Source organism: Rahnella perminowiae, from assembly GCF_019049695.1.
Classification (GTDB): domain Bacteria; phylum Pseudomonadota; class Gammaproteobacteria; order Enterobacterales; family Enterobacteriaceae; genus Rahnella; species Rahnella perminowiae.
In genome coordinates this window covers 1-55,838 of sequence record NZ_JAFMOT010000160.1, presented here as the reverse complement: position 1 = coordinate 55,838, position 55,838 = coordinate 1, and the positions used below count along the sequence as shown (strand labels likewise).

General features: G+C 53.4%; 58 protein-coding genes, 2 tRNA genes and 1 pseudogene (1 of these 61 running past the window's edge). 40 read left to right on the top strand and 21 right to left on the bottom strand.

Features of this window, described 5'->3' with window-relative positions; genetic code table 11:
- On the top strand, positions 1-47 hold the end of the coding sequence (locus tag J1781_RS05740) for a 4'-phosphopantetheinyl transferase superfamily protein (RefSeq protein WP_217220524.1). Its footprint begins 640 nt before the window's first position; only the last 47 of its 687 coding nucleotides appear in the window; the start codon falls outside the window, past its left edge; its stop codon occupies positions 45-47.
- 113 nt (positions 48-160) lie between these two features.
- Entirely contained in the window at positions 161-964 is an 804-nt protein-coding gene (gene dkgB / locus J1781_RS05735) for a 2,5-didehydrogluconate reductase DkgB (RefSeq protein ID WP_217233318.1), read from the top strand.
- A 41-nt stretch (positions 965-1,005) separates the two neighbouring features.
- Here dkgB and yafC read toward each other — a convergent pair whose 3' ends face one another.
- The gene (yafC, locus tag J1781_RS05730) at positions 1,006-1,902 is read right to left on the bottom strand and encodes a DNA-binding transcriptional regulator YafC (RefSeq protein WP_129992256.1); all 897 of its coding nucleotides are present in this window, start codon (positions 1,900-1,902) and stop codon (positions 1,006-1,008) included.
- 106 nt (positions 1,903-2,008) lie between these two features.
- On the opposite strand from yafC, the gene J1781_RS05725 reads away from it, so the two are divergent.
- Positions 2,009-3,184 carry an MFS transporter gene (locus J1781_RS05725; RefSeq protein WP_217137911.1) on the top strand — a complete coding sequence of 392 codons (1,176 nt, stop codon included), beginning with the start codon at positions 2,009-2,011 and terminating at the stop codon, positions 3,182-3,184.
- 194 nt (positions 3,185-3,378) lie between these two features.
- Positions 3,379-4,179, top strand: coding sequence for an endonuclease/exonuclease/phosphatase family protein (locus J1781_RS05720; protein WP_129955023.1), 801 nt, complete (start codon positions 3,379-3,381; stop codon positions 4,177-4,179).
- Positions 4,180-4,266: 87 nt separating this feature from the next.
- On the opposite strand, the gene mltD is transcribed toward J1781_RS05720, so the two are convergent.
- Complete coding sequence (mltD, locus tag J1781_RS05715; RefSeq protein ID WP_129955024.1) at positions 4,267-5,652, bottom strand: murein transglycosylase D; 1,386 nt, start codon at positions 5,650-5,652, stop codon at positions 4,267-4,269.
- A 69-nt stretch (positions 5,653-5,721) separates the two neighbouring features.
- Positions 5,722-6,477 carry a hydroxyacylglutathione hydrolase gene (gloB, locus tag J1781_RS05710; RefSeq protein WP_129955025.1) on the bottom strand — a complete coding sequence of 252 codons (756 nt, stop codon included), beginning with the start codon at positions 6,475-6,477 and terminating at the stop codon, positions 5,722-5,724.
- A 43-nt stretch (positions 6,478-6,520) separates the two neighbouring features.
- Here gloB and J1781_RS05705 point away from each other — a divergent pair, with 43 nt between their 5' ends.
- Positions 6,521-7,246 (top strand): class I SAM-dependent methyltransferase, encoded by a 726-nt coding sequence (locus tag J1781_RS05705; RefSeq protein ID WP_217233311.1) that lies wholly within the window; start codon positions 6,521-6,523, stop codon positions 7,244-7,246.
- A gap of 141 nt (positions 7,247-7,387) precedes the next feature.
- Here J1781_RS05705 and rnhA read toward each other — a convergent pair whose 3' ends face one another.
- On the bottom strand, positions 7,388-7,855 hold the full coding sequence (gene rnhA, locus J1781_RS05700) for a ribonuclease HI (RefSeq protein WP_129955027.1): 468 nt from the start codon (positions 7,853-7,855) through the stop codon (positions 7,388-7,390).
- 271 nt (positions 7,856-8,126) lie between these two features.
- On the opposite strand from rnhA, the gene aguB reads away from it, so the two are divergent.
- The 4 genes from aguB (at position 8,127) to J1781_RS05680 (ending at position 11,136) form a co-directional block, all read left to right on the top strand.
- On the top strand, positions 8,127-9,011 hold the full coding sequence (aguB, locus tag J1781_RS05695; RefSeq protein ID WP_129955028.1) for an N-carbamoylputrescine amidase: 885 nt from the start codon (positions 8,127-8,129) through the stop codon (positions 9,009-9,011).
- A 3-nt stretch (positions 9,012-9,014) separates the two neighbouring features.
- Positions 9,015-10,100, top strand: coding sequence for an agmatine deiminase (gene aguA / locus J1781_RS05690; protein WP_129955029.1), 1,086 nt, complete (start codon positions 9,015-9,017; stop codon positions 10,098-10,100).
- 82 nt (positions 10,101-10,182) lie between these two features.
- Positions 10,183-10,920 (top strand): DNA polymerase III subunit epsilon, encoded by a 738-nt coding sequence (dnaQ, locus tag J1781_RS05685; RefSeq protein WP_129955030.1) that lies wholly within the window; start codon positions 10,183-10,185, stop codon positions 10,918-10,920.
- 139 nt (positions 10,921-11,059) lie between these two features.
- Positions 11,060-11,136, top strand: a tRNA-Asp gene (locus J1781_RS05680).
- A gap of 83 nt (positions 11,137-11,219) precedes the next feature.
- Here J1781_RS05680 and J1781_RS05675 read toward each other — a convergent pair.
- The gene (locus tag J1781_RS05675; RefSeq protein WP_217220863.1) at positions 11,220-12,722 is read right to left on the bottom strand and encodes an NCS1 family nucleobase:cation symporter-1; all 1,503 of its coding nucleotides are present in this window, start codon (positions 12,720-12,722) and stop codon (positions 11,220-11,222) included.
- A 177-nt stretch (positions 12,723-12,899) separates the two neighbouring features.
- Between J1781_RS05675 and J1781_RS05670 the strand changes: the two genes are divergently transcribed.
- Genes J1781_RS05670 through puuE form a run of 3 tightly spaced genes read left to right on the top strand, consistent with a single transcriptional unit; the run spans position 12,900 to position 15,323 of the window.
- Positions 12,900-13,634 carry a GntR family transcriptional regulator gene (locus J1781_RS05670; RefSeq protein WP_217137909.1) on the top strand — a complete coding sequence of 245 codons (735 nt, stop codon included), beginning with the start codon at positions 12,900-12,902 and terminating at the stop codon, positions 13,632-13,634.
- Entirely contained in the window at positions 13,634-14,392 is a 759-nt protein-coding gene (locus J1781_RS05665; RefSeq protein WP_217137908.1) for an aspartate/glutamate racemase family protein, read from the top strand. Before J1781_RS05670 ends, J1781_RS05665 begins: the two co-directional genes overlap by 1 nt.
- Positions 14,385-15,323: an allantoinase PuuE gene (puuE, locus tag J1781_RS05660; RefSeq protein WP_217220862.1), complete on the top strand. Its 939-nt coding sequence runs from the start codon at positions 14,385-14,387 to the stop codon at positions 15,321-15,323. The genes J1781_RS05665 and puuE overlap by 8 nt, the downstream gene beginning before the upstream one ends.
- Before the next feature lie 635 nt (positions 15,324-15,958).
- On the opposite strand, the gene hpxZ is transcribed toward puuE, so the two are convergent.
- From hpxZ to J1781_RS05640, 4 genes are read right to left on the bottom strand one after another with little or no spacing between them, the layout of a single operon-like run.
- On the bottom strand, positions 15,959-16,342 hold the full coding sequence (gene hpxZ / locus J1781_RS05655; protein WP_129955035.1) for an oxalurate catabolism protein HpxZ: 384 nt from the start codon (positions 16,340-16,342) through the stop codon (positions 15,959-15,961).
- A 53-nt stretch (positions 16,343-16,395) separates the two neighbouring features.
- Complete coding sequence (locus J1781_RS05650) at positions 16,396-17,799, bottom strand: AtzE family amidohydrolase (RefSeq protein ID WP_217233310.1); 1,404 nt, start codon at positions 17,797-17,799, stop codon at positions 16,396-16,398.
- Positions 17,796-17,990: an oxalurate catabolism protein HpxX gene (gene hpxX / locus J1781_RS05645; protein WP_129955037.1), complete on the bottom strand. Its 195-nt coding sequence runs from the start codon at positions 17,988-17,990 to the stop codon at positions 17,796-17,798. The genes J1781_RS05650 and hpxX overlap by 4 nt, the downstream gene beginning before the upstream one ends.
- A gap of 36 nt (positions 17,991-18,026) precedes the next feature.
- Positions 18,027-19,613 carry a gamma-glutamyltransferase family protein gene (locus tag J1781_RS05640; RefSeq protein WP_129955038.1) on the bottom strand — a complete coding sequence of 529 codons (1,587 nt, stop codon included), beginning with the start codon at positions 19,611-19,613 and terminating at the stop codon, positions 18,027-18,029.
- A gap of 191 nt (positions 19,614-19,804) precedes the next feature.
- Here J1781_RS05640 and J1781_RS05635 point away from each other — a divergent pair, with 191 nt between their 5' ends.
- From J1781_RS05635 to uraH, 9 genes are all read left to right on the top strand, one after another.
- Positions 19,805-20,644, top strand: a complete 840-nt coding sequence (locus tag J1781_RS05635) for a MurR/RpiR family transcriptional regulator (protein ID WP_129955039.1) — start codon at positions 19,805-19,807, stop codon at positions 20,642-20,644.
- 258 nt (positions 20,645-20,902) lie between these two features.
- The gene (locus tag J1781_RS05630) at positions 20,903-21,694 is read left to right on the top strand and encodes a transporter substrate-binding domain-containing protein (protein WP_129955040.1); all 792 of its coding nucleotides are present in this window, start codon (positions 20,903-20,905) and stop codon (positions 21,692-21,694) included.
- A 23-nt stretch (positions 21,695-21,717) separates the two neighbouring features.
- Entirely contained in the window at positions 21,718-22,386 is a 669-nt protein-coding gene (locus J1781_RS05625) for an amino acid ABC transporter permease (protein ID WP_129955041.1), read from the top strand.
- Positions 22,383-23,036 carry an amino acid ABC transporter permease gene (locus J1781_RS05620; protein ID WP_323054862.1) on the top strand — a complete coding sequence of 218 codons (654 nt, stop codon included), beginning with the start codon at positions 22,383-22,385 and terminating at the stop codon, positions 23,034-23,036. Before J1781_RS05625 ends, J1781_RS05620 begins: the two co-directional genes overlap by 4 nt.
- Positions 23,036-23,788 carry an amino acid ABC transporter ATP-binding protein gene (locus J1781_RS05615; protein ID WP_129955042.1) on the top strand — a complete coding sequence of 251 codons (753 nt, stop codon included), beginning with the start codon at positions 23,036-23,038 and terminating at the stop codon, positions 23,786-23,788. Before J1781_RS05620 ends, J1781_RS05615 begins: the two co-directional genes overlap by 1 nt.
- A gap of 18 nt (positions 23,789-23,806) precedes the next feature.
- On the top strand, positions 23,807-25,045 hold the full coding sequence (locus J1781_RS05610) for a (S)-ureidoglycine--glyoxylate transaminase (RefSeq protein WP_217233309.1): 1,239 nt from the start codon (positions 23,807-23,809) through the stop codon (positions 25,043-25,045).
- Positions 25,045-26,319, top strand: a complete 1,275-nt coding sequence (gene hpxK, locus J1781_RS05605) for an allantoate amidohydrolase (protein ID WP_217233308.1) — start codon at positions 25,045-25,047, stop codon at positions 26,317-26,319. The genes J1781_RS05610 and hpxK overlap by 1 nt, the downstream gene beginning before the upstream one ends.
- Positions 26,316-26,813, top strand: coding sequence for a 2-oxo-4-hydroxy-4-carboxy-5-ureidoimidazoline decarboxylase (gene uraD / locus J1781_RS05600; protein ID WP_129955045.1), 498 nt, complete (start codon positions 26,316-26,318; stop codon positions 26,811-26,813). The genes hpxK and uraD overlap by 4 nt, the downstream gene beginning before the upstream one ends.
- Complete coding sequence (uraH, locus tag J1781_RS05595; protein ID WP_129955046.1) at positions 26,810-27,160, top strand: hydroxyisourate hydrolase; 351 nt, start codon at positions 26,810-26,812, stop codon at positions 27,158-27,160. Before uraD ends, uraH begins: the two co-directional genes overlap by 4 nt.
- Positions 27,161-27,172: 12 nt before the next feature.
- On the opposite strand, the gene J1781_RS05590 is transcribed toward uraH, so the two are convergent.
- On the bottom strand, positions 27,173-28,441 hold the full coding sequence (locus J1781_RS05590) for a glutamine amidotransferase-related protein (protein WP_217233307.1): 1,269 nt from the start codon (positions 28,439-28,441) through the stop codon (positions 27,173-27,175).
- 223 nt (positions 28,442-28,664) lie between these two features.
- Here J1781_RS05590 and J1781_RS05585 point away from each other — a divergent pair, with 223 nt between their 5' ends.
- Positions 28,665-29,171 carry a DUF1993 domain-containing protein gene (locus J1781_RS05585; RefSeq protein WP_129955048.1) on the top strand — a complete coding sequence of 169 codons (507 nt, stop codon included), beginning with the start codon at positions 28,665-28,667 and terminating at the stop codon, positions 29,169-29,171.
- Positions 29,172-29,269: 98 nt separating this feature from the next.
- Here J1781_RS05585 and J1781_RS05580 read toward each other — a convergent pair whose 3' ends face one another.
- Both J1781_RS05580 and J1781_RS05575 read right to left on the bottom strand, forming a co-directional pair.
- A complete protein-coding gene (locus J1781_RS05580; protein WP_217233306.1) occupies positions 29,270-30,043 on the bottom strand; it encodes an amidohydrolase in 774 nt (257 codons plus the stop codon).
- On the bottom strand, positions 30,031-31,191 hold the full coding sequence (locus J1781_RS05575; RefSeq protein ID WP_129955050.1) for a pyridoxal phosphate-dependent aminotransferase: 1,161 nt from the start codon (positions 31,189-31,191) through the stop codon (positions 30,031-30,033). Before J1781_RS05575 ends, J1781_RS05580 begins: the two co-directional genes overlap by 13 nt.
- 207 nt (positions 31,192-31,398) lie before the next feature.
- Between J1781_RS05575 and J1781_RS05570 the strand changes: the two genes are divergently transcribed.
- From J1781_RS05570 to J1781_RS05560, 3 genes are read left to right on the top strand one after another with little or no spacing between them, the layout of a single operon-like run.
- Positions 31,399-32,013, top strand: a complete 615-nt coding sequence (locus tag J1781_RS05570; RefSeq protein ID WP_129955051.1) for a methylthioribulose 1-phosphate dehydratase — start codon at positions 31,399-31,401, stop codon at positions 32,011-32,013.
- Complete coding sequence (gene mtnC / locus J1781_RS05565; RefSeq protein ID WP_129955052.1) at positions 32,010-32,696, top strand: acireductone synthase; 687 nt, start codon at positions 32,010-32,012, stop codon at positions 32,694-32,696. The genes J1781_RS05570 and mtnC overlap by 4 nt, the downstream gene beginning before the upstream one ends.
- An 11-nt stretch (positions 32,697-32,707) precedes the next feature.
- On the top strand, positions 32,708-33,253 hold the full coding sequence (locus tag J1781_RS05560; RefSeq protein ID WP_129955053.1) for a 1,2-dihydroxy-3-keto-5-methylthiopentene dioxygenase: 546 nt from the start codon (positions 32,708-32,710) through the stop codon (positions 33,251-33,253).
- A gap of 485 nt (positions 33,254-33,738) precedes the next feature.
- Here the strand turns inward: J1781_RS05560 and J1781_RS05555 are convergent, their stop codons facing one another.
- From J1781_RS05555 to mtnA, 4 genes are all read right to left on the bottom strand, one after another.
- Positions 33,739-34,401 (bottom strand): DUF799 domain-containing protein, encoded by a 663-nt coding sequence (locus tag J1781_RS05555; RefSeq protein WP_129955054.1) that lies wholly within the window; start codon positions 34,399-34,401, stop codon positions 33,739-33,741.
- Positions 34,398-34,775: a DUF4810 domain-containing protein gene (locus tag J1781_RS05550; protein ID WP_129992262.1), complete on the bottom strand. Its 378-nt coding sequence runs from the start codon at positions 34,773-34,775 to the stop codon at positions 34,398-34,400. The genes J1781_RS05555 and J1781_RS05550 overlap by 4 nt, the downstream gene beginning before the upstream one ends.
- Positions 34,776-34,793: 18 nt before the next feature.
- Positions 34,794-35,465, bottom strand: coding sequence for a CsgG/HfaB family protein (locus J1781_RS05545; RefSeq protein WP_015696171.1), 672 nt, complete (start codon positions 35,463-35,465; stop codon positions 34,794-34,796).
- A gap of 307 nt (positions 35,466-35,772) precedes the next feature.
- A complete protein-coding gene (mtnA, locus tag J1781_RS05540; RefSeq protein ID WP_217233305.1) occupies positions 35,773-36,801 on the bottom strand; it encodes an S-methyl-5-thioribose-1-phosphate isomerase in 1,029 nt (342 codons plus the stop codon).
- Positions 36,802-36,917: 116 nt separating this feature from the next.
- On the opposite strand from mtnA, the gene mtnK reads away from it, so the two are divergent.
- The 3 genes from mtnK to J1781_RS05525 all read left to right on the top strand — a co-directional run bounded on the left by mtnK (position 36,918) and on the right by J1781_RS05525 (position 40,377).
- On the top strand, positions 36,918-38,117 hold the full coding sequence (mtnK, locus tag J1781_RS05535) for an S-methyl-5-thioribose kinase (protein ID WP_217218686.1): 1,200 nt from the start codon (positions 36,918-36,920) through the stop codon (positions 38,115-38,117).
- 95 nt (positions 38,118-38,212) lie between these two features.
- The gene (locus J1781_RS05530) at positions 38,213-38,683 is read left to right on the top strand and encodes a YehS family protein (protein ID WP_015696175.1); all 471 of its coding nucleotides are present in this window, start codon (positions 38,213-38,215) and stop codon (positions 38,681-38,683) included.
- A 296-nt stretch (positions 38,684-38,979) separates the two neighbouring features.
- On the top strand, positions 38,980-40,377 hold the full coding sequence (locus J1781_RS05525) for a carbohydrate porin (protein WP_217233304.1): 1,398 nt from the start codon (positions 38,980-38,982) through the stop codon (positions 40,375-40,377).
- Between the two features lie 264 nt (positions 40,378-40,641).
- Here the strand turns inward: J1781_RS05525 and fadE are convergent, their stop codons facing one another.
- Positions 40,642-43,110 (bottom strand): acyl-CoA dehydrogenase FadE, encoded by a 2,469-nt coding sequence (gene fadE, locus J1781_RS05520; protein ID WP_217233303.1) that lies wholly within the window; start codon positions 43,108-43,110, stop codon positions 40,642-40,644.
- A 269-nt stretch (positions 43,111-43,379) separates the two neighbouring features.
- Here fadE and lpcA point away from each other — a divergent pair, with 269 nt between their 5' ends.
- Both lpcA and J1781_RS05510 read left to right on the top strand, forming a co-directional pair.
- Positions 43,380-43,958: a D-sedoheptulose 7-phosphate isomerase gene (gene lpcA / locus J1781_RS05515; protein WP_129955060.1), complete on the top strand. Its 579-nt coding sequence runs from the start codon at positions 43,380-43,382 to the stop codon at positions 43,956-43,958.
- 141 nt (positions 43,959-44,099) lie between these two features.
- On the top strand, positions 44,100-44,867 hold the full coding sequence (locus tag J1781_RS05510) for a class II glutamine amidotransferase (protein WP_015696178.1): 768 nt from the start codon (positions 44,100-44,102) through the stop codon (positions 44,865-44,867).
- Here J1781_RS05510 and dpaA read toward each other — a convergent pair.
- Positions 44,838-45,563 carry a peptidoglycan meso-diaminopimelic acid protein amidase gene (gene dpaA, locus J1781_RS05505; RefSeq protein ID WP_129955061.1) on the bottom strand — a complete coding sequence of 242 codons (726 nt, stop codon included), beginning with the start codon at positions 45,561-45,563 and terminating at the stop codon, positions 44,838-44,840. The genes J1781_RS05510 and dpaA overlap by 30 nt on opposite strands.
- Positions 45,564-45,844: 281 nt before the next feature.
- On the opposite strand from dpaA, the gene dinB reads away from it, so the two are divergent.
- Positions 45,845-46,933, top strand: a complete 1,089-nt coding sequence (gene dinB, locus J1781_RS05500; RefSeq protein ID WP_217137895.1) for a DNA polymerase IV — start codon at positions 45,845-45,847, stop codon at positions 46,931-46,933.
- A gap of 57 nt (positions 46,934-46,990) precedes the next feature.
- Here dinB and pepD read toward each other — a convergent pair whose 3' ends face one another.
- Positions 46,991-48,451, bottom strand: a complete 1,461-nt coding sequence (pepD, locus tag J1781_RS05495; protein ID WP_129992267.1) for a beta-Ala-His dipeptidase — start codon at positions 48,449-48,451, stop codon at positions 46,991-46,993.
- Between the two features lie 293 nt (positions 48,452-48,744).
- On the opposite strand from pepD, the gene gpt reads away from it, so the two are divergent.
- The 6 genes from gpt (at position 48,745) to J1781_RS05465 (ending at position 53,818) form a co-directional block, all read left to right on the top strand.
- On the top strand, positions 48,745-49,203 hold the full coding sequence (gene gpt / locus J1781_RS05490; RefSeq protein ID WP_013574288.1) for a xanthine phosphoribosyltransferase: 459 nt from the start codon (positions 48,745-48,747) through the stop codon (positions 49,201-49,203).
- Between the two features lie 175 nt (positions 49,204-49,378).
- A complete protein-coding gene (gene frsA, locus J1781_RS05485; protein ID WP_129992268.1) occupies positions 49,379-50,629 on the top strand; it encodes an esterase FrsA in 1,251 nt (416 codons plus the stop codon).
- 63 nt (positions 50,630-50,692) lie between these two features.
- Positions 50,693-51,094 carry a sigma factor-binding protein Crl gene (gene crl / locus J1781_RS05480; protein ID WP_015696183.1) on the top strand — a complete coding sequence of 134 codons (402 nt, stop codon included), beginning with the start codon at positions 50,693-50,695 and terminating at the stop codon, positions 51,092-51,094.
- 122 nt (positions 51,095-51,216) lie between these two features.
- Positions 51,217-52,320: a glutamate 5-kinase gene (gene proB / locus J1781_RS05475; protein WP_129992269.1), complete on the top strand. Its 1,104-nt coding sequence runs from the start codon at positions 51,217-51,219 to the stop codon at positions 52,318-52,320.
- A gap of 10 nt (positions 52,321-52,330) precedes the next feature.
- Positions 52,331-53,584, top strand: a complete 1,254-nt coding sequence (gene proA / locus J1781_RS05470; RefSeq protein ID WP_217233302.1) for a glutamate-5-semialdehyde dehydrogenase — start codon at positions 52,331-52,333, stop codon at positions 53,582-53,584.
- 158 nt (positions 53,585-53,742) lie between these two features.
- Positions 53,743-53,818, top strand: a tRNA-Thr gene (locus tag J1781_RS05465).
- 32 nt (positions 53,819-53,850) lie between these two features.
- Here J1781_RS05465 and J1781_RS05460 read toward each other — a convergent pair.
- Positions 53,851-54,110 (bottom strand): annotated as a pseudogene (locus tag J1781_RS05460) (helix-turn-helix domain-containing protein).
- A 111-nt stretch (positions 54,111-54,221) separates the two neighbouring features.
- On the opposite strand from J1781_RS05460, the gene J1781_RS05455 reads away from it, so the two are divergent.
- From J1781_RS05455 to J1781_RS05445, 3 genes are read left to right on the top strand one after another with little or no spacing between them, the layout of a single operon-like run.
- Positions 54,222-54,482 (top strand): helix-turn-helix domain-containing protein, encoded by a 261-nt coding sequence (locus J1781_RS05455; RefSeq protein WP_129955070.1) that lies wholly within the window; start codon positions 54,222-54,224, stop codon positions 54,480-54,482.
- A gap of 27 nt (positions 54,483-54,509) precedes the next feature.
- Complete coding sequence (locus J1781_RS05450; protein ID WP_217219529.1) at positions 54,510-54,773, top strand: colicin immunity domain-containing protein; 264 nt, start codon at positions 54,510-54,512, stop codon at positions 54,771-54,773.
- Between the two features lie 37 nt (positions 54,774-54,810).
- Positions 54,811-55,065, top strand: a complete 255-nt coding sequence (locus J1781_RS05445; RefSeq protein ID WP_217219528.1) for a bacteriocin immunity protein — start codon at positions 54,811-54,813, stop codon at positions 55,063-55,065.
- Between the two features lie 12 nt (positions 55,066-55,077).
- On the opposite strand, the gene J1781_RS26125 is transcribed toward J1781_RS05445, so the two are convergent.
- A complete protein-coding gene (locus tag J1781_RS26125; RefSeq protein WP_238483206.1) occupies positions 55,078-55,545 on the bottom strand; it encodes a hypothetical protein in 468 nt (155 codons plus the stop codon).
- Positions 55,546-55,838 lie beyond the last annotated feature (293 nt).

Here is a 55,838-nt window from a genome sequence, read left to right as displayed (position 1 = left end):
TTCTCCGGCAGGTTTCACTGCCCTGGGCCCGCTTTTCCCCCTCCTGATTATTGCACTCTGGTCAAAAGTCTTCTGGCGATACGGTCGTTTTTATCCATGAATGCGCAGTCCATACTCTCTCCACGATTTATCCTCCAGAAAAATTTAAAGAGAGAACATGATGAGTATTCCTGCCTTCGGTTTGGGGACATTCCGCCTGAAAGATGAAGTGGTAAAAGCGTCTGTTGCCACCGCCGTTGAACTGGGTTATCGCGCCATTGATACCGCGCAGATTTATGACAACGAAGCTGCGGTGGGTGAGGCACTGGCTGAAAGTGGCGTTGCGCGTGAAGCGCTCTATATCACCACCAAAATCTGGATTGAAAATCTCGCTGCTGACAAACTCATCGACAGTCTGCAAGAAAGCCTGCGCAAACTGAAAACGGATTATGTTGACCTGACCCTGATCCACTGGCCGTCCCCGAATCAGGCCGTCAGCGTAGCAGAAACGATGCACGCGCTGGTTGAGGCGAAAAAGAGGGGGCTGACACGTGAGATCGGTATTTCCAACTTTACCGTAGCGCTGATGCAGGAAGCGATCGACGCGGTGGGCGCGGATCAGATTGCGACCAACCAGATCGAACTGTCGCCGTTTCTGCAAAACCAGACCGTGGCAGATTTCGCCCGCCGGAACGGTATCGCCGTGACATCTTATATGACGCTGGCTTATGGCGATGCGTTAAAAGATACGTCGATTATCGAGATTGCCGCCCGACATCACGCAACGCCTGCTCAGATCGTTCTGGCCTGGGCATTGCAACTGGGTTACGCGGTGATCCCCTCGTCGACCCGACGCGAAAACCTGCAAAGCAACCTGCTGGCACAACAACTGACGCTGACAGAGGCCGATATGCAGCAAATTGCGGCGCTTGAACGCAATGGCCGACTGGTCAGCCCTGAAGGTCTGGCGCCTGCGTGGGATTGATGTCTTTGCTCCTTTTCCTTCACCGGGGAGGGAGCCAATGTTTAAACCCCGCGGGTTCCCAGCTTTTCACTGAGAAAATCAATAAAGCACCGGATCCGCGTGCTGACGGTTTGATCGCTGTAATACACCGCATGCAGCGGCATGGCGATGCGCATAATGTCCGGCACCAGCAGTTTCACCAGGTCACCTCGCGCCACATCTTCATCGGTCATAAAATCCGACAGACAGGCAATGCCATTACCTTGCAAACACAGCCTGCGCAGCGTTTCCCCGCTTCCTGAACTGATAAAGGGGGTGACCGTCAGTTGCTGACCATCGGCGCACAGCAGCGGCCATTTATTCAGCGCCATCACTTCGTTAAAGCCCAGGCAACGGTGATCCAGCAAATCATCGGCGCTTTGCGGTGTTCCCCATTTTTTCAGATATGCCGGCGAAGCCAGCACGCTGCGATAACTCAGCATCAGTTTGCGGGCCCGCAGGCTGGAATCTTCAAGCTCACCAACGCGGATCGCCACATCCACTTTATGATCGATCAGATTGATATTGCTCTCCGACGAGAACAGTGCCAGTGACATCTTCGGGAAACGTTCGGTAAATTCCGCCACCAGCGGCGAAATGACATGTAAAATGACCGGTGTTGCGGCATCGATGCGCAACAGCCCCTGAGGATCGTCGCGGTTCTCCAGTAAATCATCTTCAGCCGCCGCCATTTCATGCAGGATTTTTTGTACCCGGACAAAATAGCGCTCGCCTTCATGTGTCAGGCTGATCTGACGTGTGGTGCGGTTGAGCAGGGTAATGCCCAGTTTTTGCTCCAGCCGTTTCAGCGTCCGGCTGACCACGGAATTATCCTGTCCCAGTTGTTCTGCGGCACGGCTGAAACTGCCACTTTCTACCACGGTCACAAACGTAATCAGCTCTTCAGAACTGGCTCGCATTGTTGTTACTCCGGCATAAATAAATTGATACTTTGGTTATTTATGTCATTTAAGCACAAGCCGATAATAGCCGCCATCAAATCGACATTCATGTGGAGTAAAGGTTATGCCGCTTGCATTATTAGCACTGACCATCAGTGCATTTGCTATAGGAACAACAGAGTTTGTTATCGTCGGGCTGGTGCCGACTATCGCGCAGCAACTGGGCGTTTCTGTCCCGTCCGCCGGTTTGCTGGTGTCCATTTATGCTCTCGGCGTGGCGACTGGCGCACCGGTTCTGACCGCGCTGACCGCCCGCGTGCCGCGTAAAGCGTTACTGATAGGCCTGATGGTGCTGTTTACGCTGGGCAACCTGCTGGCGTGGCAGTCACCGAATTACAGCACGCTGGTGATAGCCCGCCTGCTGACCGGCCTGGCGCATGGCGTTTTCTTCTCAATTGGCTCGACCATTGCCACCAGTCTGGTGGCAAAAGAAAAAGCCGCTTCTGCGATTGCGCTGATGTTTGGCGGTCTTACTGTTGCGCTGGTGACCGGTGTGCCACTGGGGACATTCATCGGCCAGCATTTTGGCTGGCGCGAAACCTTCCTCGCGGTGTCGCTGATTGGGGTTATCGCCATTATCGCCAGCGCGATCCTGGTACCGAATAACATCAAAAACAAACCGGCGGCGCGTATTGCTGATCAGGTAAAAGTGTTGATGAATCCGCGTCTGTTGCTAATTTACACGATTACCGCGCTGGGGTACGGCGGTGTATTCACCACCTTTACATTCCTTGCACCGATGATGCAGGAACAGGCTGGGTTCTCAGCCAGCATGGTGAGTTGGATCCTGCTGGCGTATGGTGTGTCAGTGGCCATCGGCAATATCTGGGGCGGCAAACTGGCTGACCGTCATGGTGCCGTTAAAGCGCTGACGATTATTTTTGCCGCCCTCACCGTGCTGTTGCTGATTTTCCAGTTCACTTCAGGTTTCGGTATTCCGGCGCTGATCACGCTGCTGGTGATGGGGGTTTTCGCCTTCGGCAACGTACCGGGATTGCAGGTTTACGTGGTGCAGAAGGCCGAAGAGGTGACGCCAAATGCCGTCGATGTGGCTTCCGGACTGAATATTGCGGCCTTTAACGTCGGTATCGCCCTGGGGTCAGTGATTGGCGGGCAGGTGGTTTCTACCCTTGGCCTGGCGCAAACGCCGTGGATCGGTGCAATCATCGTGGCGGGTGCACTGCTGTTTACCCGCCTGAGCGGGCACCTGGACCGCAAACCTACGACTTCGCCAGCCTGATTTTTCTTACATTCTGTGTCTGCACGGCTCGCCTCTGGCGAGCCGTTTTTATGAGTTATGCTAGCCTGTAGATGTGACCAGGATGTATACCAATGTAAACAGATTTGGTCTGAGCGTCTGCGGGCGTATACTGAACTTTCGCGTGGGAATCTCTCTCATAAAGCAACGATATAACGGGTAAACAGGCGATTAGCGTGCGGAAAAAAACATATGCAATGAGGTATGTCGCAGGTCAGCCCGCAGAGCAAATCTTTCCAGGAGTCCTCGCTCATTTGGGGCCAGATTTGCCACCGGGTGCTGCGCTGCCCAATTCGAATATTTTGCGCGTGATGGTGTGGAATATCTTTAAACAACAGCGTGCTGACTGGTTGTCAGTTCTGCGTGATTACGGCAAAGATGCGCAACTGGTTTTGCTTCAGGAAGCCCAAACCACCCCTGAGCTGATTCGTTTTGCGACTTCCAATTATCTGGCCGCCGATCAGGTACCGGCATTTATGCTGCCTCAGCACCCCTCTGGCGTGATGACACTCTCTGCAGCGCATCCGGTTTACTGTTGTCCGCTGCGTGAGCGTGAGCCGCTTCTCAGGCTGTCTAAATCGGCTTTAGTGACGGTGTATCCGCTTATCGATGGCCGTTTACTGATGGTAGTGAATATTCATGCGGTGAATTTCAGTATCGGAATCGACGTCTACAGCAAACAGCTGGATCCGATTGGCGAGCAGATTGCGAACCACAAAGGGCCGGTGATCATGGCCGGGGATTTCAATGCGTGGAGCAAACAGCGTATCAATGCCCTGTTTGGCTTTGCGGGAAATATCCATCTGGAGGAGGTTCGTTTTCCTGCTGATTACCGCAAGCGGGCGTTCGGCAGGCCGCTGGACTTTATCTTCTACCGTGACCTCAGCGTCACCAGCGCGTCTGTGATGGAAACGCGCGCCTCGGACCATAATCCGCTGCGGGTTGAATTCCTGGCAGGGCAGCCTCTGGTACAGTAACGCTTATTTCGCTGGTTAAAAAATGCAGACAAAAAAAAAGCACCCGGCATATTCAGGGTGCTTTTTTATTGCCGCGACCTTTCACGATCAGGTATCAGGGCTCATTTTGTTGCTCAGGAACAACGTTAACTTGTTGCCCGGTTGCAGGTTGTCGGCATTCGTATTCCAGCGCATCACATCCTTGATGTTGACGCCGTGACGCCTGGCAATGCTCGACAATGAATCACCTTTACGTACCTGATAAGTGATACTGCCGCCATTGACACTGGTATCGCTGACGCTGTTATCCGCCACTTGCAGTGTTTGCCCAACTTTTAACGCGCCTGCTGAGCGCAAATTGTTCCAACGCTGTAAATCACGGGTCTTCACATTCAGCCGGGCTGCAATGCCAGATAAGCTGTCGCCGGAGCGAACCTTATACTGTTTTGCACCTGACGGAGTGTTGCTGGCCAGTTTGGTTTCCTGGACTGCGGCGATATCGCCATCAGCCAGTGAGTCTTTTAACTGGTCGGCATGCGCCTTCGGCAGAACAATGTAATGCGGGCCATTCGGCGCGGTCACATTTTTCTTATAGCCGGTGTTAAACGACTTGAGCTTGGTCAGGGACATGCCCGCCATCTCGGCCGCCTGGGTCAGTTGCATCTGTTGTCCGACTTCAACACGCGCCAGTGCACGGTCTTCACTCGGTTTCGGCAAGCTGATACCGTATTTCTTGCTGTGCTTGAGAATATCGCTAAGGGCTAACATTTTCGGCACATAAATCGATGTTTCACGTGGCAGCGCCAGCGCCCAGAAATCCGTTGAACGTCCCTTGGCTTTGTTCGCTTTCACCGCTTGCATGACACGGCCTTCACCGCTGTTGTACGCAGCAACGGTCAATAACCAGTCGCCACCAAACATCTTGTTCAGACGTTGCATCATATCAAGCGCAGCAGTCGTCGAAGCCACAACATCGCGGCGTCCGTCATACCACTGGTTTTGTTTCAAACCATAGTTTCGACCCGTTTGCGGCACAATCTGCCACAACCCTGCAGCGTTAGCTGATGAGGTTGCTTTGGGGTCAAAAGCGCTCTCCACTATGGGTAGCAGTACCAGTTCCATCGGCATATTACGTTTCTTAATCTGCTCGGTGATCCAGTACATGTACGGCTCTGCCCGTAATGTTACATCGTGGAGATAGCTCTTATTTTTTAAATATTTAACTCTTTGTTCGCGGATCCGGGGATTATCCGGAACCTTCATCTTCAGCTCGTCGCCTATGAAGTTCCACAAATTTTGTTGGGAGACGGCGTCGTTTCCATCCAGCCATCCCCCAGAGGCCGCACGGCCATCATCTGTGTACTGTCCTGCTTCACTTTGACTTGCTGAAGACAAACTCTGTGCATGTTGTTCCGGTACCTTCACGCCCTGCCTGGACGCCTGGCAACCTGTGAGCAACATGGAGGCGATTATTAAGATCGCGTTTGCCTTCATGTGTGTGTCATAGTTGCTTAAAAGACGAGCGATAATACTTTGCTTCGGAAAAAAACACAACCTTTGGGGCTAAAAGCTATCTTTGAGTGCCCTTAATCGGGCAAAAACCTGCCAGTCAGGTTTTAAGGGATCGTTAAGGTTTAATTTGTTTTGTAAATCAACGTCATCACATCGTAAAAAGAGATTAATTTTACGCTCAAGACCGAGGGTTGAAGGCAGGGAAGATTGTCCCTTTTCACGCATTTGTTGCACTTTGTGCTCATGAGAATGGATATCATCATCCTCAGGTAAAATAGCACGCGCAAACTTAAGATTTGAGAGAGTGTACTCGTGCGCAGCGCAGATTAATGTTTCATCGGGCAACGCCGCTAGCCGTTGAAACGACTGGTACATTTGCTCTGGCGTCCCTTCGAACAAACGGCCACATCCGGCGGAAAACATCGTGTCTCCACAAAAAAGATAAGGCGCGCTATAGTATGAAATATGACCAAGCGTATGACCTGGCGTAGCAAAGATCTGCCATTCCACACCGCCAATAACACATTTATCACCGTTTTTAAGACTAATCTGACGAAATTTATTCTCAGTTTCGTGAGGTCCGTACACTTTCAGACCCGGAAAATGGCTCGAAATCTCATCAACGCCTCCCACATGGTCGTGATGGTGATGTGTCAGAAGGATAGCTGTCGGGGTTAAATTCGCCTTTTTCAGTGCGGTTAAAACAGGGGCAGCTTCTCCGGGATCAACAATCACGCAATGTCCTTGCTGGTCATCGAGCATCCAAATGTAATTGTCCTGCAACGCAGGAATACTGATAAGATTCATGGCAACCTCTCTTTGGCAACTGCTTGAAAGAAGATAATAAACTATGCGACCAGCCCGCGCCCGTAAGACCATTGTTGCTCCGGCTTGCTGGGATGAGATCCCGTGCGGTGACTACTACCGTGCCGCGCTTGAGCAACAACTGCAACCCTGGTGGGGGAAACTCTACGGTTTCCACCTGTTGAAAATCGGCGCATTAAGTGCCGGAATCGATACGCAGGCTTGTCCAATCTCGCATCAGGTGAACTTCGCGCCCGAAGGCGAGGGGCTGCATGTGCGGGGGGATCCCTACTATTTGCCTTTCGCGGCAAAATCCGTGGATGCCTGCCTGCTCAGCCATACGCTGGCCTACGCGGACGACCCGCACCGCATTCTGCGTGAAGTCGATCGCGTACTGATTGATGATGGCTGGATGGTGCTCAGCACCTTTAATCCGCTCAGTCTGCTGGGGATAGGCAAACTGATGCCGCTCTTTCGTAAGCGTCAGCCGTACAGCAGTCGCCTGTTTACCCAAATGCGTCTGCTTGACTGGCTTTCGCTACTTAATTATGAAGTGATAGTGCACCGGCGTTTTCATGTTCTGCCGTGGAAAAAGAATGGCGGTAAATTACTGAGTACGCACCTTCCTGCACTGGGTTGCATGACGCTGATTATTGCCCGCAAACGGACCTTCCCGCTGACACCGACAGCGAAAAAAGTCACGGCGCAAAAGCAAAAAATCCCGCAGGCTGTGGGCGCGACGAAGAGTTACCGCAAAGAACACCGGGACTGACTGAGGCAGGAATTAACGAACAAGCTAAGGTCAGACAAGACGAAAACGGACGAAAAAACGCAGCTTATACCCGGTAGGTGTGCATTTTATCACCGTTTTCAACCGTCCTTTTTCATCGCAGAATAGCCAGCGCGCAGCCGTTTAATTCTCCGCCTGATAGCCCACATCATCCAGGGTCGGATTTCCCGCTGCTTCTTTAGCCAGTACATCACAGCGTTCATTTTCAGGGTGTCCTGCGTGACCTTTCACCCACATCCACTTTAGTTCATGTGTCTGGATCGCGGCATCGAGACGCTTCCATAAATCGACGTTTTTTACCGGTTTCTTATCCGCGGTTTTCCAGCCACGTTTTTTCCAGTTGTGGATCCACGACGTGATCCCCTGGCGTACATACTGGCTGTCGGTGCTCAATGTCACTTCACACGGCGACGTCAGCGCTTCAAGCGCCACAATCGCCGCCATCATTTCCATACGGTTATTAGTGGTCAGACGGAAACCCGCACTGAACTCTTTTTCGTGTTGCTTGTAGCGTAAAATCGCACCAAAACCGCCGGGGCCCGGGTTACCCAGGCAGGAGCCATCGGTGAAAATCTCTACCTGTTTGGTCATTTCTGGCAGGCTCTGTCATCAAAAGTAAACGCCAAGTTTGACATAAACCGGCGTACCGGGCACAGCACTATCTTGGGGTATAACTGTCTGAAAGAGAGACGAAGAGGTGCCTTTGGTGCAGGTTATACAGGCATTCACCACTCTTTTGGCTGGAGAGCGCTGTCATTTGCAATATAATAGGAAAATGCAGAGTGCCAGTTCAAAACTCTGAGCGAGTCGAGCCTTTCATGGTTTTTTCACTGCCAATTTTTCAATGCTTTAAGGATGTCTGATGAGAAATGTAACGGTTTCTGCAACACAAATGAGCTGCAGCTGGGATCTGGAAAAGAATATTGTTAACGCCGAAAAGCTGGTTCGCCAGGCCCATAACCAGGGTGCGCAAGTTATTCTGATTCAGGAACTTTTTGCTGCGCCTTACTTCTGTATTGATCAGAGCCCTGAGCATTACAGTCTGGCGCAAGAACTGACTGACAGCCCGCTCATTCGTCATTTCTCCGCACTGGCAAAAGAACTGGAAGTGGTGCTTCCTCTGAGCTTCTTTGAGAAGTGCAATAATGCTTATTACAACTCGCTGGTCATGATTGATGCTGACGGCAGTGTGCTGGATGTCTATCGCAAAACGCATATTCCTAACGGACCGGCCTATCAGGAAAAACAATTTTTCATTCCGGGCGATACCGGTTTCAAAGTGTGGAACACCCGCTATGCGAAAATCGGCGTAGGCATCTGCTGGGATCAATGGTTCCCGGAAACCGCACGTTGCCTGGCATTGCAGGGTGCGGAAATCATCTTCTATCCGACGGCGATTGGTTCTGAACCGGCGTATCCGGAAATCGACAGCCAGCCACACTGGACCCGTGTTCAGCAGGGCCACGCTGCGGCTAACCTGGTGCCGGTGATTGCCTCTAACCGTATCGGCACGGAAAAAAGCAAATTTATTCCTGATTATGAAATGACCTTCTACGGCTCTTCCTTCATTGCAGATCAAACCGGTGCGCTGGTTGAACAAGCCAACAAAACCGACGAAGCTGTGCTGGTTCATACCTTTGATCTGGATGCTATCGCTGCACAACGCGCATCGTGGGGTCTGTTCCGCGACCGCCGTCCTGAAATGTATGGCGCCATCGCGACATCCGACGGTTCAACAAGGAAATAACTGATGTCTTCTATTGATATCAATCCTCAGGCTGAAGGTTTTGTGATGCCCGCTGAATGGGCCGCGCAACAGGCTGTCTGGATGATCTGGCCTTACCGCACCGATAACTGGCGCTCTAACGGGCGTCCGGCACAGCTGGCTTTCGCCAATGTGGCGGCAGCGATTGCGACTCAAACGCCAGTATTTATGGCGGTTCCGGCAGCAGAAATGGCCAACGCACGCGAAGTGATGCCGGCGCAGATTACCCTGGTGGAAATGGAAAGCGACGACGCCTGGATGCGTGATACCGGCCCGACGATTGTGGTCAATCCGCAAGGCGAGCGTCTGGCTATCGACTGGACATTCAATGCCTGGGGCGGCTTCAACGGCGGTCTGTATTCGAGCTGGGAACGCGATCAACGGGTTGCCCGTCAGGTGGCGAACTATCAGCACATTCCCTATGTGTCGACAGACCTGGTGCTGGAAGGGGGGTCCATTCATGTTGACGGCGAAGGCACCTTGTTGACCACCGCAGAATGCCTGCTCAATCCGAACCGCAATCCTCATCTTTCGAAAGCTGAAATAGAAGCGCAGTTGCAGAAATACCTCGGCGTGAAGCAATTTATCTGGCTGGAAGACGGCGTGTTCAATGACGAAACTGACGGGCACATCGACAACATGTGCTGCTTTGTTCGTCCGGGCGAAGTGGCGCTGCACTGGACTGACGACGAGCAGGATCCGCAATACGCGCGTTCTGCGGCGGCGTTGAAAGTGCTGGAAGCGGCGAAAGATGCTCAAGGTCGCAGCCTGAAAATCTGGAAAATGCCCTCACCTCCTGTCATGCATGCTACTGCGGAAGAAACTGTCGGCGTGTTGCCGGGCACGGCCATTGAGCGTGTGGAAGGCAACCGGCTCGCGGCGTCTTACGTCAATTACCTGATCAGCAATAACCACATCATCTTCCCGCTGCTGGATGCGACAACGGATCAGCAGGCCGGGAATTTACTGGCTGAAATGTACCCTGAGTACAAAATCACCGGCGTTCCTGCCCGTGAAATTTTGCTGGGCGGTGGTAACATCCACTGCATTACACAGCAAATCCCTGCGTAAGCTAAAGTGCCTGGCACGAGATTTTATTTTCGTGCCGGGCAGATCGTTTCTGCAACTGACTGTCAGCGTTGGATAATGAGCCATGGATTTACAAAACACCTCTAACAGGATCGTCGTCCTCGATACCGAAACTACCGGTATGAATAAACTCGGCGTCCACTATGAAGGGCACCGGATTATCGAAATCGGTGCTGTTGAAGTGATTAACCGTCGCCTGACAGGGCGTAATTTCCATGTTTATCTCAAACCCGATCGTCTGGTGGATCCGGAGGCTTTTGGCGTTCATGGCATCAGTGATGAATTCCTCGCCGATAAACCGACGTTTGCCGACATCGCTGACGATTTTATTGAATACATTCGCGGCGGCGAATTGGTCATTCATAACGCAACGTTTGATATCGGCTTTATGGATTACGAGTTCGACATGCTCGGCCGTGACCTGCCGAAAACCGAAACGTTCTGTAAAATTACCGACAGCCTGGCCATGGCGCGTAAGCTGTTCCCCGGTAAGCGTAACAATCTCGATGCGCTGAGTGATCGCTACCTGATCGACAACAGCAAGCGTACGCTGCACGGCGCGTTGCTTGACTCCGAAATTCTTGCCGAAGTTTATCTGATGATGACCGGCGGCCAGACCAGCATTAAATTCAGCCACGAAGGCGAGCAAAATACCGGCGCGGACGGATTAGGGATCCAGCGCGTGGCGCGGCCAGCCTCCGGATTGAAAGTTATCGCTGCCACAGAGCAGGAACTGGCGTGGCATGAAGAACGTTTAGATTTAGTGGTTAAAAAAGGCGGTAACTGTTTATGGCGTTCGTAAGCCGCTTATCCGGTCTTTCGGATTGAAACGCACCAGACTGCGGAAAAACTGTGCGGTTGATTGAAAATATCAGGAAAAGCATTGACGTAAAGGCGGCCATTCCTTAATATCCGCTCCGTTCTTAACCAGAACACAGCGCGGAGCGGTAGTTCAGTTGGTTAGAATACCTGCCTGTCACGCAGGGGGTCGCGGGTTCGAGCCCCGTCCGTTCCGCCACTATTCAGAAGCCCTGAGTGAGAAATCACTCAGGGCTTCGTCGTTTCAGCCATCCTGGCTCTTTTCTTCCCTGATATAACCCTTTATTCCACTTCGGTTTTCATATATCCCATCGCCCCGCTGGCCGCACGATCATGGCGGGCAATATAGCGGTATAAGCCCCCGGCCAGAAACGCGCCGATAAACCAGCTGAAGTTCGCGACCTGATGCAGGCTCGGCGTAAAGCTGATAAACAGACCAATCGCCACCGCGGGCACCAGCGCGGCAATCGCTTTCGGGTTGAATCCGTTGCGATACCAATAACGACCCGAAGGCGTTGCATTAAACAGCGCATCCACATCCATATGCCCGCGCTTAATCAGGTAATAATCGGCCAGTAAAATCCCGAACAAGGGGCCGATGAATGATCCCAGCACGTCCAGCGTGTAGTGAATAATTTCCGGTGACTGGAACAGGTTCCACGGTGTCAGCAGAACAGAACCGACAGCAGCGATCATCCCGCCGGTACGGAAACTGATTTTCTGCGGTGAGCAGTTAGAGAAGTCGAATGCCGGTGAAACAAAGTTCGCCACGATATTGATACCGATGGTCGCGATGATCATTGTCAGCAGGCCGAGTGCCACCGCAACGCTGTTGCCGACGCGGCTGACGGTTTCGATAGGATCGGTGATCATCTGTCCGAACAGGGATTGTGTCCCTGAAACGATCACGACGGTCACAATCGAGAACAGCAGGAAGTTAAACGGCAGGCCCCAGCGGTTACCGCGGCGGATTTCGCCCATGCTTTTGCCGTAACGTGAGAAGTCGCCGAAGTTCAGCAACGGACCGGAGAAGTAAGACACCACCAGCGCTGTGGCGGTCAGCATCTCCCAGCCTTGCTGGCCGGCGGTCAGGGTTTTAGTCGACAGCGTGAAAGAGATATTGCTCAGGCCGGTTTTATACAGGATCCAACCCGCCAGCAGCAGCATAACGACATACACCGCCGGGCCCGCCACATCGATAAAACGCTTAATTGCGCTCATTCCGTGCCAGAACACCATCGCCTGCAATACCCACATGATGCCGAAACATACCCATCCCAGCGCCGACAATCCCAGCCAGTGCGGGAGGGTCATTGGCGTCAGCGACGGGAAGAACTTCAGCAATACCAGCATTAACGCGTTAGCCGCCAGATAGGTCTGAATGCCGTACCAGGCGAAAGCGATCAGCCCGCGGATCACTGCCGGAATATTCGCCCCGAACACGCCAAATGCCTGACGGCAAATCACCGCGTAAGGTACACCGGCCTGCTGGCTTGGTTTTGCCACCAGATTGGCACAAATCTGCACGATACAAATCCCGCACAGCAAACACAGCAAAACCTGCCAGCTGGTCAGGCCGAGCGTAAAGAAGCTCGCGGCTACAACATAGCCACCCATACTGTGCACATCGGACATCCAGAAAGAAAATATGTTGTACCAGCTCCAGTTTTGGTCACGCGTCGGTGCTAAATCATCGTTACACAGCTTCGGGCTGTAATAAGGTTTGATGATCCCGGCGCTCTGTTCAGATGGCGCCGTGGCGGAGGTGATTTCCTGATTTGGCATAAATCGTGCTCCTGTCATAAACAACATGTGAAAGTCGGAAGCCGGCTGCCGGCTGTCCAAAGTTAAAAAGCAGTCACAGGAGCACTGCATGAATCAGGCCAAATTTCATTTTTTGTATACAAAAAATCACTTTCATGTATACGATTAATCTCTCGAACGGTATACGGAGTAACGGCAATGACCAGTTGGAACGGGCTGAATACGGCCTATTTTACCGAGGATAAGGACGACCATATTTATAACGCGCTGGTGAAATCTATCGTGGAACACCAGCTTTTACCGGGCAGCAAATTGCCGGAAGAAGCGCTGGCAGAGGTGTTTTCAGTCAGCCGCACGGGGATCCGCCGTGTCCTGCAGCGCCTTGCTGCAGTGCAACTGGTGACGTTATTGCCCAAGCGTGGTGCGCATGTCACCACCCCGGATGCGGAAGAATCGCGCGATGTGTTCGCGACCCGTAAAATCCTGGAGTGCGCCAACCTGCCGCTGGTCATCGCTCATTGCCAGTCGCCACATCTGGTGGCGCTGAAAAAACTGGTGCAGGAAGAAAAGCGTGCTCACGATGAACGTAATGGTGCCGCTGCGATCCGCCTTTCCGCCGCGTTCCACGTTCAGCTTCAGGCCATTTCCGGTAATAAAGTACTTACTGAGTCTGTCTCGCAACTGACCCTGCGTTCCTCGCTGGCGATTGCCGCCTGGGGTGCACCGTGGCAGCAGGGTTGCCGTTGTCATGACCATGATGACCTTATTGAACTGCTGAAAAAACGCGATGTTGCCGGGCTGACCGCAAGCATGGCACACCATTTCGACAGCATCGTGGCCAGCCTGCACTTTGAGCAGCACAGCGGGCAGATACCCGATTTTGCGCAGATTTTTGCCACGCACAAACCCGTTACCGGCAAGGAATCAGGCTGATGGTCAAATCACTTTGTATACAACTGATCAACCCGAATACCAGCCAGGCGATGACCGGGATCATGGCACAAACAGCCCGTTCGGTTGCGGCGCCGGAAACAAACATTCTGGCCGTTTGCCCTGAAGAAGGTGCACCGTCAATTGAAGGGCATTTCGATGAAGCGATTGCCGCGCTGGGCGTATTACAGCAGATAAAAGCGGGGCGCGATGCCGGTGTCGACGGGCATATTATTGCCTGTTTCGGTGACCCGGGATTACTGGCCGCCCGCGAGCTGGCGCGTGCACCGGTGATCGGTATTGCCGAAGCGGCGATGCATCTGGCAACGATGCTGGCGACGCGATTTTCTATCGTGACCACTTTGCCGCGTACGCTGACAATCGCCCGGCATTTGTTGCATCAGTATGGATTCGAACGCCATTGCGCGGCTTTACACGCTATCGATCTGCCGGTGCTATCGCTGGAAGACGGCAGCGGGCTGGCGCAGGAAAAAGTCCGCAGGCAGTGTATCGCGGCGAAAAAATCTGACGGCAGCGGAGCGATTGTCCTCGGCTGTGGCGGAATGGCTGATCTGGCGCAGGAACTGACACTCGAGCTGAATATGCCGGTAATCGACGGCGTCAGCGCGGCGGTCAAAATGGTCGAGTCACTGGCTGCTCTGCGTCTGACGACCGGTAAACATGGTGATCTGGATTATCCCCTTGAAAAACCCTTGTCTGGCCGCTTTGCCGGGCTGAATCTGAGAGATAATTATGTCTGATTTTGAGTACGGTTTTACGGATGCCTATCCGCGCGATTTAATCGGTTACGCCGGACGCCCGCCGCATGCCAACTGGCCGGGCAACGCCCGCATTGCGGTGCAGTTTGTTCTCAATTATGAAGAGGGTGCCGAGAACAACGTTTTGCATGGTGATGCAGGTTCCGAACAATTTTTATCGGACATCATCGGTGCCGCCAGTTTCCCTGACCGCCACATGTCGATGGATTCGCTGTACGAATACGGCTCGCGTGCCGGTTTCTGGCGCATCCACAATGAGTTTCAGAAACGCGGCTTACCGCTGACCGTTTTCGGCGTGGCGATGGCACTGGCCCGCAATCCGGAAATCGTCAGCGCGATCAAGGCGGCGGATTACGACGTCGTCAGCCATGGCTGGCGCTGGATCCATTATCAGGACATGAGCAAAGCCGGGGAGGCGGAGCACATGCAAAAAGCGATTACCGTTCTGCGCGATTTGTTCGGTAAAGCACCGTCCGGCTGGTATACCGGACGCGACAGCCCGAATACGCGCCAGCTGGTGGTAGAGTCGGGTGGGTTCCAGTATGACAGCGATTATTACGGCGATGATCTGCCGTTCTGGACGCCGGTCAAACTGGAAAATGGTGAAACGAAACAGCATCTGGTGATCCCCTACACGCTGGAGACCAACGACATGCGTTTTGCCTCCCCGCAGGGGTTCAACACGGGTGAGCAGTTTTACACTTATCTGAAAGACACGTTTGACGTGTTGTACGAAGAAGGCAAAACCTCGCCGAAAATGATGTCGGTCGGGATGCACTGCCGGATATTGGGCCGCCCGGGGCGGTTTCGGGCTTTACAGCGGTTTCTCGATTACATCGGGTCACATGAGAAGGTATGGGTGTGTAAACGGCAGGACATTGCCGACCATTGGGTGAAACATTTCGGTGTTTAATCGCGACATTCAAAATCAAAACCTTGGGCTCGCCGCCCAAACTGGCCTTAAGGGGCGCCTATCGCCGCACCCCTTAAGAATCCCAGGCTCTTTCACTGCGCGCTCTGCTCGTTGGCTATGTTTCATAAGCCATAGCGATAGCCGCAAAATCCCGCCGCTCCGCGGTGCCCTCCGTTCGGGTTACAACCCGCGCAAAAAGACGCGCGGTTTTCCACCTCTCCTCCGGCGCGATTTTGGAACCGGCCTCAGGCTTCAACTTCACAACCTCACTATATTTTTTTAAAAAGCCCACGGGCGATTCAGAAATCTTGCTGAACGGAGCGGCTTCGAGACCTATGGCTCGAAGACCGAGAGAAGGAACCGCAGAGCGGCAAGATTTCCAGCCTGTCACGGTGGTAACTGGAACATAGCCAGCGAGCGAAGCGCGTGTTGTAACAGCGAGGGGAAATCCAAAAGGGGAAAAGCACTTTCCCCTTTTGGGCGGTTTCGGCGCAGCGCGATAAGTGATCGCTATTATTGAGAAACCGAAATTATCACCGTTCAGATTTCCCCTCGGTGGTAACCAAAACTCCCCTTCGGTGAAACCGGAAAAAAGTTTCCTCAGCTTTCCAAAGCTGAACCGCCCAATGGTTCGGTCAAACCATCAGACTCACATGGGCCGCCACAATCTTCCATCCACTTGGCATCTTCACCCACGTTTGCTGCTGACGGCCAATCTTGTCGCTGCCTTCCCGGCGGAATTCCGTACTGGCGACCGCCATGTCGTCGCCAAAAGTGGTGATGGTGGTATTGACCAGTTCCCGGTCTAACCCTTGTGACGATCGTGCTATGCGGAATGCGCGGATGGCGTCAATGCCGTAAAGATTTTCTCCCGCGCCGTAGCGCACGGTACGCGGGTCGTGCCAGAACAGTTCGTCGAGGACGGCGGTATCGTTAGTGATCAGCGCCTGTTCATAGCGATAAAATGCCGCGTTCATTTCGGCAAGGATTGCCGGGCGGTCGATATGTTCAGTTTTCATAGTGACTCTCTTTACTCTTTTCACTTCACCCTGGAAAACGGGGATGCAGGCTGTCAGGCGGGCATCACCGGAGAACTGCTGACTTTCACGATCCCCTGCTGCTCAAGCGCCCGGGCAGCGCGCAGGCAAAGGTCTTCGCGCCACGGTGGCGCTATCAGTTGTAATCCTATCGGCAGACCGGTTGATGTGGTGACCGGCACCGTTACCACCGGCAGGCCGAGGAACGAAATCGGCTGCGTCAGCATACCCATACTGGCACGCGTTGGCAGATCCTGACCGTTGATGTGAAAGGTTTCCTGACCAATGAAGGTCGCCGGACACGGTGTGGCAGGCGCGATCAGAATGTCCCAATGATCGAACAAGGACAAGATTTGCTGCTGAAACTGCTGACGGAAACGCTGTGCCTGAACATACCATGCCGCCGGGATCATCGCCCCCGCCAGTAAGCGCTCGCGCGACAGCGGCTCAAACTGTTCCGGTATGCTGCGCAGTTTTGGCAAATACTGATTGCCGCCCTCCGACGCACTGATAATAAACGCAGCGGAACGCGCCAGTTCGGCCTGTGGCATTTCAATTTCTTCCTGCGCTCCCAGTGCCTGCGCGACCTGACATACGGCTACTTTGGCGTGATCATCGCACCAGGTGGAAAAATATCCGCCCAAAACGGCACTGCGCAAACCTTCCTGCCCGCGTTTAAGCAGTGAAAATGTCCCGGTCACAGGCTTATCGGCCTGGAAGTGATCCTGCGGATCCGTGCCCTGAATGGCATCATAAACCTGCGACAAATCTTCGCTGCAACGGGCCATCGGCCCGATGTGATCGAGGCTGGCAACAAACGGCTGGCTGCCGCGACGTGAAATCCGCCCGAAGGTGGGCTTCAGGCCCAGAATACCGCTTAACGAGGACGGCACGCGGATCGAACCGTTGGTATCGCTGCCGAGGCTGAAATGTACCAGCCCGGCAGCGACGGCAGCGGCCGAACCGCCGGAAGAGCCTCCGGCCACACGCGACAGATCCCGCGGGTTACGGGTGGTGCCATAATGGCTGTTTTCCGTGGTGAAGCCGTACGCGTAAGCATCCATATTCAGCATGCCGGAAAGCATTGCACCCTGTGAGGTCAGGCGTGAAACCGTCCAGGCGTCCTGACGTGCGGCGGCATTGTTGCTGTTAAGGCTTGCGCCTGCCAGCGTCACTTCCCCGGCCACGTCCAGCAGGTTTTTCACTGCATAAGGAATACCCGCCAGCGGAGGCAATGTTGCGCCGCTGGCCCGGATTTTATCAACTTTTGCAGCTTCACTCAGCATGCGTTCACGGGTGATATGCGTATAAGCATTGATGACCGGATTCGCCTGTTCAATGGCATCAAGCGCGAAAGTGGCTATTTCCCTGGCGGAGATATCCCCCTGCGCAAGTGCCCGATGTAACTGGCTTATCGTAAAGTGATCAAGCGATTTCATGCGCGATATACCCCGGCAATCTCCAGTCGGGCATCGAGCGGTAAATCCATCAGGGGTTGCGCCATTTGGGCGATGCGGCTGAACTGCACCAGCAATTCCTGACGACGTGCGTCGTCGAGTTCCAGCGCCAGAACGGATTCCATCTGGCAGATATAGGCGGCCCAGCTGGTCGCTGCGGATGTCTCTTTCATGCTGCTTCCTTATCAATTTTCATGAGCGAACTCTGATCAAAATCCGGCTGCGCTGCCGTTGCTGCGCGGGTCGGAGGCCCCTTCAAACATGCCGTTGGTATGGCGGACGATCGCGCCTGCGTGGCCGACGGCTTCGCTGAAATCTGGCAACAGTTCGACGTCGTGACCACGCTGTCTCAGGCCCGCCAGCGTCGGATAGGCAAAACGGCTTTCCAGTTTCAGTGAATCCGAACTCTCGCCCCAGGTACGGCCAAGCAGCCAGCGCGGGCCGCTGATCGCCTGCTGTAACGATTGTCCCTGGACCACATGGCGGATAAACACGGCGGCCTGCGTCTGCGGCTGTCCGTCTCCCCCCATTGAGCCGTAAACCATCGTACGCCCGTCATATAAGCGTGCGGCGGCAGGATTAAGGGTATGGAACGGTTGTTTGCCCGGTGCCAGCGCCAGTAAATGTCCTGCATCGAGGCTGAAGGACGCGCCACGGTTTTGCCACAACACGCCGCTGCCCGGCAGCACCACGCCACTGCCGAACTCGTGATAAATACTCTGGATAAAAGAAACGGCCAGTCCGCTGCTGTCCATCACACCCATCCAGACGGTATCGCCCGGTCCTTTACCTTTGCCCCAGTCGGCAGCGCTGTGGGGTTTGATGCGGGTGGCGAGGGCATCCAGATATTGGGGATCCAACAGGCTCTGGGCATCCTGCGTCATCATGCGCGGATCGGTGATAAAACGGTCACGCAGGCCGAACGCCAGTTTGGTGGCTTCAACAATGCTGTGAATCGTCGCACTTTCATCCAGGGTTTCCAGCGGCAGGCGGTCAGTCAGGCCGAGGATCGCCAGTGAAACCAGCCCCTGCGTCGGCGGTGTCAGGTTGTAGATTTCGCCTTTACTGTGTTTGAGCCGCAGCGGCACACGACGCTGGGGCTTGTAAGCCGCGAGATCAGCGCGGGTGACCGGCATGCCGAGCTTTTCCATGTCGGCGGCCATATTGTCGGCCAGCTCACCACGATAGAAACTGTTCAGCCCGTCCTCGCACAGCATCGATAATGTCTGCGCCAGTTGCGGCTGGGTAAAGCGATTTCCGGCGCGGGGGACATCGCCATTAGGCAGAAAAACGTCGGCGAAGGTGCTGAAATTTTCAAGTTCGTGTTGTTTGGCACGGGTCGCAGCTTCCTGCGAGGCCGTTACCGGAATGCCGTCAGCAGCGTAACGAATGGCATCACGCAGCAGGCGGGAGAGCGGTTTTTGCTCGCCGCCAAATTCAGCCGACACATTCAGCGCTTCCTGCCAGCCGCCGACAGTGCCTGCGACTGTCAGCGCGGCTTTTGGTCCCCGATGCGGAATATGCGTTTCACCGGCATAGAAATCGAGAGTGGCGAGGGAGCCTGCGGCACCGCTGGCATCTATCGCCACCGGGTTTCCCTGCGGTGGCACAATCAGCCAGAAGCCATCGCCGCCCAGACCGTTCATGTGCGGATAGACCACGGCAATTGTCGCGGCCGCCGCCACCATCGCCTCGATGGCATTGCCGCCTTCGCGCAATACTGCAAGCGCACTCTGGCTCGCCAGATGATGGGGTGTGACCGCCATGCCCAGCGGCGCGCTGTTACTGTTAATCATGCGATGTCCTTTTTGAAACGCTTTTTTTATGCTGCCCGCGCATGCAGGGATGTGGGCGCGTAGGGATAAAGTTAAGCAAGAGGTGTTCCACATCGGCAGAATCTTCACGCTTTCACTCATAATTTAGCTTGCATTGGCAAGCATAGTGCATGGTATGTTCCGCTGAAACATTGGTTACAAAAGGGACGGGGATGAAACAGATTGATGAACGTCTGCGTGACCATTACGCAGAACTGACGCCGCAGGAACAGCGGGTGGCCGACTTTATTTTTGCCAGTATTGACGACCTGATGAGTTATAACAGCGCCGAACTGGCACGGCTGAGCGGCGTGTCGAAAGCCACGGTCAGCCGGCTGTTCAAGCGCCTGGGATATCCGAGTTACCGTGACATGCGCGATGAAATGCGCACCCTGCGCCAGAGCGGTATGCCGCTGACGGACAGTCGCGATGCGGTGCAGGGCAACACTTTGTTATCGCGGCATTATAAGCAGGAAATGGCCAACCTGACGCAGTGGATTAATCAGATTGATGGCGTACAGTTTGGCGCGCTGATCGCCGCCCTCAGTCAGGCGCGGCAGGTGCGCCTGCTGGGCTTTCGCAACAGTTATCCGGTGGCGCTGCATTTGCGTCAGCAACTGATTCAGGTACGCACTGGCGTGATGATGATGCCGCAACCGGGCCAGACGCTGGCTGAAGAACTGGTGGATCTGACTGTGCAGGATGTGGTGATTTTCGTCGCCTTCCGCCGCAGGCCGCGCATGGCGAAGGCAGTTCTCACGCAATTACAGACGATGGGCGTGCCGGTGTTGTTGATCTGCGAGCCGCAGGCCCAGACGCTGATCCCACTGGCAACCTGGCATCTGGCCGCGCCTCTCGACAGCGTATCGGCGTTTGACAGCTATTCTTCCGCCATGAGTCTGGCGAATTTACTCAGCAACGCATTGCTGCACGAGATGCTCACCTCAGGCCGGCAGCGCATTCATCAGATAAGCGATTTGTATAACGATCTGGATGAGCTTGAGCAGCGCTGATTCCCGTTTGCAGAACAAACTGAGCGCTTTTCTGGTGCTTTTGCACATTTTTAGTGCGTCATGATTGTCTTCTTTTCAGTCCTTTTGCCCTGGTTCAGGGCAAAAAAATCCCTCCTTATCGTATCCTCCGTTTTCTAATTCCTTGTGGCACCGTGATTTTGTCCGCATTTTTTTCGCTGTGCTGGTTTTGGCACATTCGTTGCAGAGTTATAAATATAAGAATCTATCGTTTCAAAAACCTTTCACCGGAGATAATCTATGAACATGAACAAACGGCTGTTGATGTGGGCAGGTGCGGCAATGTTGGTGCTTCAGGCATCTGCCGTCATGGCCGATCAGTTACAGGATATTCAGAAACGCGGCGTACTGCGCGTGGCCGTTCCTCAGGATTTCCCGCCGTTTGGTTCGGTGAGCAAGGACTTGCAGCCGGAAGGGTATGACATCGATATGGCACATTATCTGGCCGATAAGATGAAACTTAAGTTGCAACTGGTGCCGGTCACCAGCGCCAACCGCGTACCTTATCTGCAAACGGATAAAGTCGATCTGGTGATTTCAAGCCTGGGTAAAAATCCTGAGCGCGAAAAAGTCATCGATTTCAGCAATGCCTACGCACCGTTCTTCCTCGGCGTGTTTGGTGCGCAGGGGGACAAACTGTCCGACCTGAAAGCGCTGTCCGGTAAAACCATCGGCGTGACCCGTGGTGCCGTGGAAGATCTGGCACTGACAGACGTGGCGCCGAAAGATGCCAAAATTCAGCGCTATGAAGACAACAACACTACGCTGTCTGCATACCTGTCCGGTCAGGTGGAATACATCGCCACCGGTAACCTGGTGGTGGCAGCCATTGCCCGCATGAATCCGGCCAAGGCACCGGTTTCCAAAGTGATGCTGAAAGATTCGCCGTGCTACGTGGGTCTGCGTAAAGACGAACCTGCGCTGAAAGACAAAGTGAATGCACTGATCGCCGAAGGCATCAAAGACAAGACGCTGAATACGCTGTCTGAAAAATGGATGAAGGCACCGCTGCCTGCTTCCATCGGCGCGTAATCAGGGTTTGACGGAGATGTTTCATGACCTATCAGCTTAACTTTAGCGCGCTATGGCCTTATATGCCGGAACTGCTGGCCGGTTTATGGACCACCATTGAGCTGACGGTAATGGCAACGGTTGGCGGTGTCGCAATCGGCATTTGCGGCGCGGCCATCCGCTGCGGCAACCATAAAACCCTGCGTGCGGTATGGGGCGTGTATGTCGAAGCCATCCGTAATACGCCGTTTGTGGTGCAGTTATTTTTCATTGTCTTTGGCCTGCCGGCTATCGGCCTGAAAATGACCGCCGGTGAAGCGGCGCTGCTGGCGATGCTGATTAACCTCGGTGCGTACAGCACGGAGATTATCCGCGCCGGTATTCAGGTGACGCCGAAAGGCCAGTGGGAAGCCGGACGTGTGCTGGGATTAACCCGCAGCCAGACGTTCCTGCGTATCGTGCTGCCGCCGTCGCTGAAACGCATTTATCCGTCGCTGGTCAGCCAGTGCATTATCGTGATGCTCGGGTCTTCTGTGGTCTCGCAGGTGTCCTATGAAGAACTGACGTTTGCCGCAAACTTAATTCAGTCGCGTACATTCCTCAGTTTTGAAGTGTATCTGGTCACCACGTTGTTCTATTTGATGCTGTCCGTCGCAATGCGTCAGTTGCTGCTGCTGGCCGGACGCCGTGTCTTTGGGAGTGAAAACTCATGATGACCTTTACCGACTGGGACATTGTGCGCAATCTCCTGCTGGCGGCGCGCTGGACATTGTTGCTGTCGCTGACTGCCTTTATTGGCGGTACGCTGGTGACGTTGCCGTTGCTGCTACTGCGTCTCACCAAACGCCGCTGGCCCGGAAGGTTTGTGCGTCTTTATGCCGAGCTGTTTCAGGGCACGCCGTTGCTGATGCAGTTGTTCCTGGCTTTCTTCGGGCTGGGTCTGTTTGGGATTGATGTCAGCCCGTGGACTGCTGCCGCGCTGGCGCTGACGCTGTATACCAGCGCTTATCTGGTGGATATCTGGAGCGGCAGTATTGCCGCGTTACCGAAAGGCCAGTGGGAAGCATCGCGTTGTCTCGGGTTGAATTTCGGCCAGACGCTATGGCGGGTGATCACCCCGCAGGCGCTGCGCATTGCCATCGCGCCGACCGTCGGATTTTCCGTGCAGGTGGTGAAAGGTACCGCGCTGGCTTCGATTATCGGTTTTGTCGAACTGACCAAAGCCGGAACCATGCTCAATAACGTGACGTATCAGCCGTTCAAAGTGTTTGGATTAGTGGCGCTGGGCTACTTCCTGATGTGCTATCCGCTGTCCCGTTACAGCCAGCATTTAGAAAAATCATTGCGTGGAGAGAAACAGTAATGCCGCTGATCACCATCAATCAGGTTCAGAAATTTTACGGCCAGAACCACGTACTGAAAGGCGTGGATCTGGATATCGACAGCGGCGAAGTGATTTCGATCATCGGTCGCAGCGGTTCAGGGAAAAGCACGTTGTTGCGCTGCATGAACGGGCTCGAAGGTTATCAGGAAGGCAGCATTAAACTGGGCGGAATGACCATTACCGACCGCGATTCCCAGGCGCGTGATATCAGCCGTTCCGTGGGCATGGTGTTCCAGAGTTTTAATCTTTTCCCGCACATGACCGCGCTGGAAAACGTCATGCTGGCACCACGCCGGGTGCTGAAAAAATCTGCCGCTGAGTGCCGTGAACTGGCCGCACAGATGCTGGCGAAAGTGGGCCTCGCGGATCGCATGGATTATTACCCGTCCAGCCTTTCCGGCGGTCAGCAGCAACGCGTGGCGATTGCGCGTGCGCTGGCGATGAACCCGAAAGTGCTGTTGTGTGATGAAATCACCTCAGCGCTGGATCCGGAATTAGTCGGCGAAGTACTGAAAGTGCTCGAGCAACTGGCGAAAGAAGGCATGACGCTGGTACTGGTGACGCACGAAATGAATTTTGCCCGCGAAGTGGGCGACCGCGTGGTGTTTATGCATCAGGGCACCGTGTGGGAACAGGGCGAAAGCCGGACGTTGTTTGCCAATCCGCAAACCCCCGAGCTGAGACAATTTATCGCATCCGTACGCGGCTTAAATGAGGCTGCAGCAAGCTAACATTGTAAAGGATTAACTATGTCAGATTTCATCTCTCCCGGACAAATCAACCCGCCAACCCGTCTGCTGATGGGGCCGGGACCCATCAATGCCGATCCGCGCGTGCTGCGGGCGATGGCGAGCCAGCTGGTCGGGCAATATGATCCGGTGATGACCGGCTACATGAACGAAGTGATGGCGCTGTACCGTGCGCTGTATAAAACCGAAAACCCGTGGACGTTCCTGATCGACGGCACCTCACGCGCCGGTATTGAAGCCGTGCTGCTTTCCGGTATCCGTCCGGGCGACAAAGTGCTGGTGCCGGTATTTGGCCGCTTCGGTCATTTGCTGTGCGAGATTGCCCGCCGCTGCCGCGCCGAAGTGCACACCCTCGAAGCGCCGTGGGGCGAAGTGTTTGACCCGCAGCAAATCGAAGATGCGATTAAATCGGTGAAACCGCGCTGGCTGCTGACCGTGCAGGGCGACACCTCCACCACCATGTTGCAGCCTCTGGAGCAACTGGGGGAAATCTGCCGCCGTCACGGCGTCCTGTTCTACTCCGATGCCACGGCGTCCTTTGGTGGTAACCCGCTGGAAACCGATGCCTGGGGGCTGGACGCCGTTTCTGCCGGTTTGCAAAAATGCCTCGGCGGCCCGTCAGGCAGCTCACCGGTCACCATCAGCCCGCGCTTTGAAGAACAAATCCGCCGCCGTAAATGCGTCGAGCAGGGCATCCGTACGGCGGATCATGCTGACGGTGACGAAGAGATGATTTACTCCAACTATTTCGATCTGGGCATGATCATGGATTACTGGGGGCCGGAGCGTCTGAATCACCATACCGAAGCCACCAGCATGTTGTTCGCAGCCCGCGAATGCGCACGCATTATTCTGGAAGAGGGGCTGGATACCGGTATCGCACGCCACAAGTTGCACGGTGGCGCATTACTGGCCGGCATTCAGGGCATGGGACTGGAAGTGTTCGGTGACCTGAATAACCGCATGAGCAACGTGCTCGGCGTGGTCATTCCGCCGGGCGTTCATGGCGAACAGGTTCGCCAGATCATGCTTAATGACTTCGGCATTGAAATCGGTACGTCATTTGGCCCGCTGGCCGGGAAAATCTGGCGCATCGGCACCATGGGCTACAACGCCCGTAAAGACTGTGTGCTGCAGACGCTGGTGGCGCTGGAAGCGGTGCTTAACCGTCTGGGCTTTGCGTCGAAATACGGCGCAGGGGCGCAGGCCGCCTGGGATCATTACGCAGGAGGTCAGTAATGGCTGAAGCCTTTACGCTGGCTGCGGTTTCAGAAAGCGCAAAGCTTGCCGCTGAAAGGGTGATGGCGCGTTGCGACGCACTGGCCACCATCAGCGAAACGCCGGGGCAACTGACCCGCGTGTATCTTTCGCCGGAGCATTTGCAAGCCAATCGTCTGGTGGGCGAATGGATGAGCGCCGCCGGGATGCGCGTCTGGCAGGACAGCGTCGGCAATATCTGCGGGCGTTATGAAGGGCTGGATGCGTCGGCACCGGCCATTTTGTTGGGATCACATCTTGACAGCGTGCGTAATGCCGGCCGTTATGACGGCCCGCTCGGCGTGCTGACCGCGCTGGAAGTGGTGGCGCATTTGCATCAGAACGCCATCCGTTTACCGATGGCGGTGGAAATCGTCGGGTTCTGCGATGAGGAGGGCACACGTTTTGGCATCACGCTGCTTGGCAGTCGCGGACTGACCGGCACCTGGCCCGCCGACTGGCTGGAACGTCAGGACGCGCAGGGTATTACGGTTGCTCAGGCGATGCGTCACGTCGGGCTGGATCCGCTGAATATCGGCGCATCACAGCGTGCGGTCAGCGATTTTTGCGCCTATCTGGAATTGCATATTGAGCAGGGCCCGTGCCTGCAAACGGCGGACGTGCCGCTCGGCGTGGTCACGGCGATTAATGGCGCGCGTCGCCTTAATTGTGAATTCACCGGTCATGCGGGTCATGCCGGCACCGTACCAATGGGGCAGCGTCAGGACGCGCTGACTGCGGCAGCCGAATGGACACTGGCCATCGAAAGCATCACCACCGCCACCGGTCGCAATACGGTGGCAACCGTGGGTACGCTGGAATGTCTGCCGGGCGCGGTGAATGTCATTCCGGGGCAGGTGAAATTGTCGCTGGATGTGCGCGGACCGCGTGATGGCGATGTATCTGCATTGCTTGAAACACTGCTGGCGAAGGGCCGTGAGATTGCTACACGTCGCGGGCTGACGTTTGCCTGCGAACAGTTTTACAGCATCAGCGCGACGGAATGTCACGCCGGTTTACAGCATCGTCTCAGCCAGAGCGTTTTACACTTGCAGGGACAGGCGATGTCGCTGCCAAGCGGCGCAGGGCACGACGCGATTGCTATCGCCGAATGCTGGCCGGTCGGCATGTTGTTTGTGCGCTGCAAAGACGGCATCAGCCATCATCCCGATGAGTCTGTTACCTCCGGTGACGTGGCATTCGCGGTGCAGGCATATATTAATACTGTGCTGAGTTTTGGTGAGGGACATTTATGACACCGGAAGCGTTCAATGCGTTATCCGAAACCGAAGCCGTTTCCCTGTTGCGCCCGCTGGTCGGTATTCCGGCCTGGGCGAAAACGGTCAGTGAGGCGCGGCCTTATTCTTCTGTGGAAGATGTGCTGCGCTGTGCCGAAGCGGCCTGTGACAACTGGACGCAGGAAGACATTGCCCGCGCGCTGTCTGCGCATCCGCGCATCGGTGAACGGGCCAGCGGCACCGGCAAAGAAGCGCAGCTTTCCCGTGGCGAACAGGCGACGCTCAATATCAGCCAGCAGGCAGTGATTGATGCGTTGCATGACGGTAATCTGCGTTATGAGCAGCGCTTCGGACGGGTATTTTTGATCCGCGCCAAAGGGCGCAGCGCAGAGCAGATTCTGGATAATCTGCAACGGCGGCTACAGAATTTACCGGACGATGAAGATCGCGAAACGGCGCAACAACTCAAAGAAATTACCTTGCTGCGTTTAAAGGAGATATTTCAGTCATGACCTCTGTTTCTAAAACGAAAGTCACCACCCATATTCTCGATACGTCGTCAGGGCAGCCTGCGGCCAATGTGCGCGTCTGGCTGGAAAGGGTGGAAGGGCACAACATCACGCTTGTCAGTGAAACCCAAACGGATGCCGATGGTCGTGCCGCAAAATTAACACCGGAACCGGTCGCCTCAGGGCATTACCGCTTGTGTGCGGATATCGGCGCGTATTTTGCCGCCACCGGTCGTGAGACGCTTTATCACTCGGCGATCATTGATGTGGTGATCGCCGGTGAACAGGATCATTACCATCTGCCGCTCCTGATCAGTCCTTATTCCTGCTCCACCTATCGCGGCAGTTAGACGGCGTCGTCATCAGCCCATCAGCCTGTGCGGATGTTTTAAACGCACGCTTTTGGTCAGTGCAGCGTGACTGACATCGCGGTCACGGTTGCACTGACGCACCTGTTGCAGAAACGCCATCAGCAGCGGATTGGGCCGCTCGCGTCGTGACGTCAGCTCCGGTTGCCCCTGAACGCCTATAAAGAACGGATGATTGTTCAGCTCAACAGCCTGCGCCTGTTCACCACTTTCGTCATACCCTGAAACGTTCAGCCCTGCGCTTTCAAGCTCCGCCAGTAAATGCGGATTCAGATAGCGGCGCTGGTTGTAGCGCAGCAAAAATTCATTGCCCGTTTTATTGGCCAGCAGGGTGCCGCGGCGGGTGATGACCGGATGATTTCCCAGACGGGGCTGGGTGTGTTCGGCCAGCGGTAAACCGGTTTGCAGGCTGCCGAGCGTTGACGGCCCGTGCATGACTACACGTTCCTGTCCGAGCACTTTCTGCCCCAGCGCAGTGATCATCTGATGCATGCCCTGATTAATCCCTAACACCGGGGTCTGGTTTTCCAGTGCCCAGGTGGCGGTTGCCAGCGGTCCGGCCTGCGCATCGCTGCGGGTGATCGTTGCGCCCGGGAAGATAATGCCGTCGATGTCAGCCAGTGTGCAATCAAGCTGGCTGCCCAATAACGTGGATGTCACATAGACAACATCAATGTTCATTGCCAGTGCATCGGCGGCGTCTCCCAGTGCAGCGAGCATTGCCGGATAACTGTCGCGCTGCTCGCTAAAATCCCCCACCAGTGCCACGCGCAGGGTTTTTCCTGCCCGCATGACCGGCTGTGAAACCGAACCTAATGCCCAGCGGCCAAAGGCATCGCGTCCCCAGCCGTTACTGCGAATTTTGCCGGTGATGCAGTCTTCCAGCTGGAATTTATCCTGATTGCGCACCACGGTTAATGATTCAGTTTCAATGCCCTGTGCTGTAATGAATGCGTTCAACTCTGCGGATAACGGTTCACGCAAGGGCACGACGATATCTTCTTTAAGTGCCCGATAAATCAGGGATTCAATGCCGGATTCCTCACCCGCATCACGCCCGGTCAGGCGCTCCAGCCACACCAGCCCGCTGGTTATTGCCTGTCCCTGCGCCGTCACGTGCTGGCGCGCATTCGGGTAACGTTGCGCATCATGACTGACGGGAAAATGACACAGCGGCAAAGCGCGTAGCTCAGCAAGTATCGCTGCCATCGCGCCGTACAACGCGGGTTCGGGCGTGGAGTGTGCAATAAAGGTGATGGTCATCAGGGGTCCTCTGTCAGATGTTTTTGCGGGAGTAGGAAATGCAAGAATTGATCCACCCGGGATTGTTTTTACATGCGCTGACAAAAAGAGCGGCGCACGTCGCAAACCTGACGTTCCGCCATCCTTCACTGCTATAAAACGTCACGCTGTTCAGACCGGAACGCGCTAAGGTAGCGCCGGTTGTTCTAAGTTGTTCTAACCCGTCATTCACTGAGGAAGCATCATGTCAGCATCGCTTTATGGCAGTACAGCGGCACAGTTTGTTCGTGGTTTACAGAATCTTTCAGCATTACTGGAAAAGGGCGAGGCATGGGCAAAGGAAAACGGCAAATCAGAAGAAGAAGTCCTGAATACCCGTCTGGCAGAAGATATGTATCCGCTGGCGCGTCAGGTGCAGATCACCAGTGATATGTCGAAAGGCGCGGTTGCCCGTCTGGCTGGTATTACCGCGCCGGCGATGGAAGACAACGAAGTGACGTTTGCCCAATTGCAGGAACGTATCGCCAACACACTGCGTTTTATCGAAAGCGTGGACGCACAGCAACTGGAAGGCGATGAATCCCGTGAGATCGTGGTGAAAGGCAGAAACCGTGAAATGAAATTTACTGCACACAGCTACGTGACAGTATTTGCCATACCTAACTTCTATTTCCATATCACCACGGCGTATAACATTCTGCGCCATCTGGGCGTGAATATTGGTAAAGCGGACTTTATCGGCGGAAATTAACCGCGGCGGCCACCCAACAGAACGGTATAAAGTAAAAATGCCCCGGCAGAGACGTCCGGGGCATTTGTTTGTGAAGGCTGTTTAAGCGCTAAACCTTCTTAATCATGAAGCAAAAAAGTATCGGCATCACGCCAGGCCGGGAAGGTTTCGCGGTAATCCTGTAGCGCTTCGAGCGACAACTCGGCATCGATAATCATCGCTGAGCCCGGCTCAGCACGCGCCAGTTCTTCACCCTGCGGATTAAAAATCAGGCTGTCACCGCTGTAGTAATGGCCGTTGTCATCGTGGCCGACACGGTTGCAACCGGCAACATAAGCCTGATTTTCAATCGCACGGGCGGCAAGCAATGTCTGCCAGTGGCGGCTGCGCGGTGCCGGCCAGTTGGCGACGTAAAGTGCCAGATCGTAATCCTGCCGGTTGCGTGAATACACCGGGAAACGCAGGTCATAGCAGACTTGCGGCAGAATACGCCAGCCGCGCCATTCCACGGTTTCACGACGTTTTCCCGGCACATAATAATTGTGTTCACCCGCCATACGGAACAGGTGGCGTTTATCGTAAAAATGCACTTTACCCTGCGGTTCGACCAGCAGAAAACGATTCACTGCGCCTTCCGTGGTGCTCAATGCCACGCTGCCTCCGATCATTGCACCGAGCTGTTTCGCCCACTGTTGCAGCCATTGCACGACACGCGATTCAGGCAATGCGCTGCCCGGTGCCTGCATGGCGAAACCGGTGGTGAACATTTCCGGCAAGACAATCAGGTCGCGTGCGGTCAGGGCACCGAGCAGGCCGTCGAAGTGTGCGAGGTTAGCCTCGCCGTCCAGCCACACCAGTGGCTGTTGCAATACGGACAGTTTTAAAGTTGACACAGGCGCTCCGAAGCCGCGTCCAGTGTAGCTTCCTGTTTGGCGAAGCACAGCCGGATCAGTTTATGTGGGAAAGGCGCGGCGCAGAAAACCGACATCGGAATGGCCGCCACACCGGCATGTTCAGTCAGCCAGTGGCAGAATGCAACATCATCTAAATCGGAAACGTCACTGTAATCGGCCAGCAGGAAATAGGTGCCCTGACCCGGCAAGACCTTCAGACGGCTGTTAGCCAGCCCCTGCGCGAGACGGTCACGTTTAGCCTGATAAAAGGCCGGTAATTCCTGCCAGTGTTCCGGCGCTTCACGCAGCATATCCGCCAGCGCCAGCTGAACCGGCGTGGTGATGGAGAAGGTGAGGTACTGGTGAACCTTGCGCAGTTCAGCGCTGATTATCGCCGGTGCCACGCAATAGCCCACACGCCAGCCGGTCATGTGATACGTCTTACCGAACGACGACACGGCAATGGCGCGCTGACGCAGTTCCGGATGACGCAGCACACTGGCGTGACCTTCCGGCGCAAAACAGATGTGCTCATACACTTCATCGCTCAGCACGAAAATGTGCTTATCCGCAATGCTCTGCCAGAGCTGCTCAATGTCGCTGTGGCTCCAGACGGTGGCCGACGGATTATGCGGCGTGTTGATGATCACAAGCTTTGTGCGATCAGTGATGTGATCTGCGAATTCCGCCCAGTTAACTTTGAATTCCGGTGGCTGCAACTGAATACGTTTCATTACGCCGCCCGCCAGTTCTACCGCCGGAGCATAGCAGTCATAGCTCGGATCGAAAGCAATCACTTCGTCACCTTCCGATACCAGCGCGGTGATGGCGATATACAGCGATTCTGTCGCACCCGCCGTGATGGTGATGTCGGTGGTGGCATCCGGTGCATAGCCGTAAATCTGTTCGGTTTTGGTGGCAATTGCCTCACGCAGCTGTGCCGTGCCGGTCATCGGGGCGTACTGGTTCGCGCCCTGGCTGACGTGATAAGCCAGACGGTTTTTCAGGTATTCGGGGCCGTCGAAATCAGGGAAACCCTGCGACAGGTTAATGGCATTGTGTTTCTGCGCCAGTGCACTCATTTGGGTAAAAATGGTAGTGCCTAAAGCAGGAAGTTTACTTTCGGGGATCAGTGCTGCTGTGCTCATGGCGGGTCAGTACTCCTGGACCGTTGACCTGACAGGCGTCAGGTGTGCAAATAGCGATGTTGCTCACAATATAACACGATGTTAATATTTGGCAATCGAGACGCTTAGATGGCTAAATGCCAATTCGGTCTAAGCCGCATAACATTGAATATATCGTCAGTTTCATCCCGAACTTCGTCCCTCAACCCACAGCTTTTCAGGAATACGATGACAGAGAATTTGCAACTGGGCGCGCTGCTGGCGGCCTGTCACTGGATTGGACAGAAGGGCTGGAGCCCGGCGACGGGCGGCAATATGTCCGTGCGCGAAGGCGATGCCCATTGCCTGATCACTGAATCGGGAAAAGACAAGGGATCACTGACCGCAGAAGATTTCCTGCGGGTGGAACTCGACAGTGGCCTGGCACCCGGCGGACGTCGTCCTTCAGCGGAAACCGGGCTGCACACCATGCTGTATTCCCGCTATCCTGAAACAGGCGCGGTGCTGCATACCCATTCGGTCAATTCGACGGTGTTATCCCGGGCAGAACGCAGTGGTGTGCTGGTGCTGGAAGGTTATGAGATGCAGAAATCGCTCAGCGGCCAGACCTCGCACCTTGATCAGGTGGTGATCCCGATTTTCGACAACAGCCAGGATATTGCTGCGCTGGCGCAGAAGATCATGACGTCAGCGGAGCACACGCCGTTGCAGTATGGTTTTTTGCTGCGTGGCCATGGGCTGACGTGCTGGGGGCGGGATGTGGCCGAAGCGCGCCGCCATCTGGAGGGGCTGGAGTTTTTATTCCAGTGTGAACTGCAACGTCGCCTGCTGGAGGCTAAATGATCCGCGCTATTGTCACTGATATTGAAGGCACCACCACGGATATCCGTTTTGTACACCAGGTGTTATTCCCCTATGCCCGGCAGCGTCTCGCCGACTTCCTGCGCCATGAGCATGAACAGCCGGACGTCGCCGCTGCCCTGGACGCTTTACGCGCTGAAATCGACCGGCCACAGGCCAGCGTCGAGGCGCTGATCGAACAGCTCTTTACGTATATGGATAACGACGTGAAATCGACGTCGCTGAAAGTATTGCAGGGCATCATCTGGCGTACCGGCTATGAAAACGGTGATTTTCGCGGACATCTGTATGCCGATGTCGCGCCGCAGCTGGAAGCGTGGAAAGCGGAGGGGCTGCAACTTTGCGTGTATTCCTCAGGTTCGGTAGACGCGCAAAAGTTATTGTTTGGCTACAGTGATGCCGGTGATTTAACGCCGCTGTTCAGCAGATATTTCGATACCCGCGTCGGTGCCAAGCGTGAAACGGAATCGTATCAGAACATCGCTGAACAACTGATATTGCCGCCGCAGGATTTACTCTTTTTATCGGACATTCGTCAGGAGCTGGACGCCGCGCGTTTAGCGGGCTGGAATACCTGTCAGCTGATCCGCGATGACGCTGATGAACTCAGCGATCATCTGCAGGTTAATCGTTTTGATCAGATAGCCTTAGAAACATTCTTATAAGAGGGTTGACCATGAGTGCATTAACGATTTTTAGTGACCAGGATCCTTCCGCACCGTTGTGGGAAAGCCGAGACGGAGACGCGATCGCCGCCGAACTGAGCAAAATTGATGTACGTTTCGAACGCTGGCAGGCTGACCGCGATTTAGGCGCAAACCCGCAGCCGCAGGACGTGATTGCCGCTTATCAGCATGAAATCGACAAACTGGTCGAAGAGAAGGGGTATCAGAGCTGGGACGTGATCAGCATGCGTCCGGACAACGAGCAACGCGAGGTGCTGCGCACTAAATTCCTTTCCGAACATACGCACGGTGAAGACGAAGTGCGTTTCTTCGTCGAAGGCGCAGGGCTGTTTTGTCTGCACCTGAACGGCAAGATTTTCCAGATCCTGTGCGAGAAAAACGATCTGATTTCCGTACCGGCCAACACCCGCCACTGGTTTGATATGGGCGGCTCTCCGTCGTTCACGGCAATCCGCGTTTTCGATAATCCCGAAGGGTGGGTGGCGCATTTTACCGGCGATAAGATTGCCGATGCGTACCCGAGAATGGGTGAATAAGATTTGCGTACTGCAGAAACAAAAAAACCACCAGAAGGTGGTTTTTTTGTGCTGGTCAGGTTAGCGGCCTTTCCAGCGGGCTTCGTTACTGATGTAACGCAAGCGCAACCCAGCCACAACATAGTCTGCTTTCTGAACAATTTTGTCAAGTTGGTCGACAACAAGTGTATGATTATGGCGGCCCTTTACGCCGTCTTAGCAAACGGGCACCGGTTTCAGAAAAGGATGTCCAACGACCGTCAACGCAGGCGCAACCCAGCGCTTGTTTTCACGGAGATATCACCGGTGGTGTTGACGTGAAGCGGTCTTTGCAAGGACCGCACAATGAAACGGTACATCTGTATCTTTATCGTTGTCACCGGAGCGGCAATGTTTCAGGGCAAAGGAAGTTGGAGTATCTCCAATAATTCTCTCTCTGTGACAATTGACGCATCGGGCAAGTAAGCCAGAAAGCCGTCTCGTAAGGGGCGGCTTTCTTTAGGCCTTTATCGCATTGCCTGCTTAGCGTAATTCGGTGAGCGCGGGCCATACAGCAGGCCGTCGGTCTGAGATGCACTCAGCAGACGGTCGCTGGTGAGCCCGGCGATATCATGACCTTTGTCGGAAATCGTGCTGGAGATTTGCTTCACGGCAGCCTGAACCAACATGCCGATGATCCCACCGTTATTGTTGTTGTCATTTTCGCTGTCAGAAGCGGTGGCGTTACCGGTCCACAACACTTTGCCATTGCGTAAATCCACCAGTTTAGCATTAGCGGTCACACGGGTTTCGCTGGAAACCACCATGTAAGTGCTGCCGTAGCGGGTTATATCAATGTAAAGCGCGGCATCCGCACCGAAAATTTCACGCAGTTTGGCGGCGCTGACGGCACGAATATCTTCCGCACCGGTTATGCCGTTCTGCTTGAAAGTTTCCTCAACGACGGCCACCGGGAAGACATAGAAGCCGTCTTCAGCCAGCGGTGCGGTGACGGTAGAAAGCATGCTGTGACTGGCATTCACATCCGGAGAATGGTTCACCGGCGGGAGCACCAGAATCGATCTCGGTTTGCTCTCTTTAAACGCGGTGTAATCGTAGGACGCTTTTTTCGCACAACCCGTCAGCAGTAACGTCAGCACTACGCCGGTCAGCAGGAATAAACGTTTCATTTAACACTCCCTTTATTTTTCAGCAGGAAATCCATATAGGTTGCTGACTCCGGAAATAAACTTTTCTCAGTATTGAATTCCTGAAATGCCAGGTCGGTGTGGCCCGTATTGGCATAAAGCAATCCCAGTTGCGCGTGCAGGCCAGGTGGTACGGCTTTATTGGTGGCGCGGGATTTTTCAATCGATTCTTTTAATGACGCGATTTGTTCTTCAGGACCCACTTTGTCACCCTGATAATACTGGTATACCGTAGACTGGTATTTGTCCCAATTATAAAGTGACTTATCCGCCTGCTTTGCACAGCCCGCTAATAATAACGTCAAGGTAATAAGGCCACCCTTTATCACGGCGCTTTGGTTTTTACATATTGTCATTTTATAATATCCGTATTATTAATTAGCCGGACGCCATGCGCCGCTTTCGATTCCATTGACCAGATTATTCACCGCTTCGCGGATAGCTAAATCCAGCACTTTACCGTTTAAGGTTGAGTCATAACTGGCGGTGCCGCCGAAACCAATAATTTCGCGGTTAGACAGGGAATATTCGCCCGCACCTTGTGAGGAGTACACCACTTCTGAGGTCTGTACATTAACGACATTCAGGCTGACTTTAGCGTAAGCGATTTGTTGCTTGCCGCGTCCCAGGATGCCCCACAGCTGGTTATCGCCGACTTCTTTGCGGCCAAACTCAGTGACATCGCCGGTGATGACATAGTTCGCGCCTTTCAGAGTTTGTGCCTGGCCTTTGATACCCGCTTCTTCTTTAATTTCCGCCATATTCGTGCGGTCTAATACATTGAAGCGACCTGTTTGTTGCAGGTCAGTGACCAGAATGGTTTTAGACTGATTGCCCAGACGATCGACACCATCGGAGAAAATGCCACTCATATAACTGGAGCGGTTATCGAATTTACCGACAGAAATCGGGCTGCGCGGACCATTATATTGCGTGTTATAAGAAGCCACTTTCTGAACTTCTACCGTGCGTGATGATTCTGTTGCGCACCCTGATAATGTGCCTGCCGCAATAATTGCCGACAAAACGAAAACTGATTTCCTCATGTTACTATTCCTTGTCCATTTAATGTCTTATTAACGGGTAATAGCTGCCCGTTCCAAATTAAAATAATTTGACTTAATGTCATCTCAATATGATGAAATTGATATTTCACTTAAAGGCGCGAATTATCTCAATAGCCAGATTTTCTATTTACGGCATCGAAAACCGGTGCAGAAAAGGGATAAATTTAAATTGGCTAAGAATAATCCTAACAGATATTGGTTTTCGATTTCCTTACATTTGTGAGTTTTTCTTATCAGTAGCTTAAAAAAACAGCGCCCGCAGACGCTGTATTGCAGGCAGGCTGTTTTAACTTAATGCCTGACGGAAGATACCATCCTGTACCTGATCCGGCGTCACCACCCCCACATCCAGCACCCAGCCGCTGATCAATTCTGCCGGTGTGACATCAAATGCCGGGTTATAAACCTGCGCGTTGAACGGTGCCCATTGCACGGCCCCGAAACTGCCGGAAACGCCGGTGACTTCAGTCGCTGCCCGTTGTTCGATCGGGATGGCGGCACCGTTCCGGCACTGCGGATCATGTGTGGTATGCGGCGCGGCAACGTAGAACGGAATGCCGTGATATTTCGCCAGTACCGCCAGGCTGTAAGTGCCAATTTTGTTCGCGACATCGCCATTGGCGGCAATGCGGTCAGCGCCAACCCAGATAGCATCGACGCGTTTTTGTGCCATCAGGCTGGCGGCCATCGAATCACAAATCAGCTGATACGGAATGTTAAGTTCGCCAAGTTCCCAGGCAGTGAGGCGGCCGCCCTGTAACAGCGGACGGGTTTCATCCACCCATACCTGTTCCACATTGCCCTGTTCATGGGCACGGCGGATCACCCCGATGGCTGTGCCGATGCCTGCCGTTGCCAGACCGCCGGTGTTGCAATGGGTGAGCAGACGACTGCCGGGCGTCACCAGCGTCGCGCCGTGTGTGGCAATGCTGTCACATAATGCTTTGTCTTCATCCACCAGACGGAGAGCTTCTTCAGTCAGCGCTTTCACGTAATCCGCCTGCTGCAATGCAGCCTTCATGCGGTCAAGATTGTTCATCAGATTCACTGCCGTCGGCCGCGAGGCACGCAAGGTTTCCAGCGCGTGATGCAATTCATCCTGCGCCATGCCCTGTTCAGCCAGCAATGCCAGCAGCAGGCTGGCGGACAAACCAATCAGCGGCGCACCACGCACGCGCAGGGTCCGGATGTGATCCACCAGTTCACTGACGTCGCGGCATTCGCGCCAGTCTGAACGTTGCGGCAGAGCTTGCTGGTCGAGGATCCACAGCTGGTTTTCACGAATACGTAAACTGGTGGTTGTGAGGCTTTGCATTGTTGGTTAAATCCTTGTTGCCCGGTTGCATCTGTTCACTTATTCTGCCAACATGCTTCACGGATGTATAGACGTCTAAACGCTTTAAAGGCTAAAAAAGAATTCGAGAGGTCAGGATGTCACGTTACTACACCTTTACCGCCCAAGATGCCGTTGAATATGCCCGTCAGTTTGGTGGCGTGGCGGATCCGCAATCTCTGGTCACGGCCGATGAAATCGGTGACGGAAACCTGAACCTGGTGTTTAAGATCCGCGATACGGCGGGAAAAAGCCGGGTGATTGTGAAACAGGCTCTCCCTTATGTGCGGTGTGTGGGGGAATCCTGGCCGCTGACGTTAGATCGTGCGCGCATTGAAGCCGAAACCCTGATAATCCACGGTCAGTATTGCCCGCAGCACACGGTTAACGTGTTGCATCACGACGCTGAACTGGCCGTGATGGTGCAGGAAGATTTGTCGGATCATCATATCTGGCGCAGTGAACTGGTGCTGGGAAAACATTACCCGCAGGCAGCAACCCAGTTGGGCGAATATCTGGCTCAGACGCTGTTCCATACTTCCGATTTCTACCAGAATGCGCAGGCCAAAAAAGCCGAAGTCTCCCGTTTTACTAACCCTGAATTATGTCAGATCACCGAAGATCTGTTCTTCACCGATCCGTATGTTGATCATGAGCGCAATAATTTTGAGCCGGTATTGCAGCCGGCGGTGGAGGCGCTGCGTCAGGATAAACCGCTGCGTCTGGCCGTCGCCGCGCTGAAACACCGTTTCCTGAGCAAGGCGCAGGCGCTGCTGCATGGTGATATCCACAGCGGTTCGATTTTCGTTGCCGAAGGCAAACTGAAAGCCATCGACGCGGAGTTCGGTTATTACGGCCCGATGGGCTTTGATCCCGGTTCGGCTCTCGGCAACCTGTTACTGAACTATTGTGGTCTGCCGGGGCTGGTTGGGGTGCGTGAAGCGGCGGATGGCCGCGAGCAGCGCCTGCAAGATGTGCGCGAACTGTGGCTGAGTTTCTCAGCGCGTTTTCTGCAACTGGCGCGGGATAAATCCCAAGATCCGACGCTGGCGGAGCCGGGTTATGCAGAACTCTTCCTGCAGGAGGTCTGGCACGACGCGGTCGGTTACTGCGGCGCGGAGTTGATTCGTCGTACGGTCGGCCTGGCGCATGTTGCTGATCTCGATACCATTAAAGATGATGCCATGCGCGCTGATTGCCAGCGCCATGCGCTGAGCCTCGGGCAAAAACTGATCCTCACTGCGCAACAAATCGGCGATGTGGAGTCACTTATTGCACGGATCCGTCAGTTCAGCTAATCCTGTAAGTTTCTTGTATAATGCCCGCCTTCGAGGTGCGTAGGGGTAAACCCGGTGGCATTTCCTCGGTTTACTTTTAACAGGAATACAGAATTATGATGCATAACCATGTCTTACGCAGCGTGCGCTACATGTTGGATTTAAGTGAAGGCCAGCTGATCGAGATCCTTAAAACCACCGGTACGCCTGTCAGCCCCGACGTGATGTCGCGTTATCTGAAAAAAGAAGACGAAGAAGGTTACATGGAAGTGCCGGACGAAGTGATGGCAAACTTCCTTAATGGCCTGATCACTTTTAAACGCGGCAAAGACGATCGCTTCCCGGCACCGGAAGTGGAAAAACGCCTGACCAACAACATTATGCTGAAAAAGCTGCGTGTGGCGTTTGAGCTGAAAACCGAAGATATGATTTCTGTCCTGACCGCGGCTGATTTCAAAGTGTCTGAAGGCGAACTGAGCGCGTTCTTCCGTAAAGAAGGCCACAAAAATTACCGTCCGTGTGGCGATCAGGTGATGCGTTATTTCCTGAAAGGGCTGACGGCGAAAGTTCGTCCTAAAAAAGGCTAAGATATAAAATATTCGCCAGCTTAATATATCTGATGGTGTGTATTATAAATAATAATTAGCGGGGTGCTTTTATGAAAAAAGCGCCCCGTTTTACGTTTATTGGTTTTTCAGTGATGTAATTTCGTTATTACAGTTTTACTTCACGTTTCCCCGCTTTTATTTTTGACAGATTATTCCTTCGAAAACTATCTTCTGTTCTCATTATGAAACCTCCGGGCACTATTTTAATAAAAATGAAATAACACCGTTTATTTTAAAATGGCGAATTTAATTTGTATTGAAAGGACATCTTAATTATGAGAAAGATTACAACTTTGGCTTTATTAGTCGGGCTGGCTGTGTCTGCTCCCGCACTGGCAGCGAGTTCATCAGCCAGTCTTGAAGCCCGTATGGCGCAGCTTGAACAACGTCTTCAGCAGGCAGAAGCGCGCGCGGAAACGGCGGAAAAACAGATCCAGCAACTGACGAAGCAGGATGTGAAACGTGAGCAGCAAATAGCCAGCGTGAAAGAAGCCACGCCGGTAGAAGTTAAACAAGATGGAATATCGAAAGACAAATTGTTAACACTTAATGGATTTGATAATTTAAAACTATACGGCGATGTGGAATTTAATGTCGACGGCGCAAGCCGTAGCGGTCAATTAACCTCTGTCAGAACGCAGGATAATAAAAACTGGAAACCGGGAACCCATGAACGCTGGGATGTTAACGGACGGTTATTAATCGGGCTGGATGGTTATCGTCGTAATGATAACGGGCAATTCTCTGGATTTTCTGTACAGCCGACGGCTGACCTGAACGGTTCAATGACGCTTGATGATGCCGCTTTCTTCTTCGGCGAAGAAAAAGACTGGATGGCAAAAATCGGCCGTTTCGAAGCTTATGATATGTTCCCGCTTAATCAGGATACTTTTGTCGAGTACTCCGGTAATACCGCCAATGATCTGTACGCTGACGGCTACGGCTATGTCTATATGATGAAAGAAGGGCGCGGGCGCAGTGACAGCGGCGGCAACATCATGTTGAATAAAAACATCGGCAACTGGTATTTCGAGCTCAATACCTTACTGGAAGATGGTTCCGCGCTGTTTGCCGAGCAAAATTACCATGGCAATGAGCTTGAAAATGATAAAAACGTTGCGTATCTGCGCCCGATTATTGCCTGGAAAGCTGATGCATTCTCGGTGGCAGCCGCAATGGAAACCAATGTGGTGAATAATGCTTACGGTTACACCAACGATAAAGGCGATTTCGTTGACCAGTCCAAACGTAATGGTTACGGCATGACCATGACCTGGGACGGGCAGAAAGCTGACCCTGAAAATGGCGTGGTGGCTAACCTGAGCACTGCCTACATGGATGCATCGGATGAGAAAGATTTTACCGTCGGCGCCAATGCGTTGTGGAAACGCTTCGAACTGGGCTATATCTATGCGCATAACAAAATTGAAGATTTCAACATTAATGGCGTTCGTGCATCCGATTACGACGATGACTGGTTCGATGAGCCGGGCAGCTATGACATTCATACCATTCACGCCAGTTATCTGATCCCGAACGTCATGAACATGGAAAACTTTAACGTGTACCTGGGTGCCTACGTCTCAATGCTGGAAGCAGATAAAGCTGACAGTGCCGATGATGACAGTGATGAGCGTTACGGTGCGCGCGTGCGCTTCAAATACTACTTCTAAATTACCCGTTATATTTCGCGTCACAGGTGCGTTGGCTGCACATGCTCGCCCGAATCACTTACCTGAGTAAGCTCATCGGGACTCGCTTGTCTGCCGCGTTACTCGTCAAAGCCTCGCCCCTTCGGGGCCAGCTTGAGCGCTGTTCAAAGGCTAAAGCCTTTGTCCTGGGACACGAACTCGTTAGGGTAATAGGTATGTATTTTCACAAATAACAAAAAGCCTGAGTGCGTAACACTCAGGCTTTTTTACCGGCTAACGGTTCACTCAGGCAGCTTCGGTGTGGCGGGGTTTCGCCTCATCCTTTTTTGCGTCGTTTTTCTCCGCGGCTGGTTTTTGCGCGGCCAGGGCATCCGGCTCGAACTCATCAACGTTAATCGAACGCAGACGGCTTTCTTCTGCACGGCTGAGAATACGGGCGTCATCAGCACTCAGATGACCGGCATCCAGACCTTTTTGCGCCAGCATATCCAGACGGGTAAATGGCAGTTTTTTACCCATCGCCTCACATAAACGTTTATGTACCGGCTCTGCCGCCAGAATATCCTGCAATGCTTCTTCCAGCAGGCCAACCGGGTTGTGCTCGCTTGGCGTCAGATACTGACCGCGGCCGATGCGGCTACGCGTGGCCGAAGGCACCTGAAGAATACGCGCCAGCTCGTGATCCAGACGATCTGACGGGGCGGAATGCGAACGGCCCAGCGGGAAAATCACCACCCGCATCACACCGGCCACAAAACGGTTCGGGAAGTTACGCAGCAGGTCGTCGATAGCCACTTCAGCCTGGTGCAGACAATCCTGCACGCCCCAGTGCACCAGCGGTAAATCCGCTTCGTTACAGCCTTCTTCGTCATAGCGTTTCAGCGTCGCCGTGGCCAGATACATCTGGCTGAGGATATCACCAAGGCGGGCGGAAATACGTTCGCGACGTTTCAGGCTGCCACCCAGCACCCCCATCGACACGTCAGCCAGCAGGGCCAGATTGGCGCTCAGACGGTTGATGTGCTGGTAATAACGGGCAGTTTTATCATTGACCGGCGTATCGCTGGTACGACCGTCAGTCAGGCCAAGCCAGAAACTGCGCATTTGGTTGCTACCCACATGGCCGATATGTCCGAACAGCGCGCGGTCGAAATCATCCAGATCATTTTTCTCCGCCGCCGCCATTTCACGAAGCACATAAGGATGGCAGCGGATCGCACCCTGACCGAAGATGATCATGCTGCGGGTCAGAATGTTGGCACCTTCCACGGTAATTGCAATCGGCGCGCCCTGATAAGAGCGGGCCACGAAGTTACTGGTGCCGAGCATAATGCCTTTACCGCCGGTGATATCCATCGCATCCATCACGGCGCGCTGGCCGCGGTGTGTACAGTGGTATTTCACGATAGCGGACAGCACCGCCGGTTTTTCACCCAGCATAATACCGTTAGTGATAAGCGTCGCGGCGGCATCCATCACATAAGCATTACCGGCAATGCGTGCCAGTGGTTCTTCAATACCTTCCATTTTACCGATCGGCAGTTTGAACTGACGGCGGATATAAGCATAAGCACCGGTCGCCAGCGCCAGAGATTTCAGGCTGCCGGTCGAGTTAGAGGGCAGCGTGATGCCCCGGCCCACAGAAAGACATTCCACCAGCATCCGCCAGCCCTGACCGGCCATTTTCGGGCCGCCAATGATGTAATCGATCGGGACAAAGATATCGCTGCCACGTGTCGGACCGTTCTGGAAGGGCACATTCAGCGGGAAGTGACGGTGACCAATTTCCACACCGGCGGTGTCGGTTGGGATCAGTGCACAGGTAATGCCTAAATCAGTTTCGCTGCCGAGCAGGTGATCGGGATCTTTCAGTTTAAACGCCAGGCCCAGTACGGTGGCGATAGGTGCCAGCGTGATGTAACGCTTGTTCCAGGTCAGGCGCATGCCGAGCACTTCTTTGCCCTGCCACTGGCCTTTGCACACGATACCGAAATCAGGAATGGCTCCGGCATCAGAACCTGCTTCCGGGCTGGTCAGGGCGAAACACGGGATTTCCAGACCGGCGGCCAGACGTGGCAGATAGTGATCTTTCTGCTCTTCGGTACCGTAATGTTGCAGCAGTTCGCCCGGCCCGAGGGAGTTCGGTACACCGACGGTGATCGCCAGAATGCCCGACACACCGGCCAGCTTTTGCAGCACACGCGCCTGTGCGTAAGCTGAGAATTCCAGGCCACCGTATTCTTTCTTAATGATCATCGCGAAGAAGCGGTGCTCTTTCAGATATGCCCACAGTTCCGGCGGCAAATCAGCCAGTTCGTGGGTGATCTGAAAATCATTAGCCATGCGGCAGGCTTCTTCAACCGGCCCGTCAATAAAACGCTGTTCATCTTCTGTCAGTTGCTGCTCAGGGTAATTCTGTAATTTCTCCCAGTCCGGTTTGCCACCAAACAGGTCGCCTTCCCACCAGGTAGTGCCCGCTTCAATCGCTTCTTTTTCCGTACGGGACATAGCAGGCATCACTTTACGGAAGGTACGCAGCGCGGGGCCGGAGAATAAGGCGCGACGCAGGGCAGGAATATTGAAAGGCAGAAGAATGATCGCCAGCGGCAATAACAACCACAGCGTCCACAGATGAATGGCGCCCATGGCCGCTGTAAACGCCAGCAAAATCAGGCTGCTAAGGGCAAGGTTGACCTTGTGATAGAACAACGCACCAAGGATCACGATAAATGCAACAATGCTAAGAACCATCATAGTAAAGCTCCTGAGTCGTAGGAGGTCTGACCTGTTGTAGGGATACAATGGTTGTAGTTCATGCTCATTTCTTTATCAATGTGTTTACATATTAATTACAACGCAGCTCACAAACCGGTCGCACGAAGCGTCAAAAACAGAAACTATCGGAATCATTACCGCTTCACTGCTTCTCGCTGTTTCGGCTTTCCGTTAAACTGCACAGCGGAACGTTTTATTGCTATCGGCCGTGCTGAAACCGGCTGTAAATGGACATAAAAGAGGCTGCTATGTATCTGGATATTATCCGTACTGAACTGAACGAAGCTGCTGATACGCTGAATAAATTCATCAGCGATCCGTCAAATATTGAGTCTATTCAACGTGCAGCAGTGCTGCTGGCGGATTCATTCAAAGCGGGTGGGAAAGTGATTTCCTGCGGTAACGGGGGTTCACACTGCGATGCCATGCATTTTGCAGAAGAACTGACAGGCCGCTATCGCGAAAACCGTCCGGGTTATCCGGCCATTGCGATTTCCGACGTCAGCCACATCTCATGCGTCGGTAACGATTTCGGTTACGAATATATCTTTTCCCGTTATCTGGAAGCCGTGGGTCAGAAGGGCGATGTGCTTCTGGGTATCTCCACTTCCGGTAATTCCGGTAATGTGATCAAAGCCATCGAAGCCGCGCGCGCCAAAGGCATGAAAGTCATCACCCTGACCGGTAAAGACGGCGGGAAAATGGACGGTTCAGCCGACGTGGAAATCCGCGTTCCGCACTTTGGTTTTGCTGACCGCGTGCAGGAAATTCACATTAAAGTGATCCATATCCTGATTCTCTTAATCGAAAAAGAAATGGCGAAATAATTCGCCGCACGTTGGTAATACGGCGTTGAAATCTGGCTCAGAATGCTCATTTACTCTGTGTAAACTCCGCTTCTTCGCCAGATCCCGCTTTGTTTCACCATAGTGCAGCGCATTATTAAAATAATAAAAAGGGGGCTGGTGATGTGCGAATTGCTCGGGATGAGCGCTAACGTTCCTACTGATATTTGTTTCAGTTTCAGCGGATTAGTGCAGCGCGGTGGCGGAACCGGCCCGCATAAAGACGGCTGGGGCATCACCTTTTATGAAGGCAATGGCTGTCGTACTTTTAAAGATCCGACGCCAAGCTTTAATTCGCCCATTGCCCGCCTTGTTCAGGAATACCCGATCAAATCCTGCGCGGTGATTTCTCATATCCGCCAGGCAAACCGTGGCGAAGTGGCACTGGAAAACACCCATCCGTTTACCCGCGAGCTGTGGGGACGCAACTGGACTTACGCACACAACGGTCAGCTTCGCGGCTATCGCCAGCTGGATACCGGTACCCTGCGCCCGGTGGGGCAGACCGACAGCGAATACGCGTTCTGCTGGTTATTGCACAAACTCACTCAACGTTATCCGCGCCGCCCTGCAAGCTGGCCGCCGGTGTTTCGCTATATTGCGTCGCTGGCTGATGAGTTAAGGCAGAAAGGGGTGTTTAACATGTTGCTGTCGGATGGCAATTTTGTGATGGCGTATTGCTCGACGAATTTACACTGGATCACGCGGCGTGCGCCTTTTGGCAAGGCAACGTTGTTGGATCAGGATGTGGAAATTGATTTTCAGCAGCAGACGACACCGGATGATGTCGTCACTGTGATTGCCACGCAACCGCTGACGGCGAACGAAACCTGGAACAAAATTGCTCCAGGTGAATTCGCATTATTTCATCGGGGCGAACGCCAGCTGTGAAGGCAGCGGGGTGTTGGACAACGGTTGCAGCACTTCATATTTACCGTCAGTGACCACGACATTCGGTGGCTGATGGTGTTTTTCAAAGTACGCATATCCTGGCTGCAACTGGTTCCAGAAACTGTAGTAGCTGGAGTTTTTATGCGCCTTCATGTTGGCATCGGTCATCCTGAACGGATAAATGCTAATCTTTAAACTGCGTTGCCCGAACTGGAATGCCGCCTGTACGTACGTAAAGATTTCGTCCATATAGCCGTCGGTCATGGCATAGCAACCGATAGACTTACAGTTACCGTGAATCATCAGATACTTACCTGAATAACCCTGCGAGATATCGTAAGCATTCGGGAAACCGATGTTGATGGCACGATAAAAGCGGCTGTCAGGCTTCAGGTGGTGAATATCCACGTTGTAGAAACCTTCCGGACTTTTAAAATCGCCTTCGCGACGTTTATTTCCCAAACCGCCGGAAAAATCGCAGATGCCATAACTGCCAATCAGGCGAAATTCGCCGTCGAGCTGGGCATACAATTCGAGTTTACGTTCTTGTTTGAAGATCTGAATATAAACCGGTGCGCCCAGTAATTGTTTTTTAAGTGTCGCGTTGACCGGGACAGCATCGCTGGCCACGGCGTAATTTGCTGTAAATAAAGGCAAACTGAGGAGCATCGCAAGAAACAGCGCGATTCTGATCATTCTAAGTCCTGCTCGGTAATAATTTTGATTATGTTGTCTACAGCTGAACTGCCTGTAAGACCGCCACTGATTTTCTTCTTATGTACTGCCTGTCTGAAACGATGCCATATTAATACTGATTAAATTTTTAGCAATCACCAAATAATGAATAATGACTTTCGAAATAGGAAATTTATTACGATGCCATTTCTGGTGATTCATTAAGCCAAATTAACCCGGATTTTGTGTGTTTGAAATTACGTCATACCACTGTATACTTATACAGTTATCAGGGGAGGGCTATGCGTAAAATCATTCACGTTGATATGGACTGCTTTTTCGCGGCCGTCGAGATGCGCGATGATCCTTCCCTGCGCGACATTCCTATTGCCATTGGCGGCAGCCGTGACCGCCGTGGCGTCATCAGCACCGCCAATTATCCTGCGCGCAAATTCGGCGTGCACAGTGCGATGCCGACCGGTATGGCACTGAAACTTTGCCCGCACCTGAAAGTCATCCCCGGCCGAATGGAGGCTTATAAAGAAGCTTCAAACCACATCCGTGAAATCTTTGCGCGTTATACCCCATTGATCGAACCGCTGTCACTTGACGAAGCTTATCTGGATGTTTCCGACGCAACGCAATGCAACGGCTCTGCGACGCTTATTGCTGCAGAAATCCGTCAGGCCATTTTCGATGAAATCAGGCTGACGGCCTCTGCCGGCATTGCGCCGATAAAATTTCTGGCAAAAATCGCCTCGGACCTGAACAAGCCTAACGGCCAGTTTGTGATCACGCCGGATAAAGTCGATGCGTTTTTACAGGATCTTCCGCTGGGTAAAATCCCCGGCGTCGGCAAAGTCACAGCCCAGCGTTTGCAGGCGCTGGGGCTGAACACCTGCGGCGATGTACAGCGCTATGATCTGGCGACACTGCTCAAACGATTTGGTAAGTTTGGCCGCGTACTGTGGGAGCGCTGTCAGGGTATTGATGAACGTGAAATATCCCCCGAGCGGTTGCGCAAATCGGTCGGCGTGGAACGCACGCTGGCAGAAGATATTCACAGCTGGGAAGAATGCGTGGCACTGATCGAACGTTTATATCCGGAACTGCACATACGCCTGAGCCGTGTCAGTCCGGATCTGCGCATCGCCCGTCAGGGGGTAAAACTCAAATTCCATGATTTTCAGCAGACCACGCAGGAACACGTCTGGCCGGTGCTCAATAAAGAAGATTTACTGAAAGTGGCGCGGGAGGCATGGGAGAAACGGCGTGGCGGACGGGGCGTCAGGCTGGTGGGATTACACGTGACGTTGCAGGATCCGCAGATAGAGCGGCAGCTTCTTTTGGATTTGAGCTCCTCCCCCTGTGATGAACTGAACTCCGAATGAAGGTTTAAAAAGTCCAACATTCGGGGTTCAGTTCACGCAGGGGAGGGAGCCAAAATATCATTTCTTTTCAGGAATTGCTTTCAGCAGGGCGGTCAGCAGTTGCCAGTACAGCCCGACGCTGGCGATTTCAACCTGTTCATCCGGCGAATGCGGGCCGGTGATAGTTGGCCCGATGGAAACCATGTCCATGTCCGGATACGGTTTTTTGAACAGACCGCATTCCAGACCGGCGTGGATCACCATGATGTTCGGGGTTTTGCTGAACAGTGACTGGTAAGTTTCACGCACCAGCGTCATCACCGGCGAGCTTGGCTCAGGTTTCCAGCCAGGGTAGCTGCCTTTTGCCAGACTTTTTGCACCAGCCAGTTCACTCAGTGAGCTCAGCATGCTGACCACATATTCTTTACCGCTGTCGATAAGCGAACGGATCAGGCTGTTGATCGCCACTTCGTCATCTTTCATCGTGACAACACCGACGTTGAGCGATGTTTCGACCACACCTTTCACATCATCACTCATGCGGATCACGCCGTTAGGCGTCGCGTTCAGCAGCGCAAGGAACTTATCCTGACTGTCCTGGCTCAGTGCCCTGGCATTGCTTTCAGCCGTTTCCGCGACAAAAACGATCTTCTTCTCAACGGCTGACAGTTCAAACTGAATCGTCGCCAGGAATTCCTGTGCTGCCGCTTTCAGTGCGTCCGCTTTATCGGCGGCAACCGCCAGAGTCGCAATGGCTTCACGCGGGATGGCGTTACGCAGCGTGCCGCCGGTAAAGTCCAGCAGGCGCAGACCCAGGGTCCCCGCGTTGTCTGCCAGGAAACGTGCCAGCAGTTTGCTGGCGTTGCCCAGACCTAAGTGAATTTCAGCGCCGGAGTGGCCGCCTTTCAGGCCTTTCAGGGTCAGTTTCAGCACGCTGAAACCGGCCGGAACCGCTTCACGGCTCAGCGGCAGTGTGGCGGTAAAATCAATCCCGCCGGCGCACCCCATGTAGATTTCGCCTTCGGTTTCAGAATCGGTGTTGATCAGAATTTCAGACTGTAACCAGTTCGGTTGCAGGCCGAATGCGCCCGCCATGCCGGTTTCTTCGGTCATGGTCAGCAGCACTTCCAGCGGGCCGTGTTCTACGCTGTCATCAGCCAGAACCGCCAGCGCGGATGCCATACCGATACCGTTGTCAGAACCCAGCGTGGTACCGCGGGCTTTTACCCAACCGTCTTCAATAAATGGCTGGATCGGATCTTTAGTGAAATCATGAACAGTATCGTTGTTTTTCTGCGGCACCATATCGAGGTGAGCCTGCAGGGCAACGGCTTTGCGGTTTTCCATGCCCGGGGTGGCCGGTTTGCGCAGCAAAATATTGCCAACTTCATCACGCTCAGCGTGGATACCCTTTTCCTGTGCCCATTCAACGATGTGTTTTGCCAGCGCTTCTTCGTGATAAGAAGGGTGCGGAATAGAACAAATTTTGGCAAAAATATCCCACAACGGTTGTGGCGAAAGCTGAGACAGTTCAGACACTATAAGTCTCCTGTAACAGTCAGCTCATTCAGGCTCCGTTTGCAGGGGAACTGACTGAGATGCTGTAGGTTTAAGGTTAAGTAATCCCCGCCAGACTGTGTGGCGAGTGGCCTGACAGAATATCACTTAATCTTAACCTGTGCGCGGGCACGGGGAGAAATTCCGGGATTTTTGGGGCGCAGGGACCCGATAATCGCTGGTTTTTGTGAGCCGGACTCACTATAATCTCGCGCAACCTTTTTTCCCCCCACTACTTTTTTAGAAGCCGTTAATTCACTGGCTGGGACACCTTTATGAGCGAAAAATACGTTGTAACCTGGGACATGCTGCAAATCCACGCCCGCACCATGGCTAAACGCCTGCTGCCGGCAGAACAATGGAAAGGCATTATTGCCGTCAGCCGCGGTGGCCTGGTTCCGGCAGCGTTGCTGGCTCGCGAGCTGTGCATTCGCCATGTGGATACCGTCTGTATCTCCAGCTACGACCATGATAATCAGCGCGAAATGCAGGTGCTGAAACGCGCAGAAGGCGACGGTGAAGGCTTCATCGTGATCGACGATCTGGTGGATACCGGCGGCACCGCGAAAGCGATCCGCGAAATGTACCCGAAGGCGCATTTCATCACCATCTTCGCAAAACCAGCCGGTGCTCCGCTGGTCGATGACTACGTGATCGACATCCCGCAGAACACCTGGATCGAACAGCCGTGGGATATGGGGGTTGTCTTTGTGCCTCCGTTAGTGGGTAAGTAATTTTCCCTTACTGTTGATAAACGCCTGGCTCATTGCCGGGCGTTTTGCTTTTGTTGACTTGAAATCCTTTCCGCTTGACCTCATACCTCACTTGTCGCAACGTGGGCGGGTTATAATCCCGTCTAAATGATCGCCTGCGGGCGACCTGCTGCTTGCTAACGGAGGATCTTGCATCATGGCTCCAGCCAATCTTACGGAAAAACTGTTTAAACCTTCGTTCAAATACCCGGAAACATCGACGCTGGTTCACCGCGTTCATCACCATAATACGCACCCGCCGATGCACTCTGCACTGGAAGGCGACACGGTCCATTGCTGGTACCGTACGATTAACCGTTTGATGTGGATGTGGCGCGGGGTCGATCCGCTGGAAGTGGAAGAAGTGCTGTCGCGCATTGCTGTCTCCCAGGCGGAACACAGTGATCCGTTGCTGCTTGATACTGTAATTGGTTACCGTAATGGCAACTGGATCTACGAATGGTCAAAACAGGCGATGCACTGGCAGCAAAAAGCCGCCGAAGAAAAAGACCCGGATGTGGCGAGCGACTACTGGCTGAAAGCCGCCAACCTTTACAGTATTGCCAGTTATCCGCATCTGAAAGGCGATACGCTGGCGGAACAGGCGCAGGCGCTGGCCAATAAAGCCTTTGAAAAATCCTCGGAACATTCGCCTTATGAACTGAAAGAGCTGGAATTTAAGATCTCCGGCGGCACGCCGATCACCGGTTTCCTGCACCTGCCGGACGCAGGCAAAGCGCCGTTCCCGACGGTGATGGTGTGTGGCGGTCTCGATACCTTGCAGAGTGACCATCAGCGCCTGTTCCGTTCGTATCTTGCGCCGATGGGCATTGCCATGCTGACCATTGACATGCCGTCGATCGGTTTTTCGTCGAAGTGGAAACTGACCCAGGACACCAGCTTCCTGCATCAGCAGGTGCTGATGCAGCTTTCGGATGTGCCATGGGTTGATGCCAGCCGCGTCAGTTTGCTCGGCTACCGTTTTGGTGCCAACGTTGCCGTGCGGCTGGCGTATCTCGAACCGCGCCGCGTGCGTGCAGTCGCCACTCTGGGGGCGCTGGTGCATACACTGCTGAGCGACCCGAAATGCCAGGAACAAGTGCCGGACATGTATATGGATGTGCTGGCGAGTCGTATTGGCATGTCGAGTGCGTCTGATTCGGCATTGAAAACCGAACTTAATCGTTATTCTCTGAAAACGCAGGGGCTGCTCGGGCGGAGAACGCCGACGCCCATGCTGGCTGCATACTGGGAGAACGATATTTTCAGTCCTAAGAGCGAAGCTAAGCTGATTGCGGATTCTTCCGCTGACGGCAAGCTGTTGCCTATCCGCAGCGAGCCGCTTTACGGACATTTTGACAGCGCTTTACATGAGATTTGCAGCTGGCTGCAAAACCATATGCGTTAACTTAACAGTTGCTAATTCCTAACGGTTTGTTAAAAAGGATCGTCTTTCTATGGAGGTTGTACTATGACGTTACCAAGCGGTCATCCTAAAAGCAGGCTAATGAAACGTTTCGGTACACTGGGACCGTACATCAGAGAAGGGAAATGCGAAAACGACCGCTTTTTCTTTGACTGTTTAGCTGTCTGCGTGAACGTTAAGCCCGCGCCGGAGAAGCGTGAATTCTGGGGCTGGTGGATTGAATTACAGGCCGAAGCCGAACGTTTTACCTATGTTTATCACTTCGGATTGTTTGATAAAGACGGCATCTGGAAAGCGCAAAACATTAAAGATGCTGAAGTGCGGGAAAAACTTGAGACGACATTAAAAGGGTTCCACAAAAACCTGAATGCCATGATCGAAGAGATGTCCCTCAGACTGGAACCTGCTGATGATTTCAGCGAGGAACCGGTGAAGCTCTCCGCCTGACTTTCTGTACTACCCATTCCCACGATGAATACTGCTATTATAGCGTTATGCCGGTTGGCATAACGCTTCTCACTGGTTACAAAGACAAAGAAGCCCTTCTTTTTCACATTAATGGAACGATTATGAGTGGTAGTCAGACACTGGTTGTAAAACTGGGCACCAGCGTGCTCACTGGCGGCTCACGCCGCCTCAACCGTGCTCACATTGTTGAGCTTGTCCGCCAGTGCGCGCAGCAACATGCGGCAGGGCACCGGATTGTGATTGTCACGTCGGGCGCGATTGCCGCCGGGCGCGAACATCTTGGCTACCCCGAACTCCCCGCCACCATTGCTTCCAAACAACTGCTGGCTGCCGTCGGGCAAAGCCGTTTGATCCAGCTGTGGGAGCAATTGTTCTCGATTTATGGCATCCACATTGGTCAGATGCTGCTGACGCGTGCCGATATGGAAGACCGCGAGCGGTTCCTGAACGCCCGCGACACGATGCACGCGCTGCTTGATAACCATATCGTGCCGGTCATTAACGAAAACGATGCGGTGGCCACCGCTGAAATTAAAGTCGGCGATAACGACAATCTCTCCGCGCTGGCCGCTATTCTGGCGGGTGCTGATAAATTGCTGCTTCTGACCGATCAGCGTGGTCTGTTTACTGCCGATCCGCGTACCAACCCGCAGGCAGAGCTTATCCGCGAAGTCATGACCATTGATGATGAACTGCGCGGCGTGGCGGGTGACAGTGTTTCCGGTCTCGGCACCGGCGGCATGGCCACCAAACTGCAGGCGGCGGATGTCGCGTGCCGTGCGGGCGTCGATACCATTATTGCTGCGGGCAGCCTGCCGGGCGTGATTGGCGATGTCATTAACGGTATTTCGGTCGGCACACGTTTTCACGCGATGGAAACCCCGCTGGAAAACCGTAAGCGCTGGATCTTCGGCGCACCGCCAGCCGGTGAAATCACCATCGACGACGGCGCGGTTTCTGCCATGATGGAGCGCGGCAGTTCGCTGCTGCCAAAGGGGATCCGCGAAGTGAAAGGCGATTTCTCGCGTGGCGAAGTGATCCGCATCCGCAACCTGAACGGGCGTGACCTCGCGCACGGCGTCAGCCGCTATAACAGCGATGCGATGCGCATGATTGCGGGTCATCATTCTCAGCAGATCAGCGAAATTCTCGGTTACGAATACGGCCCGGTTGCCGTTCACCGTGACGACATGATTGTCAGTTAAGGAGCTACAGATGCTTAACGAGATGGGAAAGGCCGCAAAAGCCGCGTCCTGGCAGCTCTCCACCCTCAGCACCGCGCAGAAAAACCGTGCGCTGATGCTGATGGCCGACATGCTCGAGGCCAACAGCCAGAGCATTATTCTTGCCAACGAACTCGACATGGCCGCCGCCCGCGAAAGCGGCATGAGCGAAGCGTTATTAGACCGCCTGCTGCTGACGCCCGCGCGTTTATCGGCGATTGCCAGCGACGTGCGCGATGTCTGCCGCATGAGCGATCCGGTCGGGCAGGTGATTGACGGTTCACAGCAGGACAGCGGTTTGCGTCTTGAACGCCGCCGCGTGCCGCTCGGCGTGATCGGCGTGATTTACGAAGCGCGTCCGAACGTCACCATCGACGTCGCCAGCCTGTGCCTGAAAACCGGCAACGCCGTGATCCTGCGTGGCGGTAAAGAAACTCACCACACCAATCAGGCGACGGTTAACGTCATTCAGATGGCGCTGGAAGAATGCGGATTGCCGAAAGCTGCGGTTCAGGCGATTGAAAGCCCGGATCGCGCACTGGTCGCAGAACTGCTGCGCCTGGATAAATACGTCGACATGCTGATCCCGCGCGGTGGTGCGGCGCTGCACAAACTGTGCCGCGAACAATCCACCATTCCGGTGATCACCGGCGGAATCGGCGTGTGTCATACGTTTGTGGATGAAAGCGTCGATTTCGACAAAGCGCTGACCGTGCTGGAAAGCGCCAAAGTGCAGCGTCCGAGCGCCTGTAACAGCCTTGAAACCGTACTGGTGCATCAGGCGATTGCCGCCCGTTTTCTGCCGGAACTGAGCGACAACATGCACCGCGCAGGCGTTACGTTGCACGCCAGCGAATCCGCGATGCCGTATCTGCAAAACGGCCCGGCGAAAGTGCTGGCGGTGACCGAAGAAGATTATTCAGATGAATGGTTGTCACTGGATCTGAACGTGACGGTGGTGGCTGATCTGGATGCCGCCGTGGCGCATATCCGCACCTACGGCACCGAACATTCCGATGCGATCCTCACCCGTTCCATCAGCAGCGCGGACAGGTTCGTGCGCGAAGTGGATTCCTCTGCGGTTTACGTCAACGCCAGCACCCGTTTCACCGACGGCGGCCAGTTCGGTTTAGGCGCAGAAGTGGCGGTCAGCACACAAAAACTGCACGCCCGCGGCCCGATGGGATTAGAAGCCCTGACGACTTACAAATGGATTGGTTACGGCGACGATTTAGTTCGTCCTTAACCCGTGGCACCGGTGGATTTTTCGTCATGAAGCCGGTGCTAAATCCCTATTTCATTCAGGGTGATGAGAAAAGCAGCAAACGCACAGCAGGGGGCTTGACGGCAGCCTCAGATTTCACTAATTTAGCACCCCGTAGTTCCCCGGTAACACTTCAAAATGCCGACTTAGCTCAGTAGGTAGAGCAACTGACTTGTAATCAGTAGGTCACCAGTTCGATTCCGGTAGTCGGCACCATTTCAGCTTTAAACTCCTTGATTACCAAAAATTCATGTAGGATGGCACCTCAGCTTTCTGTCTATTTTTGTTCCTGTATTCCCATCAAAATACCGACTCGGCCAGATCTCTCTAGCTTCAACCCCAATCGTCTTTGCAATAATCATTTCACCTTTCGGCCACGGTCTTGCCAGCGAATTGGAAAGGGTGGATGAACTCAACCCCGCGTCCCTCGAAACAGCTGCCATTGTTGTCCCTTTCTTTCTGATTGCCGGATGATATCTGCAGTGTGCCAATCTTTTGAACCTGTCATATAAGACTCCCTGTTAATGGTGAATACTAAGTTATCCTTAGCATGTGTGGCGCTTAAAAATAACACAATAGAAAACTAAGAATAACTTAGTAAAAGGTTGGCTCCGGCATCATGTTGATCAAGAGACTCAAGGAAGCGCGTTTGCGTGCTGGGCTTTCTCAATACAAGTTAGGCGTTCTGGCGGGTGTTGATGAGGCATCGTCGAGCGCACGGATGAATCAATATGAAAAAGGTAAACATCAGCCGGATCTGGAAACGGTGAAGCGAATTGCGAAAGTATTGGATGTGCCTGTGGCTTATCTCTATGCCGAAGAAGACGACCTTGCTGCGCTGATTATTGTATTTCATGAAAATAGAAAGCAGTCAGTTTAGTGTTTTCAAGCTCAGGGAGCCAAAAAAATGAGTCAGAAACTTTTAACCTTCGCCAGATCATTTATTAATGGCGAGATCTCAGCCGAAGATTTCGCCGACCCCTATCAGATATTATGGAAAACTGAGGGTGAAAATGGTGATTCGCTGAAAGATAACTATCAGGACAGTGAAAAATGTTCGACCATTTTTTGTCTCGCAGATCAATTCAATCCTGACAATGATCGTGAGAAAGATGAATTTGATGCTGATGAACTTAAAGCGCGGGTTCGGGCCGTTTTGGATAACGAATGACCCTCAGGTTTCAACTGAATTCAGATAAGAGAAAAACATGCAGCTCAAAGATAAGTTTGAAGAATACTCGGAAGCCGAATTTATTGCGCTGGTGAAAGATATTTTCGATGTGCATGGCAGCGAGTCATATCAGGACAGTTTACTGGAAAATTTCAGCCGGGTTACCGGGCATCCTTCAGGTACTGATTTAATTTTTTATCCTGAAGGCGATAAAACAGTAACTCCAGAGAGTGTAGTTACCGAAATTAAACAGTGGTGGACTTCTGTCGGGAAAGCATTGTTTAGGAGCTGATTAGTCTCTATGTCATCCGAATTCAGGCAGCAGATCATATTTCTGTCGCCTGTGATTTATCACGAATGTTATTTCTCTGCATTTTGGAGCAATAATTTTGCTGCATAAATCCTGTCTTTCAGCGGGGCAGGATTCAGATGACAGCGTAATGATCCGATTCAGGTCATCCGTATCCAGTGTAGAATCAATATGCCTCAGAATATATTTTTCAAATCCTGAATCGTGACTTATCAACGATTGCAGTTTTACGGTTTCCGGCCATTTATCGACAAGCAACCTCGCGACCGCTTCTGAATTCCCTTCAGCAATACTGCCATCATCACATTGTGCGTAAGCGATGTAGTTTTTATGTATGGCCTCCCATGAATTGAGATTGTCCACTGCAATATCTGCTGCTTCTGCATCATTCTCAGTGCAGGTCCTTGCATTAGCACCAATAGAAAATAGCGTGAGTAATAATATCGTGGCGGTTATTTTCATATAAATTCCATACGAACACCCTGGTATGTCCTGTTGTCATTTCTCTGGGTCGAACCTGCGGCGGAAGGCCCGCTATTTATTTTAACGTCTCCCTAAGTCTACTCCGTGATCCCTTTAAAAAGGTATACCAAATGTAGTAAGATATTTCTCTTAAATAACAAATGAAGCATGTAAAATAAAAAATAAATTTTTTATTAAAGTGTCTTTTGAAATAAAAGTTCAATATTTACTATTCGGGATAGTGACGTCTGATGTAAAAGCGACTAAATCCTACTATGGGAATCAAGTAAATC

Excerpts from the sequence above, each read along its gene's own strand:
- J1781_RS05510 (WP_015696178.1), top strand. The coding sequence starts at position 44,100 with ATGTGCGAATTGCTCGGGATGAGCGCTAACGTTCCTACTGATATTTGT.
- J1781_RS05620 (WP_323054862.1), top strand. The coding sequence starts at position 22,383 with ATGATGACCTTTACCGACTGGGACATTGTGCGCAATCTCCTGCTGGCG.
- J1781_RS05530 (WP_015696175.1), top strand. The coding sequence starts at position 38,213 with ATGATGCATAACCATGTCTTACGCAGCGTGCGCTACATGTTGGATTTA.
- gpt (WP_013574288.1), top strand. The coding sequence starts at position 48,745 with ATGAGCGAAAAATACGTTGTAACCTGGGACATGCTGCAAATCCACGCC.
- uraH (WP_129955046.1), top strand. The coding sequence starts at position 26,810 with ATGACCTCTGTTTCTAAAACGAAAGTCACCACCCATATTCTCGATACG.
- aguB (WP_129955028.1), top strand. The coding sequence starts at position 8,127 with ATGAGAAATGTAACGGTTTCTGCAACACAAATGAGCTGCAGCTGGGAT.
- J1781_RS05555 (WP_129955054.1), bottom strand. The coding sequence starts at position 34,401 with ATGAAACGTTTATTCCTGCTGACCGGCGTAGTGCTGACGTTACTGCTG.
- fadE (WP_217233303.1), bottom strand. The coding sequence starts at position 43,110 with ATGATGGTTCTTAGCATTGTTGCATTTATCGTGATCCTTGGTGCGTTG.
- lpcA (WP_129955060.1), top strand. The coding sequence starts at position 43,380 with ATGTATCTGGATATTATCCGTACTGAACTGAACGAAGCTGCTGATACG.
- J1781_RS05585 (WP_129955048.1), top strand. The coding sequence starts at position 28,665 with ATGTCAGCATCGCTTTATGGCAGTACAGCGGCACAGTTTGTTCGTGGT.
- J1781_RS05665 (WP_217137908.1), top strand. The coding sequence starts at position 13,634 with ATGGTCAAATCACTTTGTATACAACTGATCAACCCGAATACCAGCCAG.
- J1781_RS05550 (WP_129992262.1), bottom strand. The coding sequence starts at position 34,775 with ATGACAATATGTAAAAACCAAAGCGCCGTGATAAAGGGTGGCCTTATT.
- J1781_RS05525 (WP_217233304.1), top strand. The coding sequence starts at position 38,980 with ATGAGAAAGATTACAACTTTGGCTTTATTAGTCGGGCTGGCTGTGTCT.
- J1781_RS05615 (WP_129955042.1), top strand. The coding sequence starts at position 23,036 with ATGCCGCTGATCACCATCAATCAGGTTCAGAAATTTTACGGCCAGAAC.
- J1781_RS05675 (WP_217220863.1), bottom strand. The coding sequence starts at position 12,722 with ATGCCAAATCAGGAAATCACCTCCGCCACGGCGCCATCTGAACAGAGC.
- dpaA (WP_129955061.1), bottom strand. The coding sequence starts at position 45,563 with ATGATCAGAATCGCGCTGTTTCTTGCGATGCTCCTCAGTTTGCCTTTA.
- J1781_RS05640 (WP_129955038.1), bottom strand. The coding sequence starts at position 19,613 with ATGATTAACAGTAACAGCGCGCCGCTGGGCATGGCGGTCACACCCCAT.
- mtnC (WP_129955052.1), top strand. The coding sequence starts at position 32,010 with ATGATCCGCGCTATTGTCACTGATATTGAAGGCACCACCACGGATATC.
- J1781_RS05610 (WP_217233309.1), top strand. The coding sequence starts at position 23,807 with ATGTCAGATTTCATCTCTCCCGGACAAATCAACCCGCCAACCCGTCTG.
- J1781_RS05635 (WP_129955039.1), top strand. The coding sequence starts at position 19,805 with ATGAAACAGATTGATGAACGTCTGCGTGACCATTACGCAGAACTGACG.
- J1781_RS05670 (WP_217137909.1), top strand. The coding sequence starts at position 12,900 with ATGACCAGTTGGAACGGGCTGAATACGGCCTATTTTACCGAGGATAAG.
- uraD (WP_129955045.1), top strand. The coding sequence starts at position 26,316 with ATGACACCGGAAGCGTTCAATGCGTTATCCGAAACCGAAGCCGTTTCC.
- puuE (WP_217220862.1), top strand. The coding sequence starts at position 14,385 with ATGTCTGATTTTGAGTACGGTTTTACGGATGCCTATCCGCGCGATTTA.
- J1781_RS05575 (WP_129955050.1), bottom strand. The coding sequence starts at position 31,191 with ATGAGCACAGCAGCACTGATCCCCGAAAGTAAACTTCCTGCTTTAGGC.
- dinB (WP_217137895.1), top strand. The coding sequence starts at position 45,845 with ATGCGTAAAATCATTCACGTTGATATGGACTGCTTTTTCGCGGCCGTC.
- J1781_RS26125 (WP_238483206.1), bottom strand. The coding sequence starts at position 55,545 with ATGAAAATAACCGCCACGATATTATTACTCACGCTATTTTCTATTGGT.
- J1781_RS05450 (WP_217219529.1), top strand. The coding sequence starts at position 54,510 with ATGAGTCAGAAACTTTTAACCTTCGCCAGATCATTTATTAATGGCGAG.
- J1781_RS05705 (WP_217233311.1), top strand. The coding sequence starts at position 6,521 with ATGCGACCAGCCCGCGCCCGTAAGACCATTGTTGCTCCGGCTTGCTGG.
- hpxX (WP_129955037.1), bottom strand. The coding sequence starts at position 17,990 with ATGAAAGAGACATCCGCAGCGACCAGCTGGGCCGCCTATATCTGCCAG.
- yafC (WP_129992256.1), bottom strand. The coding sequence starts at position 1,902 with ATGCGAGCCAGTTCTGAAGAGCTGATTACGTTTGTGACCGTGGTAGAA.
- J1781_RS05725 (WP_217137911.1), top strand. The coding sequence starts at position 2,009 with ATGCCGCTTGCATTATTAGCACTGACCATCAGTGCATTTGCTATAGGA.
- J1781_RS05545 (WP_015696171.1), bottom strand. The coding sequence starts at position 35,465 with ATGAGGAAATCAGTTTTCGTTTTGTCGGCAATTATTGCGGCAGGCACA.
- aguA (WP_129955029.1), top strand. The coding sequence starts at position 9,015 with ATGTCTTCTATTGATATCAATCCTCAGGCTGAAGGTTTTGTGATGCCC.
- gloB (WP_129955025.1), bottom strand. The coding sequence starts at position 6,477 with ATGAATCTTATCAGTATTCCTGCGTTGCAGGACAATTACATTTGGATG.
- hpxK (WP_217233308.1), top strand. The coding sequence starts at position 25,045 with ATGGCTGAAGCCTTTACGCTGGCTGCGGTTTCAGAAAGCGCAAAGCTT.
- mtnK (WP_217218686.1), top strand. The coding sequence starts at position 36,918 with ATGTCACGTTACTACACCTTTACCGCCCAAGATGCCGTTGAATATGCC.
- dkgB (WP_217233318.1), top strand. The coding sequence starts at position 161 with ATGAGTATTCCTGCCTTCGGTTTGGGGACATTCCGCCTGAAAGATGAA.
- proA (WP_217233302.1), top strand. The coding sequence starts at position 52,331 with ATGCTTAACGAGATGGGAAAGGCCGCAAAAGCCGCGTCCTGGCAGCTC.
- frsA (WP_129992268.1), top strand. The coding sequence starts at position 49,379 with ATGGCTCCAGCCAATCTTACGGAAAAACTGTTTAAACCTTCGTTCAAA.
- J1781_RS05445 (WP_217219528.1), top strand. The coding sequence starts at position 54,811 with ATGCAGCTCAAAGATAAGTTTGAAGAATACTCGGAAGCCGAATTTATT.
- J1781_RS05630 (WP_129955040.1), top strand. The coding sequence starts at position 20,903 with ATGAACATGAACAAACGGCTGTTGATGTGGGCAGGTGCGGCAATGTTG.
- J1781_RS05455 (WP_129955070.1), top strand. The coding sequence starts at position 54,222 with ATGTTGATCAAGAGACTCAAGGAAGCGCGTTTGCGTGCTGGGCTTTCT.
- J1781_RS05590 (WP_217233307.1), bottom strand. The coding sequence starts at position 28,441 with ATGACCATCACCTTTATTGCACACTCCACGCCCGAACCCGCGTTGTAC.
- mltD (WP_129955024.1), bottom strand. The coding sequence starts at position 5,652 with ATGAAGGCAAACGCGATCTTAATAATCGCCTCCATGTTGCTCACAGGT.
- J1781_RS05650 (WP_217233310.1), bottom strand. The coding sequence starts at position 17,799 with ATGAAATCGCTTGATCACTTTACGATAAGCCAGTTACATCGGGCACTT.
- dnaQ (WP_129955030.1), top strand. The coding sequence starts at position 10,183 with ATGGATTTACAAAACACCTCTAACAGGATCGTCGTCCTCGATACCGAA.
- mtnA (WP_217233305.1), bottom strand. The coding sequence starts at position 36,801 with ATGCAAAGCCTCACAACCACCAGTTTACGTATTCGTGAAAACCAGCTG.
- proB (WP_129992269.1), top strand. The coding sequence starts at position 51,217 with ATGAGTGGTAGTCAGACACTGGTTGTAAAACTGGGCACCAGCGTGCTC.
- J1781_RS05560 (WP_129955053.1), top strand. The coding sequence starts at position 32,708 with ATGAGTGCATTAACGATTTTTAGTGACCAGGATCCTTCCGCACCGTTG.
- hpxZ (WP_129955035.1), bottom strand. The coding sequence starts at position 16,342 with ATGAAAACTGAACATATCGACCGCCCGGCAATCCTTGCCGAAATGAAC.
- rnhA (WP_129955027.1), bottom strand. The coding sequence starts at position 7,855 with ATGACCAAACAGGTAGAGATTTTCACCGATGGCTCCTGCCTGGGTAAC.
- J1781_RS05625 (WP_129955041.1), top strand. The coding sequence starts at position 21,718 with ATGACCTATCAGCTTAACTTTAGCGCGCTATGGCCTTATATGCCGGAA.
- J1781_RS05570 (WP_129955051.1), top strand. The coding sequence starts at position 31,399 with ATGACAGAGAATTTGCAACTGGGCGCGCTGCTGGCGGCCTGTCACTGG.
- crl (WP_015696183.1), top strand. The coding sequence starts at position 50,693 with ATGACGTTACCAAGCGGTCATCCTAAAAGCAGGCTAATGAAACGTTTC.